The sequence below is a fragment of the Asanoa ferruginea genome (genome assembly GCF_003387075.1).
Taxonomy (GTDB): domain Bacteria; phylum Actinomycetota; class Actinomycetes; order Mycobacteriales; family Micromonosporaceae; genus Asanoa; species Asanoa ferruginea.
The window spans coordinates 226,574-283,026 of the sequence record NZ_QUMQ01000001.1 but is presented as its reverse complement, the minus strand read 5'-3'; the positions used below and the strand labels follow the sequence as shown (position 1 = coordinate 283,026).

General features: G+C 71.0%; 51 protein-coding genes and 1 pseudogene (2 of these 52 running past the window's edge). 33 read left to right on the top strand and 19 right to left on the bottom strand.

Annotation, left to right across the window (positions count from 1 at the left end):
* From DFJ67_RS01330 to DFJ67_RS01315, 4 genes are all read left to right on the top strand, one after another.
* On the top strand, window positions 1–491 hold the 3' portion of the coding sequence (locus DFJ67_RS01330; RefSeq protein ID WP_116066188.1) for an ATP-dependent Clp protease proteolytic subunit. The gene continues 172 nt to the left of window position 1, outside the view; 491 of the gene's 663 nt are visible here — the last part of the coding sequence; its start codon lies beyond the left edge, outside the window; its stop codon occupies window positions 489–491.
* 160 nt (window positions 492–651) lie between these two features.
* A complete protein-coding gene (gene clpX, locus DFJ67_RS01325; protein WP_116066187.1) occupies window positions 652–1,941 on the top strand; it encodes an ATP-dependent Clp protease ATP-binding subunit ClpX in 1,290 nt (429 codons plus the stop codon).
* A gap of 5 nt (window positions 1,942–1,946) precedes the next feature.
* Window positions 1,947–2,756, top strand: coding sequence for a carbon-nitrogen hydrolase family protein (locus DFJ67_RS01320; RefSeq protein ID WP_116066186.1), 810 nt, complete (start codon window positions 1,947–1,949; stop codon window positions 2,754–2,756).
* The gene (locus DFJ67_RS01315; RefSeq protein WP_116066185.1) at window positions 2,753–3,565 is read left to right on the top strand and encodes a class I SAM-dependent methyltransferase; all 813 of its coding nucleotides are present in this window, start codon (window positions 2,753–2,755) and stop codon (window positions 3,563–3,565) included. Before DFJ67_RS01320 ends, DFJ67_RS01315 begins: the two co-directional genes overlap by 4 nt.
* 138 nt (window positions 3,566–3,703) lie before the next feature.
* On the opposite strand, the gene DFJ67_RS01310 is transcribed toward DFJ67_RS01315, so the two are convergent.
* On the bottom strand, window positions 3,704–4,378 hold the full coding sequence (locus DFJ67_RS01310) for a hypothetical protein (protein WP_116075459.1): 675 nt from the start codon (window positions 4,376–4,378) through the stop codon (window positions 3,704–3,706).
* A gap of 70 nt (window positions 4,379–4,448) precedes the next feature.
* Between DFJ67_RS01310 and DFJ67_RS01305 the strand changes: the two genes are divergently transcribed.
* From DFJ67_RS01305 to DFJ67_RS43590, 3 genes are all read left to right on the top strand, one after another.
* Window positions 4,449–7,052, top strand: coding sequence for a valine--tRNA ligase (locus DFJ67_RS01305; protein ID WP_116066184.1), 2,604 nt, complete (start codon window positions 4,449–4,451; stop codon window positions 7,050–7,052).
* A 73-nt stretch (window positions 7,053–7,125) separates the two neighbouring features.
* Window positions 7,126–8,451, top strand: coding sequence for a bifunctional folylpolyglutamate synthase/dihydrofolate synthase (locus DFJ67_RS01300; RefSeq protein ID WP_116066183.1), 1,326 nt, complete (start codon window positions 7,126–7,128; stop codon window positions 8,449–8,451).
* Window positions 8,448–9,155: a DUF4233 domain-containing protein gene (locus tag DFJ67_RS43590; protein WP_244940423.1), complete on the top strand. Its 708-nt coding sequence runs from the start codon at window positions 8,448–8,450 to the stop codon at window positions 9,153–9,155. The genes DFJ67_RS01300 and DFJ67_RS43590 overlap by 4 nt, the downstream gene beginning before the upstream one ends.
* 4 nt (window positions 9,156–9,159) lie before the next feature.
* On the opposite strand, the gene DFJ67_RS01290 is transcribed toward DFJ67_RS43590, so the two are convergent.
* Together DFJ67_RS01290 and DFJ67_RS43585 are read right to left on the bottom strand one after the other, a co-directional pair.
* The gene (locus tag DFJ67_RS01290; RefSeq protein ID WP_116066182.1) at window positions 9,160–9,543 is read right to left on the bottom strand and encodes a VOC family protein; all 384 of its coding nucleotides are present in this window, start codon (window positions 9,541–9,543) and stop codon (window positions 9,160–9,162) included.
* 60 nt (window positions 9,544–9,603) lie between these two features.
* Window positions 9,604–10,062, bottom strand: a pseudogene (locus tag DFJ67_RS43585) (VOC family protein); the annotation flags it as partial.
* Between the two features lie 2,002 nt (window positions 10,063–12,064).
* Here DFJ67_RS43585 and ndk point away from each other — a divergent pair.
* Window positions 12,065–12,484, top strand: coding sequence for a nucleoside-diphosphate kinase (gene ndk, locus DFJ67_RS01280; protein ID WP_116066181.1), 420 nt, complete (start codon window positions 12,065–12,067; stop codon window positions 12,482–12,484).
* A 142-nt stretch (window positions 12,485–12,626) separates the two neighbouring features.
* Here ndk and DFJ67_RS01275 read toward each other — a convergent pair whose 3' ends face one another.
* Window positions 12,627–13,901, bottom strand: coding sequence for a DUF4032 domain-containing protein (locus tag DFJ67_RS01275; protein WP_116066180.1), 1,275 nt, complete (start codon window positions 13,899–13,901; stop codon window positions 12,627–12,629).
* Window positions 13,902–13,965: 64 nt separating this feature from the next.
* Between DFJ67_RS01275 and DFJ67_RS01270 the strand changes: the two genes are divergently transcribed.
* The 6 genes from DFJ67_RS01270 to rph all read left to right on the top strand — a co-directional run bounded on the left by DFJ67_RS01270 (window position 13,966) and on the right by rph (window position 19,311).
* Window positions 13,966–14,700, top strand: coding sequence for an SAM-dependent methyltransferase (locus tag DFJ67_RS01270; RefSeq protein ID WP_116066179.1), 735 nt, complete (start codon window positions 13,966–13,968; stop codon window positions 14,698–14,700).
* Window positions 14,701–14,763: 63 nt separating this feature from the next.
* Window positions 14,764–15,339 carry a TetR/AcrR family transcriptional regulator gene (locus DFJ67_RS01265; protein WP_203784259.1) on the top strand — a complete coding sequence of 192 codons (576 nt, stop codon included), beginning with the start codon at window positions 14,764–14,766 and terminating at the stop codon, window positions 15,337–15,339.
* A complete protein-coding gene (locus DFJ67_RS01260) occupies window positions 15,339–15,647 on the top strand; it encodes a hypothetical protein (protein WP_116066178.1) in 309 nt (102 codons plus the stop codon). Before DFJ67_RS01265 ends, DFJ67_RS01260 begins: the two co-directional genes overlap by 1 nt.
* 33 nt (window positions 15,648–15,680) lie before the next feature.
* Complete coding sequence (locus tag DFJ67_RS01255; protein ID WP_147315376.1) at window positions 15,681–16,427, top strand: hypothetical protein; 747 nt, start codon at window positions 15,681–15,683, stop codon at window positions 16,425–16,427.
* Window positions 16,424–16,636: a DUF1737 domain-containing protein gene (locus tag DFJ67_RS01250; RefSeq protein ID WP_116066176.1), complete on the top strand. Its 213-nt coding sequence runs from the start codon at window positions 16,424–16,426 to the stop codon at window positions 16,634–16,636. The genes DFJ67_RS01255 and DFJ67_RS01250 overlap by 4 nt, the downstream gene beginning before the upstream one ends.
* Window positions 16,637–16,734: 98 nt before the next feature.
* Complete coding sequence (rph, locus tag DFJ67_RS01245; protein WP_409362974.1) at window positions 16,735–19,311, top strand: rifamycin-inactivating phosphotransferase; 2,577 nt, start codon at window positions 16,735–16,737, stop codon at window positions 19,309–19,311.
* A 44-nt stretch (window positions 19,312–19,355) separates the two neighbouring features.
* On the opposite strand, the gene DFJ67_RS01240 is transcribed toward rph, so the two are convergent.
* The 3 genes from DFJ67_RS01240 to ileS form a co-directional block, all read right to left on the bottom strand.
* Complete coding sequence (locus DFJ67_RS01240; protein ID WP_116066174.1) at window positions 19,356–20,372, bottom strand: glycoside hydrolase family 11 protein; 1,017 nt, start codon at window positions 20,370–20,372, stop codon at window positions 19,356–19,358.
* 140 nt (window positions 20,373–20,512) lie between these two features.
* On the bottom strand, window positions 20,513–21,199 hold the full coding sequence (locus DFJ67_RS01235; RefSeq protein WP_116066173.1) for a lysophospholipid acyltransferase family protein: 687 nt from the start codon (window positions 21,197–21,199) through the stop codon (window positions 20,513–20,515).
* A gap of 78 nt (window positions 21,200–21,277) precedes the next feature.
* The gene (gene ileS, locus DFJ67_RS01230) at window positions 21,278–24,394 is read right to left on the bottom strand and encodes an isoleucine--tRNA ligase (protein ID WP_116066172.1); all 3,117 of its coding nucleotides are present in this window, start codon (window positions 24,392–24,394) and stop codon (window positions 21,278–21,280) included.
* A 260-nt stretch (window positions 24,395–24,654) separates the two neighbouring features.
* Here ileS and DFJ67_RS01225 point away from each other — a divergent pair, with 260 nt between their 5' ends.
* From DFJ67_RS01225 to DFJ67_RS01210, 4 genes are all read left to right on the top strand, one after another.
* The gene (locus tag DFJ67_RS01225) at window positions 24,655–25,665 is read left to right on the top strand and encodes an ArsR/SmtB family transcription factor (RefSeq protein WP_116066171.1); all 1,011 of its coding nucleotides are present in this window, start codon (window positions 24,655–24,657) and stop codon (window positions 25,663–25,665) included.
* A 72-nt stretch (window positions 25,666–25,737) separates the two neighbouring features.
* Entirely contained in the window at window positions 25,738–26,736 is a 999-nt protein-coding gene (locus tag DFJ67_RS01220) for an ABC transporter ATP-binding protein (RefSeq protein WP_116066170.1), read from the top strand.
* Window positions 26,733–27,506 carry an ABC transporter permease gene (locus tag DFJ67_RS01215; RefSeq protein WP_116066169.1) on the top strand — a complete coding sequence of 258 codons (774 nt, stop codon included), beginning with the start codon at window positions 26,733–26,735 and terminating at the stop codon, window positions 27,504–27,506. The genes DFJ67_RS01220 and DFJ67_RS01215 overlap by 4 nt, the downstream gene beginning before the upstream one ends.
* Window positions 27,507–27,519: 13 nt before the next feature.
* Window positions 27,520–28,296, top strand: coding sequence for an ABC transporter permease (locus tag DFJ67_RS01210; protein WP_116066168.1), 777 nt, complete (start codon window positions 27,520–27,522; stop codon window positions 28,294–28,296).
* 234 nt (window positions 28,297–28,530) lie between these two features.
* On the opposite strand, the gene DFJ67_RS01205 is transcribed toward DFJ67_RS01210, so the two are convergent.
* Both DFJ67_RS01205 and DFJ67_RS01200 read right to left on the bottom strand, forming a co-directional pair.
* Entirely contained in the window at window positions 28,531–28,845 is a 315-nt protein-coding gene (locus tag DFJ67_RS01205) for an SMI1/KNR4 family protein (protein WP_116066167.1), read from the bottom strand.
* A 25-nt stretch (window positions 28,846–28,870) separates the two neighbouring features.
* Complete coding sequence (locus tag DFJ67_RS01200; protein WP_116066166.1) at window positions 28,871–29,656, bottom strand: zinc finger Ran-binding domain-containing protein; 786 nt, start codon at window positions 29,654–29,656, stop codon at window positions 28,871–28,873.
* Window positions 29,657–29,743: 87 nt separating this feature from the next.
* Between DFJ67_RS01200 and DFJ67_RS01195 the strand changes: the two genes are divergently transcribed.
* Entirely contained in the window at window positions 29,744–31,504 is a 1,761-nt protein-coding gene (locus DFJ67_RS01195; protein WP_147315375.1) for an AbeC-like domain-containing protein, read from the top strand.
* The gene (locus DFJ67_RS01190) at window positions 31,501–31,833 is read left to right on the top strand and encodes a hypothetical protein (protein WP_116066164.1); all 333 of its coding nucleotides are present in this window, start codon (window positions 31,501–31,503) and stop codon (window positions 31,831–31,833) included. Before DFJ67_RS01195 ends, DFJ67_RS01190 begins: the two co-directional genes overlap by 4 nt.
* 13 nt (window positions 31,834–31,846) lie before the next feature.
* Here the strand turns inward: DFJ67_RS01190 and DFJ67_RS01185 are convergent, their stop codons facing one another.
* The 3 genes from DFJ67_RS01185 to DFJ67_RS01175 are packed head-to-tail and all read right to left on the bottom strand — an operon-like array spanning window position 31,847 to window position 35,171.
* A complete protein-coding gene (locus DFJ67_RS01185) occupies window positions 31,847–32,602 on the bottom strand; it encodes an SDR family NAD(P)-dependent oxidoreductase (RefSeq protein WP_116066163.1) in 756 nt (251 codons plus the stop codon).
* A complete protein-coding gene (locus tag DFJ67_RS01180; RefSeq protein ID WP_116066162.1) occupies window positions 32,599–34,068 on the bottom strand; it encodes a cryptochrome/photolyase family protein in 1,470 nt (489 codons plus the stop codon). Before DFJ67_RS01180 ends, DFJ67_RS01185 begins: the two co-directional genes overlap by 4 nt.
* A gap of 29 nt (window positions 34,069–34,097) precedes the next feature.
* A complete protein-coding gene (locus tag DFJ67_RS01175) occupies window positions 34,098–35,171 on the bottom strand; it encodes a hypothetical protein (RefSeq protein ID WP_116066161.1) in 1,074 nt (357 codons plus the stop codon).
* 60 nt (window positions 35,172–35,231) lie between these two features.
* On the opposite strand from DFJ67_RS01175, the gene DFJ67_RS01170 reads away from it, so the two are divergent.
* Complete coding sequence (locus DFJ67_RS01170) at window positions 35,232–35,630, top strand: VOC family protein (protein WP_116066160.1); 399 nt, start codon at window positions 35,232–35,234, stop codon at window positions 35,628–35,630.
* On the opposite strand, the gene DFJ67_RS01165 is transcribed toward DFJ67_RS01170, so the two are convergent.
* A complete protein-coding gene (locus tag DFJ67_RS01165) occupies window positions 35,617–36,624 on the bottom strand; it encodes a prenyltransferase (RefSeq protein ID WP_116066159.1) in 1,008 nt (335 codons plus the stop codon). The genes DFJ67_RS01170 and DFJ67_RS01165 overlap by 14 nt on opposite strands.
* A gap of 110 nt (window positions 36,625–36,734) precedes the next feature.
* Between DFJ67_RS01165 and DFJ67_RS01160 the strand changes: the two genes are divergently transcribed.
* The gene (locus tag DFJ67_RS01160; RefSeq protein ID WP_116066158.1) at window positions 36,735–38,672 is read left to right on the top strand and encodes a TIGR03960 family B12-binding radical SAM protein; all 1,938 of its coding nucleotides are present in this window, start codon (window positions 36,735–36,737) and stop codon (window positions 38,670–38,672) included.
* Window positions 38,665–39,096, top strand: a complete 432-nt coding sequence (locus DFJ67_RS01155) for a GNAT family N-acetyltransferase (RefSeq protein ID WP_116066157.1) — start codon at window positions 38,665–38,667, stop codon at window positions 39,094–39,096. The genes DFJ67_RS01160 and DFJ67_RS01155 overlap by 8 nt, the downstream gene beginning before the upstream one ends.
* On the opposite strand, the gene DFJ67_RS01150 is transcribed toward DFJ67_RS01155, so the two are convergent.
* Together DFJ67_RS01150 and DFJ67_RS01145 are read right to left on the bottom strand one after the other, a co-directional pair.
* Window positions 39,072–39,842, bottom strand: a complete 771-nt coding sequence (locus DFJ67_RS01150; protein ID WP_116066156.1) for an ABC transporter permease — start codon at window positions 39,840–39,842, stop codon at window positions 39,072–39,074. The two genes, DFJ67_RS01155 and DFJ67_RS01150, sit on opposite strands and share 25 nt — an antisense overlap.
* A complete protein-coding gene (locus DFJ67_RS01145) occupies window positions 39,839–40,783 on the bottom strand; it encodes an ATP-binding cassette domain-containing protein (protein WP_116066155.1) in 945 nt (314 codons plus the stop codon). The genes DFJ67_RS01150 and DFJ67_RS01145 overlap by 4 nt, the downstream gene beginning before the upstream one ends.
* 58 nt (window positions 40,784–40,841) lie before the next feature.
* Between DFJ67_RS01145 and DFJ67_RS01140 the strand changes: the two genes are divergently transcribed.
* Window positions 40,842–41,423: a TetR/AcrR family transcriptional regulator gene (locus tag DFJ67_RS01140; RefSeq protein WP_244940422.1), complete on the top strand. Its 582-nt coding sequence runs from the start codon at window positions 40,842–40,844 to the stop codon at window positions 41,421–41,423.
* On the opposite strand, the gene DFJ67_RS01135 is transcribed toward DFJ67_RS01140, so the two are convergent.
* Window positions 41,398–42,225, bottom strand: coding sequence for a class I SAM-dependent methyltransferase (locus DFJ67_RS01135; RefSeq protein ID WP_116066154.1), 828 nt, complete (start codon window positions 42,223–42,225; stop codon window positions 41,398–41,400). The two genes, DFJ67_RS01140 and DFJ67_RS01135, sit on opposite strands and share 26 nt — an antisense overlap.
* Window positions 42,226–42,249: 24 nt before the next feature.
* Here DFJ67_RS01135 and DFJ67_RS01130 point away from each other — a divergent pair, with 24 nt between their 5' ends.
* The 3 genes from DFJ67_RS01130 (at window position 42,250) to DFJ67_RS01120 (ending at window position 46,870) form a co-directional block, all read left to right on the top strand.
* Window positions 42,250–43,065 (top strand): TIGR03936 family radical SAM-associated protein, encoded by an 816-nt coding sequence (locus tag DFJ67_RS01130; protein ID WP_116066153.1) that lies wholly within the window; start codon window positions 42,250–42,252, stop codon window positions 43,063–43,065.
* Between the two features lie 139 nt (window positions 43,066–43,204).
* Complete coding sequence (locus tag DFJ67_RS01125; protein WP_116066152.1) at window positions 43,205–46,180, top strand: Rne/Rng family ribonuclease; 2,976 nt, start codon at window positions 43,205–43,207, stop codon at window positions 46,178–46,180.
* 138 nt (window positions 46,181–46,318) lie between these two features.
* The gene (locus DFJ67_RS01120; protein WP_116066151.1) at window positions 46,319–46,870 is read left to right on the top strand and encodes a hypothetical protein; all 552 of its coding nucleotides are present in this window, start codon (window positions 46,319–46,321) and stop codon (window positions 46,868–46,870) included.
* Between the two features lie 8 nt (window positions 46,871–46,878).
* Here DFJ67_RS01120 and DFJ67_RS01115 read toward each other — a convergent pair whose 3' ends face one another.
* Entirely contained in the window at window positions 46,879–47,445 is a 567-nt protein-coding gene (locus DFJ67_RS01115; protein WP_116066150.1) for a TetR/AcrR family transcriptional regulator, read from the bottom strand.
* A gap of 73 nt (window positions 47,446–47,518) precedes the next feature.
* Here DFJ67_RS01115 and DFJ67_RS01110 point away from each other — a divergent pair, with 73 nt between their 5' ends.
* The 5 genes from DFJ67_RS01110 to DFJ67_RS01090 all read left to right on the top strand — a co-directional run bounded on the left by DFJ67_RS01110 (window position 47,519) and on the right by DFJ67_RS01090 (window position 52,147).
* Complete coding sequence (locus DFJ67_RS01110) at window positions 47,519–49,306, top strand: ABC transporter ATP-binding protein (RefSeq protein ID WP_116066149.1); 1,788 nt, start codon at window positions 47,519–47,521, stop codon at window positions 49,304–49,306.
* Between the two features lie 191 nt (window positions 49,307–49,497).
* Window positions 49,498–49,812, top strand: coding sequence for a 50S ribosomal protein L21 (gene rplU / locus DFJ67_RS01105; protein ID WP_116066148.1), 315 nt, complete (start codon window positions 49,498–49,500; stop codon window positions 49,810–49,812).
* Window positions 49,813–49,821: 9 nt separating this feature from the next.
* On the top strand, window positions 49,822–50,079 hold the full coding sequence (gene rpmA / locus DFJ67_RS01100; RefSeq protein WP_116066147.1) for a 50S ribosomal protein L27: 258 nt from the start codon (window positions 49,822–49,824) through the stop codon (window positions 50,077–50,079).
* 95 nt (window positions 50,080–50,174) lie between these two features.
* A complete protein-coding gene (obgE, locus tag DFJ67_RS01095; RefSeq protein ID WP_116066146.1) occupies window positions 50,175–51,650 on the top strand; it encodes a GTPase ObgE in 1,476 nt (491 codons plus the stop codon).
* Between the two features lie 35 nt (window positions 51,651–51,685).
* Window positions 51,686–52,147 carry a GNAT family N-acetyltransferase gene (locus tag DFJ67_RS01090; RefSeq protein ID WP_116066145.1) on the top strand — a complete coding sequence of 154 codons (462 nt, stop codon included), beginning with the start codon at window positions 51,686–51,688 and terminating at the stop codon, window positions 52,145–52,147.
* Window positions 52,148–53,073: 926 nt separating this feature from the next.
* Here the strand turns inward: DFJ67_RS01090 and DFJ67_RS01085 are convergent.
* Entirely contained in the window at window positions 53,074–54,729 is a 1,656-nt protein-coding gene (locus DFJ67_RS01085) for a DHA2 family efflux MFS transporter permease subunit (RefSeq protein WP_116066144.1), read from the bottom strand.
* Between the two features lie 54 nt (window positions 54,730–54,783).
* Window positions 54,784–55,776, bottom strand: a complete 993-nt coding sequence (trpS, locus tag DFJ67_RS01080; RefSeq protein ID WP_116066143.1) for a tryptophan--tRNA ligase — start codon at window positions 55,774–55,776, stop codon at window positions 54,784–54,786.
* A gap of 280 nt (window positions 55,777–56,056) precedes the next feature.
* On the opposite strand from trpS, the gene DFJ67_RS01075 reads away from it, so the two are divergent.
* Window positions 56,057–56,453, top strand: partial view of a hypothetical protein gene (locus DFJ67_RS01075; RefSeq protein ID WP_147315374.1) — the 5' portion only. It continues 122 nt past the right edge of the window; the window shows 397 of its 519 coding nt (coding positions 1–397); its start codon is at window positions 56,057–56,059; the stop codon falls past the right edge of the window.

Below are 56,453 nucleotides of genomic sequence, written 5' to 3'. Positions count from 1 at the left end.
ACGTGATGGCACAGCTGTTGACGCTGGAGGGCACCGACCCCGACCGCGACATCATCATGTACATCAACTCGCCCGGTGGCTCGTTCACGGCCATGACGGCGATCTACGACACCATGCAATACGTCCGTCCTGACATCCAGACGGTCTGCCTGGGTCAGGCCGCGTCGGCCGCCGCCGTCCTGCTGGGCGCCGGCACGCCGGGCAAGCGGATGGCGCTGCCCAACTCGCGGATCATCATCCACCAGCCGGCCACCGAGGGCGGCTACGGCCAGGGCTCCGACATCGAGATCCAGGCGCGCGAGATCCTGCGCATGCGGTCGCAGATGGAGGAGATCATCTCCCGGCACTCCGGGCGGCCGCGCGAGACGGTTTCCAAGGACGTCGATCGCGACAAGATCATGACGGCCGAAGAGGCCCGCGAATACGGGCTGGTCGACACGATCCTCACCAGCCGCAAGAAGGGCCTGCTCGCGGCTGCCGCAGCGGGCTGAAATAGGCGTAGTGTCGGGGATCGGCCAGGTTCGACAACACTGGCTGGTCCCTGACACACCCATATTGGGGGTCGGAGATAACGCCCCCAGCGGGTAACGTCGAGTTTGCACACACCCCGGAGGCGGTCCGCCGCGGCCGATGAGCGCAGGGAGAACGTAGGTGGCACGGATCGGAGACGGTGGCGACCTACTCAAGTGCTCCTTCTGTGGCAAGTCACAGAAGCAGGTCAAGAAGCTGATCGCAGGCCCCGGGGTCTACATCTGCGACGAGTGCATCGACCTCTGCAACGAGATCATCGAAGAGGAGCTGGCCGAGACCGGCGAGGTGAAGTGGGAAGAGCTTCCCAAGCCGATGGAGATCTACCAGTTCCTCAACCAATACGTTGTGGGGCAGGACCAGGCGAAGAAGGCGCTCTCCGTCGCCGTCTACAACCACTACAAGCGGGTGCAGGCCGAGTCGGCCAGCGGCCCCGGTGGCAACGACGCGGTCGAGCTGGCCAAGTCCAACATCATGCTCATCGGCCCCACCGGCTGCGGCAAGACACACCTGGCGCAGACGCTGGCCCGCATGCTCAACGTGCCGTTCGCGATCGCCGACGCCACCGCACTGACCGAAGCCGGTTATGTCGGTGAGGATGTCGAAAACATCCTGCTGAAGCTGATCCAGGCCGCTGACTACGACATCAAGCGCGCCGAGACGGGCATCATCTACATCGACGAGGTCGACAAGATCGCCCGCAAGTCGGAAAACCCGTCGATCACCCGCGACGTCTCCGGCGAGGGTGTCCAGCAGGCGCTGCTCAAGATCCTGGAAGGCACGGTCGCCAACGTCCCGCCGCAGGGCGGTCGCAAGCACCCCCACCAGGAATTCATCCAGATCGACACCACCAACGTGCTGTTCATCTGCGGTGGCGCGTTCGCCGGGCTCGACCGCATCATCGAGTCCCGCACCGGCCAGGGTGGCACCGGCTTCGGCGCCCGACTACGCGCTGTCTCCGAGCGCTCGACCGACGACGTCTTCAGCCAGGTCATGCCGGAAGACATGCTCAAGTTCGGCCTGATCCCCGAGTTCATCGGCCGGCTCCCGGTGATCACCAACGTCCGGTCGCTCGACCGCGAGGCGTTGGTCAAGATCCTGACCGAGCCGCGCAACGCCCTGGTCCGCCAATACCAGCGGCTCTTCGAGCTCGACGGCGTCGAGCTCGAGTTCGAGCAGGCGGCCCTCGACGCGATCGCCGACCAGGCGATGCTCCGCGGCACCGGCGCCCGTGGCCTGCGCGCCATCCTCGAAGAGGTCCTCCTCTCGGTGATGTATGAGGTGCCGAGCAACCCCGACGCAGCCCGGGTCCTGATCACCCGCGGGGTGGTCCTCGAAAACGTCAACCCGACGATCGTGCCCCGCGAGTTCGCCGGCCGCCGCCGCCGCGACCGCGAGGAGAAGTCGGCCTGACCGCGATGCGCGTCGCGGTCTGCCAGCTCAACGCGCGCGACAACCGCGCCGACAACCTGAAGGTCGCCCGCTCCCTGCTGGAGCGGGCCGCCGCCCAGGGCGCCGACGTCGCCGTGCTGCCCGAATACACCGACTACCTCGGCCCCGCCGAGGGCACGCCGGCCCCCGAGCCGGTCGACGGTGAATACGGCTCCTTCTTCGCCGCCGCCGCCCGCGACCTGGGCATGTGGGTGCACGCGGGCTCGTTCCACGAGATCGGCCCGTCGCCGGAGCACTCCTACAACACCTCGCTGGTGTTCGACCGCACCGGCGCCCTGGCGGCCACTTACCGGAAGATCCACCTCTACGACGTGGAGATCCCCGGCAAGGTGTCCTACCTGGAGTCCGCGACGATCGCACCCGGCACCACGACGTCGGTCGCCACCGTCGAGGGCGTCCCGTTCGGCCTGACGATCTGCTACGACCTGCGTTTCCCGGAGCTCTACCGGTCCCTCGCGAAGGACAGCGCTGCCCAGGTGCTCGTGGTCCCGGCGGCGTTCATGCTGCACACGGGGCGCGACCACTGGGAGGTCCTGCTCCGGGCAAGGGCGATCGAAAACCAGTGCTACGTGATCGCGGCGGGCCAGATCGGCGACCACGAGCCGGGCCGCAGCTGCTTCGGCCGCTCAATGATCATCGACCCGTGGGGCACCGTGGTCGCCCAGGCACCCGACGAGGTGACGGTGATCGTCGCCGACCTCGACCTGACCCGGCTGGCGACGATCCGCCGGGAGTTGCCGTCCCTGGCACACAGCCGGCCGTTCGACGTCGCTTGAGCGCGGGCTTCGACGCGCACGAGCGCGCGCAGTGGTCCGGGCGCGCGACCGCTTACCGCGACACCCTGGCCGCCTTGTGCGCCGGGCCGGTCGAATCCCTGCTGGACGCCGCCGGGATCGTGGCCGGTGCTCTGGCGCTCGACGTCGGCACCGGCACCGGCACGGTCGCCGCGCTGGCCGCTGAGCGCGGCGCGTGCGTGGTGGCCGTAGACGCGGAACCGAGCATGCTTTCCCTGGCCCGCCGCCGCGTGCCCACCGCCGGCCTCGGCCTGGCTGCGCTTCCCGCGCTGCCGTTCGCGGCGCAGGCCTTCGACGCGGCGGTGGCGAACTTCGTCGTCAACCATGTGGGTGATCCGCTGGCCGCGTTGCGTGCGCTGCGGCGGGTGGTCCGTCCGGGTGGCCGGGTCGCGGTGACGATCTGGCCGCATCCGGCGCCGCCCGCGCAGCAGGTGTGGCCGGACGCCTTCGCCGCGGCCGGCGCCGTGCGGCCGACGGACCTGCCACGGGTCGACGCCGCCCTGGATTTCCCGCGTTCCGTCGACGGCCTGACCGACCTCCTGCGGCAGGCCGGCTTCGCCGATGCCGGCGGCGCCGTGGTCGGCTGGACCCACCGCACCGACCGCGAGGCCTGGTGGAACGGGCCGGCCAACGGCATCGGCGCCGCCGGAACGATGCTGGCCCGCCAGGACGCCGCGACGAAGGCGCGGATCCGGGTCGAGTTCGACCGGCTGACCGCGCCGTTCCTGGGCAGAGACGGGTCGCTGGGGTTGCCCACATCGGCAGTGCTCGCCCACGGCGCGGCGGCCTGAGGGTTGGCCCACGTCGCCGCCGCCCGGTGACGGCCGGGCTCACGTCTGTGGCGCCCGGCCGCGGTCGCGGCCAACGTCAGCGGTGGCGGGTCCCGCCAGGCGGATGGTCCGCCGGTGACCGGTCGTGACGGCGCCGCGTTAGTCGCGGGTCTGGACCGCGCCCCGCATTTCGCGCATCAGCGTGCCGGCCTCTTCCGGGGAACGTGACGGGAACAGCGCCATCCCGGTCGCGCCGTGGTCGGCCCAGCCGCACACCGCCATGGTGCCGCCGTCGTCGACCGGCGTCGTGCCGCACTTCATCACGCCACCGAGGGCGCCGGCGTCCACCTCGTGCACACCGGAGACCTCACCGGACTCGTCGCCCATCAGCCGGAACAACGTGTCGAGGTCCTTGGCCGGCGACCACAGCAACGCCGTACCCCCGAAGAAGAGGACGCTGCGGTTGGCACCCGCCGGATCCGTGTAAACCGCGCCCACGCTGGATTTCAGGTCGATGCCGGCGGCGAAGGCCGCCCGGAGGTCTTCCGCCGTCGCCTCGGCCTCCGACGAGTTGTCCTTCGTCAGGCCGGCGGCCTTCACCGGCGTCGACATCGTCGTGTCCTGCTGGGAGATGATCCCGGCGCCCCAGATGCCGACACCGAGAACCCCCGCCAGGACCACCACGGCCACCGAGCCGAGCACGATCTTGCGGCGGCTGGACATCGGTGGGCGGGGGCCGTCGTCCTCCGGCGCGTCCGGCGACGCCGCCCACACGGGGGGTGTGACGTCGATCGGCTCGCCCGGTTCGGCGGCGGAAATACGGTCGTTCGACATGCTCGCCACCGTAACGGAACGGCCGGTGGTCGCATGCGGGGTCGCCCGGAACGCTCCGTAGACTTCACGGGTGACCCAGACACCGGAGACCCGTGAGCTCGCCACACCGACCCTACCGGCGCAATACACGCCGGCAGACGTAGAGAGTCGGCGCTACGAGGCGTGGGTATCCGACGGCGTCTTCACCGCCGACGTGTCCAGTGACAAGCCGCCGTTCACGATCGTGATCCCGCCGCCCAACGTCACCGGCTCGCTGCACATGGGCCACGCTTTCGAGCACACCCTGATGGACGCTCTGGTACGCCGCCGGCGCATGCAGGGCTACGAGGCCCTGTGGCTGCCGGGCATGGACCACGCCGGCATCGCCACCCAGAACCTCGTCGAGCGCCAACTCGGCACTGAGGGCCTGTCCCGTCACGACCTGGGCCGCGAGGCGTTCGTCGAGCGGGTCTGGCAGTGGAAGGCCGAGTCCGGCGGCGCGATCCTCGGCCAGATGCGCCGGCTCGGCGACTCGGTCGACTGGAGCCGCGAGCGGTTCACCATGGACGAGGGCCTGTCCCGGGCCGTGCAGACCATGTTCAAGAAGCTGTTCGACGACGGCCTGATCTACCGCGCCAACCGCATCATCAACTGGTGCCCCCGCTGCCTCACCGCGCTCAGCGACATCGAGGTCGTGCACTCCGACGACGAGGGCGAGCTGGTCTCGATCCGCTACAGCGACGAGATCGTCGTCGCCACCACCCGCGCGGAGACGATGCTCGGCGACACCGCGGTGGCGGTGCATCCCGACGACGAGCGCTACAAGCACCTGATCGGCACCGAGGTCGAGCTGCCGCTGACCGGGCGGCGCATCCCGATCGTCGGCGACGAGCACGTCGACCCGGCGTTCGGCACCGGCGCGGTCAAGGTGACCCCGGCCCACGACCCCAACGACTTCGAGATCGGGCAGCGGCACAACCTGCCCAGCATCACGATGATGGACGAGCGGGGCGTGATCACCACGCCCGGCCCGTTCGAGGGCCTGGACCGGTTCGAGGCGCGCCCGGCGGTCGTCGCGGCGCTGCGCGAGCAGGGGCTGATCGTCGCCGAGAAGCGGCCCTACGTGCACGCCGTCGGGCACTGCTCACGGTGCCGCACCACGGTCGAGCCGCGGCTGTCGTTGCAGTGGTTCGTCAACACCGGCCCGCTGGCCAAGGCGGCCGGCGACGCGGTGCGCGACGGCCGGGTCCGGATCGACCCGGAAGACATGTCGAAGCGCTACTTCGCCTGGGTCGACAACATGCACGACTGGTGCATCTCGCGCCAGCTGTGGTGGGGGCACCGCATCCCGGTCTGGTATGGCCCCGACGGCGCGGTGCGCTGTGTCGGCCCCGACGAGGAGCCGCCGGGCGAGGGCTGGGAGCAGGACACCGACGTTCTCGACACCTGGTTCTCCAGTGGCCTGTGGCCGTTCTCCACTCTCGGCTGGCCCGAGCAGACCCCCGACCTCCAGCGCTTCTACCCGACCAGCGTGCTGGTCACCGGCTACGACATCCTGTTCTTCTGGGTCGCCCGGATGATGATGTTCGGCCTCTACGCGATGGACGGCAAGCAGCCGTTCGACGTGATCGCGCTGCACGGCATGGTCCGCGACGAGCACGGCAAGAAGATGTCGAAGTCGTTCGGCAACGTGGTCGACCCGCTCGACTGGATGGACCGCTTCGGCGCCGACGCGACCCGGTTCACCCTGGCCCGCGGCGCCAACCCCGGCCAGGACGTGCCGGTCAGCGAGGAGTGGTGCCAGGGCTCCCGCAACTTCTGCAACAAGCTCTGGAACGCCACCCGGTTCGCGCTGATGAACGGCGCACACGTCGAGGGCGCGCTGCCGGCCGAGCCGTCCACTGTCGACAGCTGGATCCTGTCGCGGCTCCAGCACGTGGTCGACGAGGTCGACGAGCTGTTCGAGCGGTTCGAGTTCGCCAAGGCCTGCGACGTGCTCTACCACTTCGCGTGGGACGACGTCTGCGACTGGTATGTCGAGCTGAGCAAGCCCGTGCTGTCCGCCGGCGGTCCCGCCGCCGACGCGACCCGGCGGGTGCTCGGTCACGTGCTCGACCAGTTGCTGCGGCTGCTCCACCCGGTGATCCCGTTCGTCACCGACAAGCTGTGGATCGCGCTCAACGGCGAGGGCACGGTGGCCCGTGCGGCCTGGCCGCAGCTCGACAAGGCGCTGGTCGACGACGCCGCCGAGGCCGAGATCGACGCGCTCCAGCGGGTGGTCACCGAGATCCGCCGGTTCCGCTCCGACCAGGGCCTGCGTCCCGCGCAGCGGGTGGCCGCCCGCCTCGACGGCCTCGGTGTGGTCGCACCGCACGAGGGACTGATCCGGTCGCTGGTCCGGCTCGACGAGTCCGGCGCCGACTTCACCGCCTCCGCGACGCTGTCGGTCGCCGGCGGCGTGCGGGTCGCGCTCGACACCCGCGGCGTGATCGACATCGCCGCCGAGCGGGCCCGCCTGGAGAAGGACCGCGCGGCCGCCGAGAAGGAAGCCACCCAGTGCCGGGCCAAGCTCGGCAACGAGGCCTTCGTCGGCAAGGCGCCCGAACCGGTGGTCAACAAGATCAAGGAACGGCTGGCCACCGCCGAGGCCGACCTCGCGCGGATCGGCGCGGCTTTGGAGGCGTTGCCGTCATGAGCATCAGCGAGCGAAGCGAGCGCGGTCAACTGAGCGCCCTGTCGTGCCTCTCCTGCCGAAGGGAGGCAGTGGCATGACCGAGTTCCGCGAGGTCGACGCCGCGCTGGAGGCCCGCGGCAACATCCGGATGGTCTTCGACCTGAGCAAGATCGAAGAGCTGCTCGACCTGCTCGGGTCGCCGCAGCGCGCCTACCCGTCGATCCACCTCACGGGCACCAACGGCAAGACCTCGACCGCCCGGATGATCGACTCGCTGCTGCGGGCGTTCGGCATCCACACCGGCCGCTACACCAGCCCCCACCTGGAGACGGTCCGCGAGCGCATCTCGCTCGACGGCGAGCCGATCGATGAGGACCGGTTCGTCTCGGTCTACCGCGAGGTCGAACCGCTCGCCGCGCTGGTCGACCAGCAGCACAACGAACCCCTGACCTACTTCGACATGACAACCGCCCTGGCGTACGCCACCTTCGCCGACGCACCCGTCGACGTCGCCGTGGTCGAGGTCGGCCTCGGCGGCGCCGACGACTCGACCAACGTGATCCAGGCCGGCGTCTGCGTGATCACCCCGATCGGCCTCGACCACACCGAGTGGCTCGGCGACACGCTCGAGGAGATCGCCTGGGCCAAGGCCGGCATCATCCACAAGGGCGCCACGGTCATCACCGCCGCGCAGCCCGAGGAGGCGGCCCGCCCGCTGCTCGAACGCTGCGTCGAGGTCGGCGCCACGATCGCCCGCGAGGGCGGCGAGTTCGGCGTGCTGCGCCGCACCCTCGCCGTCGGCGGCCAGGTGCTGACATTGCAGGGCCTGGGCGGCGAATACGACGACATCTTCCTGCCGCTGCACGGCGCACACCAGGCCCAGAACGCGGCCGTGGCACTCGCGGCGGTCGAGGCGTTCCTGGGCGCCGGCGCCGACCGCCAACTCCCGGTGGAGACGGTCCGCGAGGGCTTCTCCGGCGCGTCGTCACCGGGCCGCCTGGAGCGGGTCCGCAACGCGCCGACCATCCTGCTCGACGGCGCGCACAATCCGCACGGCATGGCCGCCACCGTGACCGCGCTCCAGGAGGAGTTCGCGTTCAGCAAGCTGGTCGTGATCGCCGCCGTGCTCGCCGACAAGGATGTGATCGGCATGCTCGACCTGTTGGAGCCCATCGCCGACGCGATCGTGGTGACCCGCAACCAGTCGCCCCGGGCAATGCCGATCGAGGAACTGGCCGACCTGGCGACCGAGGTATTCGGCGAAGACCGGGTGGCGACGGCGGCCAACATGCCGGACGCGATCGAGCTCGCGGTGGCGATCGCGGAAGACGAGGTTCAGGGCGAGCTGGCCGGTGTCGGCGTGCTCGTCACGGGTTCGGTCATCACCGTGGCCGAGGCAAGGACGTTGCTGGTTCGATGACGACTCCCGACGGCGCCCAGGCGCCTGCAGGCCAACCACCGACCGACGCCGCCGGTGCGCCAGCACGGCGAGCCCGCGTCGACGCCGCGGATCCGGCGGGTTCCTCGGCCGCGAACGCGGACTCGGCCGCCGCCACGGCGGCGAACGTCGGCCCGGCCGCCGCCACGGCGGCGAACGTCGGCCCGGCCGCCGCCACGGCGGCGAACGTCGGCCCGGCCGCCGCCACGGCGGCGAAGGTCGGCCCGGCCGCTGCTACGGCGGCGAAGGTCGGGCCGGCCGCTGCTACGGCGGCGGACGTCGGGTCGGCCGCTGCGGCCGCGCCGAATGCGGAGCCGGCGGGCGCGGATGACCTGCCGCCTGGTTATCGGCGGTCCGGGCTGAAGAATCCGGCCGGGGCCGTGCGGGGCATGGGCGCTGCGGCGCTCGGCCTGCAGGGCGTCGTGCTTCTGCTCGCGATCCAGCCGATCCGGGTGCTCGGCGACGGCGTGGGTGCCGGCGCCGTCTGGGCTGCGGTCGGCCTCGCGGTGGTCTGCTTCGTGCTGTGCGGCATGATGCGCCGGCCGTGGGTGTGGACTGCGGGCAGTGTCGTGCAAGGCCTGCTGGTGGTCAGCGGCCTCCTGCACTGGACGCTCTTCGCGCTCGGCGTCATCTTCACCCTGGTGTGGCTCTACGTGCTCTACGTCCGCCGCTCGATCCTGCGCTGACTCGCTAGGGGTGCCGCTCGGCGGCGCTGCGGAGCACGCAGAACTCGTTGCCCTCGGGGTCGGCGAAGACCACCCAACCGCCGTGTTCGCCGGGCGGGGGAGTGCGGCGGTCGTCGACGATCGTGGCGCCCAGCGCGAGCACCCGCTCGACCTCCTCGTCGCGGGGGACGTCGGGCCGCAGGCAGATGTGTACCCGGTTCTTGGCCACCTTCGGCTCGGCGACGGTCTGGAAGTAGAGGTGCAGCCCGGTCGGCAGCGCGATGCTCGTCTCGGGATCACCGGGCAGGTCGTCGTCGGCCAGCGGCGCCGCCATGACCTTGCTCCAGAACGTGGCGAGCTCGTAGGCATCCGCCGTGTCGAACGTGACGTTGAGAACCGTTGGCGCCACTGCGGCGCTCCTTCCGTGGCAGGGTGGAGCACTCAACCTGCCACGGTGGGGCGGGCGGTGCTACCCCGTTTCCCGGCTACGCCATTGGGTGATCGCGATGCCGTGCCCGTCGGGGTCGCGGAAGGCGGCCGCCCAGAGCTCGAGCTTCGCGCCCCGGTTGACCACCCGCGGCGGGTAGGTGAAGCGCACGCCCTTCGCCCGCAGGTCCTCGTAGACCGACATGACGTCGCCGACCTCGAGGTTGAGGTGTACCAGCCGCCGGTTGACCGGGGACGCGTCGCGGATCTCCCGGAGCACCATCCGGGTGTCGCCGGACGCCAGCACCGCGTTGTGCTCCCCGCCGTCGATCTCCAGGAAGCCGAGCATGTCGCGGTAGAAGGCGACCGACCGAGGCAGGTCGCGCACCAGGAAGGTCAGCCCGACGCCGTGGATGGTCGCCCCGGTCGCACCGGGCCGGGCGCTCGGGTAGGCGGTGAACAGATCGCCGAACACATCCTCGTCGCCGTCCTTGCCACCCGAGGTGCGCGACGGCTCGTCGTCGGTCACGCCCGCGGCAAGGCCGCCGGCACCGACCGCGGCGCCAGCCAGCACGGCGTCTGCGGTGCCGCGATCGGCATCGGCGGTGGTCGGCGCCTCGGCCAGCAGGGGACCGCTCGCCGACGCGGCGCTATCGTCAGCCCGACCCCCCTCGGGGGTAGCAGCCGCGGAATCCCCGCCGCTCTGCGCACGGCTCGCGGCGGTCCCGCCCGATGCCGCCAGATCCTCGCCGAGGTCGTCGTCACGCCGGATGCGGCTCGCACCCGAACCCGACGTGACCTCATCGTCGGCTGGCTCGGTCGGGCCGGCGGCCGCGCCGGATGCGGCCAGGTCCTCGTCTGCGACCTGAGTGCGGCTCACACTCGGGCCAGATACCGAATCGTCGCCGGCAGGGTCGTCCCGCCGCCGCGTGCCGCTCGCGTCCCGGTCCGATGGGGCCTGATCGTCGGCGGGGTCGTCTCCCCGACTGGGCCTCGCGTCTGGGTCCGGCGGCGCCTGATCGCCGACGGGGTCGTCTCCCCGGCTGGGCCTCGCGTCCGGGTCCGGTGGCGCCTGATCATCGGCGGGGTCGTCGCCCGGCTTGGCGGAGCTGCTGGGTCCAGCGGACCTCGCCCGGTCATCGCCAAGATCGTCGCCAAGGTCGTCGTCCCGGCGGATGCGGCTCACGGGCGGGCCTGAGGCCGCAGCGCCGTTGGTGGGCCCGCCCCCGCCACTGCTCGCAGGACCGCTCGACGCCGCCAGATCCTCGTCGCTCCGCGCCGCCCGGCGGGCGTCCCGGCCAGCGGGCGCCCAGCCTTCCTCAACGTCTTCGCCGCTGCCAGTCGTGCCGGATGCAGCAGGCTCGTCGACAGCGGCGCTGCCCCGAGCCGAAGGCGGCCGACCACCGGCATCGGCCCACGCACCACCGCGCGCCGGGCGGGCCTCAGCAGCCGGCGGCGAGACCTCGGTATCGTCCGACCCCCGCGCCGGCCGGCTCACCCGCCGCTCGGCGAACAGCGGATCGGCCCAGGTGGCCTGCGAGTCGAAGTCGAACACGTCGTCCGGCCCGGCACCCGCCCGCTGCCCGGGCACGTCGGGGGCGGGAGGCGGGGCGGTGGCGGTGGCCGTACCCCCGGAGCCCTCAGCTTTTGCCGCGCGCTCCGCGCGCGTCAACCGCGGATCAGGCCGCGCCCGGCGGGTCAGTGGCGGCGCCGGCTCCGGCGGATCGACCAGGGTGCCCTCGACGACGATCGGCCCGCCCGGGGTCTGGTGGACGACCACCGGCTCGGCCGGCTCGCGCAGGCCGCTGAGCTCGTCGGTCAGGTCGGCGGTGGTGGTCTCGATGGTCTCGACGGGCGCCGCAGCACCGTAGCCGCTGTCAGGACGGTCCCAGTCGTCATCCTCGAGCGGGCCCATGTCGGTCTCGCGGGCGGCGGCCGCCTCGGCGTGGGTCAGGACCTCGTCCCAGAGGATGCGGATGTGCCGCGGGTCGTCGATCGCCACCATGATGGGCAGGCTGGCGCCCACGTCGGGCCACTTGGCCACCGGCACCCGCGGGTCGCGCATGCGCACCAGCCGACCGGCCACGCCCGGCGCGTCGATCAGCACCTGTAGCTCGCACCGCCCGAACACCGACGACGCCGGTGGTTCGGAGACGGTGTGCACGTGTGCGGTGCCGGCGACCCAGGCGCGGGCACCGCCCCGGATCGTGGTGACCAGCACGAGCCCGACGGCCAGCACGATCAGCGCGATGCCGAGTGCCACGATCGCCAGGCTCTTCATGCCGATCCCGAACAGGACCACGAACAGCGCACAGGTGCCCAGCACCGCGGCGAACAACTTCCGGACCGGTGCGAGCGGGCGGCGGTTGCCGTTCGCCACAGTGGACCTCCCCTGAGTCACCAAGAAGGCTAGGCCCCGCGCGCCCGCCGAGGGAAGAGCCGGAGGGAAGCGGGTGATCCGCCCTCGGTAGGCTGAACCCCCAGCTTCAGGAGGGTGTTTCAACGTGTCCAGCACTACGGTCGAGCGCACGCTCGTGCTGATCAAGCCCGACGCGGTCCAGCGCGGCCTGGTCGGCGAGATCCTGAGCCGCTTCGAGCGCAAGGGCCTGACCATCGACGTGCTGGTCAAGCGCATGATGGACGCCGACCTCGCCGACGCGCACTACGCCGAGCACGTCGAGAAGCCGTTCTACCCGCCGCTCAAGGAGTTCATGACCAGCGCGCCGCTGGTCGCCCTGATCCTGAGCGGCGACACCGCGATCGAGGTCGTTCGCACCCTGGTCGGCGCCACCGACGCCCGCAAGGCCGCGGCCGGCACGATCCGCGGCGACCTCGCGCTCTCCAACCGGGAAAACCTCGTCCACGCGTCGGACTCACCCGACAGCGCCAAGCGCGAGATCGCCCTCTGGTTCCCGAAGGCCTAGTTCAGAGCCAAGAGATCAAGAGCTGGTCCCGGGTCCGCGGGGGGCACGACCGTCGCTCCCGCCGGGGACCGCTCGCTGACGCTTCGCTGCCAGCCTCGCGGCCGAGCCGGGTCCGCGGTGGTGCCTCGCCGTCGCGGCCCGGTCATGGCTCGTCGTGGGACATGGCCTCGAGCATGTCCGGGGTCAGCGCGACCAGTTGGCCGGTCGCCGCTTCGGCGACCGCCATGCCCGCCGCTGACGCGGGCGGGACGGTGCGATCGCGCAACGCCGCGATCGCGGCCTCGTCGCCCACGTCGGCGCCGGCCTGCTCGCTGAGCAGCCAGCGGACCTCGAGCAGGTCGCAGTAGGCCTGGATCGGCTCGCCCAGGTCGGCCACCCGGGCCATGCCGGGCCGGAGCACCTCGTCGATCCAGCGCAGGGCGGCCGACGCGTCGGCCATGTCGGTGTGCGACTGCTGCTGGACGTGTGCCTGGAACGCGCGCATGTCGAGCAGCAGGATGCGGGCCTGGCCCTCGCCCACGTCGAGGCCGGTCAGGTCGTGCAGCTGCGACGCGTGGTAGCGCCGCGCCGCCACCGCGACCTTGAGTCGCAACTGGTCGGTGCCGGCCGAGGACACCAGATTGACCTCGTCGACCGCGAAACCCAGGTCGTGCAGTTGCCGGATCCGCGACTCGACCTGGTAGCGGTCGTCGTAGGAGAACACCGGTTCGGCGTGCAGCACGTCCCACAGGGCCTGGTAGCGCGACCCGACCGACTCGGCCGCCGCGATCAGGTCGTCGAACTGCTCCGGCGGCTGGTCGAGCCGCAGCGCGACGTCGACCAGGCCGCCGGCCACGTTCTCGACCATGATGTCGATGTCGTGGGCCCGCTGTCCGTTGGACAGCCGTGGGTGGATCTCGCTGGTCTCGGCGTCCACCAGGTAGGCCTGGAGCACCTGGCCGTCGCGGGAGAAGAGCGTGTTGGCCAGCGAGCAGTCGCCCCAGAACAGGCCGTGCCGGTGCAGGTCGACCAGCAGGCTGGCCAGCGCGTCGAGCAGGCGGTCGCGGTGTGCCGTCTGGTCGGGTGGGATCCGCATCAGCAGCCGCCGGTATTGCCACGACCGCTCCAGATAGCGGGTGACCAGGATCGCGGTGTCCTCCTGCGGCTGCACGACCAGGCCGGCCGGCCGCACCGCAGGCAGGGCGCGGGCCTCCAGGTCGCGCAGCACGGCGTACTCCTTCTGCGCGATCCGGACCGGCAACTCCTTGAGCGCCCAGCGCGCCCCGTCGGTGTCGACGAAGCGCACCAGATGCCGGCTCGGGCCGACCGGGACGTCGCGCAGTGGCACCTCGGTCGCGTCCCAGGTCGCCAGCGGCTGCAGCCACGGAAGAGCCAACAGACCCGGCGACGTCGACCGCAGTCGCAGGTCAAGGCCCATTCACCTGAGATACCCGAGAGCGCAGCGTTTCACACGGCCGGCCGCGCACTGGCAAGCTGCGCCGATGGACCGTGAACAGATGTCCGGGATCGCGCATGCCGACCACCCGATCAAGTCCCCGCTCGACGACGACGCCGTGCGCGCCCTGCTCGCTCGCGCCCTCCCGCGCGGCGACGAGCGGATCCTCGACCTCGGCTGCGGCGGCGGTGAGTGGCTGCTGCGAGCGCTGGCCATGCACCCGGGGCTGCGGGCCGAGGGTGTCGACATCTCCGCGGCCGCGTTGGAGCAGGCCCGCGCGAGTGCGATCGACCGCGGCGTCGAGGACCGCCTGGTGCTGCACCAGAGCGAGGCGGAGGCCTTCTCCGCGCCGCACGGTTTCGACCTGGTGCTCAGCGTCGGCGCCGCACATGCCTTCGGCGGCCTGCTGCCGACCTTGGCGGCGGCGCGCAAGCACCTGGCGCCGGGAGGCCGCGTGCTGATCGGCGACGGCTTCTGGATCGCCGACCCGTCACCCGAGGCGGTGGAGATGCTCGGCGACTTCACCGACCTCGCGACCACGATGGACCGGGTCAAGGCCGACGGCTGGACGCCGGTCCACGGTCACGTCAGCACCCGCCGGGAGATGGACGACTACGAGTGGGCGTGCTGGGGGTCGCTGTCCTCGTGGGCGCTCGACCATCCGTCCGACCCCGACAGCGCCCAGGTCCTCGAGACGGCCGAAACCCGCTACACCGAATGGCTCCGCGTCTACCGCGACACCTGGGGCTTCCTGACCCTCGTCCTGCGCGAAACACGGTAGACCCCGCCGGTGCTATGGTGAACGAAACCGTTTCGTTCACCATAGCGTTCCGGGGGAGCAGTAGTGGCAGGGGAAGAGCGCGAGGAGGCGATCCTCGCGGCGACGTTGGAGCTGCTGGCCGAGGTCGGTTACGACCGGATGCGGATGGATGCCGTCGCCGAGCGGGCCAGGGCCAGCAAGGCGACGATCTACCGGCGCTGGCCGGGCAAGGCCGAGCTGGTGGTGACCGCGATCGAGCGGCACACCGCCGCCGCGATGGACGACCGGGCCGACCCGGGCAACCTGCGCGACGACCTGCTCGGCCGGATGCGGGCGATGCGCGACGGGCTGACCGGTCAGGACGCCGGGCTGTTGCTCGGGTTGCTGACCGCGATGCACCACGACGCCGAACTCGCGGCCATCGTGCGGGCGCGGATGATCGACGACAAGCGGCGGGCCTTCGACCCGGCCATCGACCGGGCGATCGACCGCGGCGAGCTGCCCAAGGGGCTCGACCGGGCGATGCTCGCCGAGGTCAGCTCGGCGATGCTGTTCTCCCGGGCGTTCGTGACGGGCGAGCCGCTCGACGACGCGTTCCTGACCGACCTCGTCGACCGCGTGCTGCTGCCGCTGGTCCAGCACCGGGCGGGTGACGCCTGATGGTGACCACGATCGTGTTCGGGTTCCTGGCCGGTTTCTGGGGCGGCAACGGCCTGCCCTACTTCGTCGCCGGCAGCACCGGTGACGGCCGCAATCCGGGCCCGTTCGCCGACTCGGCGGCGGGCAACGTGCTCGTCGGCTGGTTCATGCTGGTCGTGGCCGCCGTCTTCGGGCATTTCGCGCACCTGCCGAGGCACCCGGCGGCCGGCTGGTCCGCGGTGGCCCTCGGCGTGCTCGCCGTCGGCCTGATCCACTCGCGCACGTGGCGAAACAACCCCTGGCCCTGGCGCCGGCCGCTGCCTGATTAGATCTTGAGGGAGCCAAACGACACGGGGGTCGGCATGCGGCGCGTTGTGGGTCTCACCATCGTCCTGCTCAGCCTCGCGGGGTGCGGCGACGCCGGCCCGGAGCCGGCCGACCGCACGCGCGGCGGCGCCGGGTCGGCGGCGGAGTCGGCCGAGCAGGCCACGGACCGGGTGCGCGCCGCGGTCGAGACGATGGAGCAGACCAGTTTCGCTTTCCGGAACACCAGCGACGATGGGGCGAGCGTCATCGACGGGGTGGTCCACCGCCCGTCGGAGTCCACCACCATGAAGATGGCGATCACGATGGAGGATGCCGGCACCTCCGTCACGCAGTTCGTCCGCATCGGTGACCGGGGCTGGGGCCGGATCGACCTGATCATGGCCCCGGTCGACGGTGTGCCGGCCAGCACCGAAGGCGTCACGCAGTGGAAGGTGCTGCCGCCCGAGATGCTCGCGCAGGAGCCGTTCCGGCAGGTCGCCGGTGGTGCGTTCCTCGTCAGCACCGACCTCTTCACCGGCGTCACCGGGCTGCACCAGACCGCGCCGCAGACGTATGCGGGCACGATCGACATCGCGGCACACCCGCTCGTCGGGTTGCTCGACGAGTCCTTTGTCGCCACGTTGGGCGAGCGGGCCAGGGCGGTGCCGCTGACCGTGACGCTCGACCTCACCGGCCGGATCACCACTCTCGTCATGGACGTGCCCGACCACCGCCTGGAGACCAGGTTCACCGACTTCGACGCGGTCACCGCACCGGTGCCGCCGGCTACGGTCGGACCATGACAGATCAACCACCGGATGGGCTGCCGCGGTATCGCGTGCTGACCGGACCGGATGACGAGAAGTTCTGCCGGCGGGTCAGCGAAGCGCTGGACCTCGGCTATCGGCTGCACCTCGGCCCGGCCGTGACCTTCAACGGCGAGCGCGTCATCGTGGCCCAGGCGGTGGTCTGGGATGACGCACACCGACCTCCCGCCACTTCTAACGTATAGCGGACCGGGGGGCTTGCGGCAAGACCCGGGTCGCGGCGCAGAATCGTCGGCCGAGGGCTACGAGCTGCGGAAATGGGGGCAACGACGTGGGCGAGTGGTTGTTGGATCTGCGAGAGGTCGACGACACGCGGGTCGCGGTCGCCGGGGGCAAGGGCGCGCACCTGGGTGAGCTGTCGCGGATCGACGGCATCGCGGTGCCGGCCGGCTTCTGCGTGCCGACGGACGCCTTCCGCCAGATCCTGTCCGAAGCACCGACGATCAACGATCAGCTCGATCGGCTGTCGCGCGTGAAGCCGGATGCGCAGGAGGAGATCCGGGCCCGAAGCGCCGAGCTCCGCCGCACGATCGAAGGCGTCGCCATCCCCGCCGACCTGGCGACGGCGGTCAGAAGCAAAATCGGCGCCACAGAGGCCTACGCCGTCCGGTCCAGCGCCACGGCAGAGGACCTGCCGACGGCCTCCTTCGCCGGCCAGCAGGATACCTACCTCAACGTCGTCGGACCGGCCGCCGTCCTCCAGCACGTCAGCCGGTGCTGGGCGTCGCTGTTCACCGAGCGGGCGGTGACCTACCGCGTGCGGAACGGCTTCGACCATCGGAAGGTCAGCATGGCCGTGGTCGTGCAGCGGATGGTCTTCCCGCAGGCGTCCGGCATCCTGTTCACCGCCGACCCGGTCACGGGCAACCGTAAGGTCGCCGCCGTCGACGCCAGCTTCGGTCTTGGCGAGGCGCTGGTCTCGGGCCTGGTGAACCCCGACGTCTTCAAAGTCCGCGACGGCGAGGTCGTCGACAAGGTGATCGGCACCAAGCACCTCGCCATTCAGGCGCTGCCGGCCGGCGGCACCGAGGAAGTGGCGATCGACCCGCGGCAGGGCGAGCAGCCGGCGCTAACGGATGCGCAGGTCGTGCGGCTCGTGGAGCTCGGCCGGCGGATCGAGGCGCACTTCGGTCGCCCACAGGACATCGAATGGTGCCTGGTCGACGACGGTTTCGAGATCGTGCAGAGCCGGCCGATCACCACGCTGTTCCCGGTCCCGCACCGCGACGACGACGCCAACCACGTCTACCTCTCCGTCGGCCACCAGCAGATGATGACCGACGCGATGAAGCCGCTCGGCTTCTCGATGTGGCAGCTCACGGCCATGGCCCCGATGCTGGAGGCCGGCGGGCGCCTGTGGGTCGACGCCACCATGCGGCTGACCTCGCCGGCCGGCCGCGCGGCATTCCTGGAGCTCGCGGGCCGGGCCGATCCGCTGATGAAAGACGCGCTCGAGACCGTCCTCGACGGCGGCGACTTCGTTCCGACGCTCCCCGACACCGGCCAGGGCGGCCCGCCGGTCGGCGGCGCACCCGCGGCGATCGACAACGATCCGGCCATCGTCACCACGCTGGTCGAGCGCGGCGAGGCGTCCGTCGCCGCCCTGAAGCGCGACATCGCGGCGGTGACCGGGCCGGCGCTGTTCGACTTCCTGCTCGAGGCCTTCCAGGAGCACAAGCGGGTGCTCGGCGATCCGCTGAGCATGCAGGCGATCATGGCGAGCCACGAGGCCACCTGGTGGCTCAACGACCACCTCCTGGAGTGGCTGGGCGAGAAGAACGCGGCCGACACGCTCACGCTCTCGGCACCCGGCAACATCACCTCGGAGATGGGGCTGGCGCTGCTCGACGTCGCCGACGTGATCCGGCCGCATCCGGAGGTGCTGGCGTTCCTGCGCGGCGGCGTCGACGAGTCCTTCCTGGACGCCCTGCCGAAGCTCGCGGGCGGCACCGAGGCGCGCGACGCCATCACGGCCTACCTCGACCGCTACGGGATGCGCTGCGTCGGCGAGATCGACATCACCCGGCCGCGCTGGAGCGAACGTCCGGCCACGCTGGTGCCGCTGATCCTCGACAACGTCAGGCTTTTCGAGCCGGGCGCCGCACGGCAACGCTTCGAGCGGGGGCGGCAGGAGGCGCGGCAGAAGGAACACGACGTGCTGTCGCGGCTGCGGGCGCTTCCGGACGGTGAGCGGAAAGCCGACGAGACCAAGCGGATGATCGATCGGGTACGGATCTTCATCGGCTACCGGGAATACCCGAAGTACGTCATCGTCAGCCGCTACTTCGTCTACAAGCAGGCCCTGCTGGCCGAGGCCGAGCGCCTCGTGCGGGCCGGTGTCCTGGCCGAGCGGGAAGACATCTTCTACCTGACGTTCCAGGACCTGCACGCCGTCGCCCGTGCGAACGAGGCCGACCCGGAGCTCATCCAGCGGCGCGAAGAGGCGTTCCGGGCACACCAGGCGTTGACCCCGCCCCGGGTGCTGACCTCCGACGGCGAGGCCATCAACGGTGCCTACCGGCGCGACGACGTACCCACTGATGCTCTGATCGGTCTGCCGGTTTCCGTCGGGACCGTCGAGGGCCGGGCCCGCGTGATCCTCGACATGGCGGAGGCCGAGCTCGAGCCCGGCGACATTCTGGTCACGGCCCACACCGATCCCAGTTGGTCGCCGCTGTTCGTCGCGGTGGCCGGCCTGGTGACGGAGGTGGGCGGTCAGATGACGCACGGCGCGGTGATCGCCCGCGAATACGGACTGCCGGCCGTCGTCGGCGTCGACCGGGCCACCCGGCGGATCCGGGACGGGCAGCGGATCCGCGTACACGGAACAGCGGGGTATGTCGAGATCCTGCCCGACTGACGCGGTGGCGCGGCGGCCAACGCCGCCGCGCCACCCGTGGGTGTTCAGCTCGTGCGACAGGTGACCGTCGGCCAGGTCCAGTTGCCGTTGGCCATGATCGTCACGCCGAAGGTGTTGCCGTTGCCGTTCGGTCGCGCGGTGACGGTGCCGCTGGTGCCGCTGACCGAGGCGTTCCAGCTGTTCTGGAGGCTCTGCCCGCCGCCAAGGCCCAGGCTGACGACCCAGGCGCTGGTGCCGCTGACCGCGACGTTGAGGTTGAACCGGTCGCCGAACTGCTGGCCGGCCGACAGGGTCGCGGTGCAGTTGCCGCCGCCACCGCCGCCGGGCGGCGGGGTGGTCGGGCCGCCGCCACCGCCGCTGCCTTCCCGGACGGTGATGTCGGAGCTGCCGCTGCTCTGGTAGCCCTCGGTGGCCATGATCTGGTAGCTGTGGTTGCTGCCGAGGTTGAGGCCGGCTCGGGCCCAGGCGTCGAAGTGGTTGGCGGTGGTGATCGTGCCGCCGGTGCGCTTCTGCTGGCGGACGCTCCAATACTGGTAGAACGTCGCGGTGCCGTCGATCGACGGCTGGTTGACCCGCTGGGTGCGGTAGAGGTCGTAGGTGCCGCCGTCGGTGCTGACCGACCCGACGCGGGTGGCGCCGGTGCTGGGGTTGTAGGTGCCGAAGTTCTCGACGACGTAGTACTCGATGAGCGGGTTCCGGGTCCATCCATACAGGGCGAGGTAGCTGTTGCCGTTCGGGCTGTAGCTGCCCGAGTAGCTGATCGTGTGCCGGCTGCCGGTGGCCCAGCCCTTGCCGCCGACCCAGTTGTTGCCGTTGCTCCAACTGCTGGAATACCGGCCGTCGGCGCGCAACGTCATGCTGGCGTTGCCGCTGTCCTTCCAGAACGAGAAGAAGTAGCCGTTGTGCGTGCCGGTGGTGCTGGAGCTGACGGTCCGGTCGGCCTCGGCGTAGGCGTCTGGCGCCATCACCCCGATGCCGGCAGCGAGCACCGCCGCACAGGTGGCGCCGAGGAGCAGCCGCATGCGGCCGCGCCTACCCGGTTTGCTCTGCGTGTCCTTCATGCCTGTGCTTCCTCCTCCTGACGCAATGACGGTCATTGAGGCCCGTCGATGGCGACGCTAGGAGTGGGCATTTCACACTGTCAACGAGTTTCGGAAACATTCCGGAAACTCTTTCGGACCGAGATCGGCACCCAGCGCGGCTACTCCGCCTGCGGTGTGCCGACGCGGAGCATAGGGGCGTATTTCGGGACGTATTCCTGGCCCGTGAGCTCCTGGATCGCGGCCATCACCTCGTCGGTGACCTGGCGCAACGAGGAGCTGTCGGTGCCGCGGCCGATGACCTCGATCGGCTTGCCGAACTTGACCGTGGCCGTGCCGCGCTTGAAGCGGGGCACGCGATGGCCGATCGGCTGGAGTTCGTCGGTGCCGATGAAACCGACCGGGATGATCGGCACGCCGGCGGCCAGGGCCAAGCGGGCCACGCCCGTGCGGCCGCGGTAGAGGCGCCCGTCCGGCGACCGGGTGCCCTCCGGGTAGATCGCGACGAGGTCGCCGGACTTCAGCACCGGGATCGCACCGTCGAAGGCGGTCAGGGCCGCGCGCCCGCCGGCGCGTTCGACCCGGATCGCGCCGATGCCGTTCATCACCGAGCGGGTGAACCAGCCACGGAAGCCGGTGCCGCTGAAATATTCCGCTTTCGCCCAGAACGCGATGTGCCGCGGGATGACCGAACCCAGGAAGAGCTCGTCGGCCACCGAGAGGTGGTTGCCCGCGAGGATCGCGCCACCGCGCGGGGGCACATTCTCCAGCCCCTCGACCTTCGGCGCCCAACCCCACCGCATGCTCACGCCGATGGTGAGCTGGCCGATTGTGTAGAGCAGCGGCACGGGTCCTCCGGATCTCGCGGGCGTGGGCGGTGTCACCGTAACCGACGCCGCCCGCGCCCGCGAGTGGACGAACAGGCGCTAACTACGCACCACTGTCACCCGAACGGTTTCCCCGTCGCCGACCTCACCGGCGAACCCGGTGGCGGCCGCGCTGAATGTGATCGAGTCGGCCAGCACTTCGCGGGCGACGAAGTCGCCGAACGTCTCGACCGCCTCACGGACCGACGACGATCCGTTGAGATCGACCCGGATCCGGTCGGAGACGTCGAGGTCGGCGTCGCGGCGGGCCTGCTGCACGACCCGGACCACGTCGCGGGCCACGCCCTCGGCCGCCAGTTCCGGCGTCACCGCGCTGTCGAGCACGACCACGCCCTCGCCGTTGGGCAGGGCCGACGAGTTGGCCGCGTCGGCGGCGACCAGCTTCAGGTCGTATTCACCCTCCTGGAGGGTGACACCGGCGGCGACCGGCTGGCCCTCGACCAGCGACCACTCGCCGGCCTTGACCGCCTTGATCACCTGCTGCACGGCACCGCCGATCCGCGGGCCGAGCGCCCGCGGCACCACCGTGAGCACCCGCTCGCAGTAGGCCGCCACGTCGTCGGTGAACTCGACCGACTTGACGTTGACCTCGTCGGTGACCAGGTCGGCGAACGGCCGCAGCGCGGCCGCACCCGGCGACGCCACCGTGAGTGACGGCAGCGGCAGCCGGACCCGCAGGCCCTTGGCCTTGCGCACCGACAGCGCCGCCGAGACCAGGTCGCGGACCGCGTCCATGGCGGCCACCAGGTCGTGGTCGGCCGGGAACTCGTCGGCAGCCGGCCAGTCGGTCAGGTGCACCGAGCGCTCGCCGGTCAGCCCGCGCCACACCTCCTCGGCGGTCAGCGGAGCCAGCGGCGCCATCACCCGGGTCAGCGTCTCCAGCACCGTGTAGAGCGTGTCGAACGCGTCGCGGTCGCCGGCCCAGAACCGGTCACGGGACCGGCGCACATACCAGTTGGTCAGCGCGTCGAGGAAGGTCCGCACGGTCACGCAGGCGCCGGAGATGTCGTAGGCGTCCATCTGCCGGGTCACCGTCGACACCAACTCGCCGGTCTTGGCCAGCACATAACGGTCGAGCAGGTGTGTCGAGTCGACCCGGCGCACCGCCTCGTAGCCGTCGGCGTTGGCGTAGAGCGAGAAGAAGTACCAGACGTTCCACAGTGGAAGCAGCACCTGCCGCACGGTGTCGCGGATCGCCGGCTCGGTGACCGGCATGTCGCCGCCGCGCAGCACGGGTGACGACATCAGCATCCAACGCATCGCGTCGGAGCCGTAGTCGTCGAACACCTGGTAGACGTCGGGATAGTTCTGCAGCGTCTTGCTCATCTTGCGGCCGTCGGAGCCCTGCAGGATGCCGTGGCTCACGCAGGTGCGGAACGCCGGCCGGTCGAACAGCGCGGTCGCCAGCACGTGCATGGTGTAGAACCAGCCGCGCGTCTGTCCGATGTATTCGACGATGAAGTCGCCCGGATAGTGGTGCTCGAACCAGTCGGCGTTCTCGAACGGGTAGTGCACCTGGGCGAACGGCATCGAACCCGATTCGAACCAACAGTCGAGCACCTCGGGGACGCGACGCATCGTCGACTTGCCCGTCGGGTCGTCGGGGTTGGGCCGGGTCAGGTCGTCGACGAAGGGCCGGTGCAGGTCGGTGACCTGCACGCCGAAGTCACGCTCGAGGTCTTCGAGCGAGCCGTAGACGTCGAGCCGCGGGTAGTTGGGGTCGTCGGACTTCCACACCGGGATCGGCGAGCCCCAGAACCGGTTGCGGCTGATCGACCAGTCGCGGGCGTTGGCCAGCCACTTGCCGAACGAGCCGTCCTTGACGTGCCCCGGCGTCCAGTCGATCTGCTGGTTGAGCTCGACCATCCGGTCCTTGAACTTGGTCACCTGCACGAACCACGACGACACCGCCTTGTAGACCAGCGGGGTGTCGCAGCGCCAGCAGTGCGGGTAGGAGTGCGTGTAGGTCTCCTGCCGCACCACCACGCCGCGTTCCTTGAGGTCGCGGGTCACCGGCTTGTTGGCCTCGAAGACCTGAAGTCCCTCGTAAGGGGGAACGAGCGCCGTGAACCGGGTGTGGTCGTCGACCGTCACGATGGTCGGGATGCCCGCCGCGTTGCAGGCGTTCTGGTCTTCCTCACCGAACGCCGGCGCCATGTGCACGGCCCCGGTGCCGTCTTCGGTCGTGACAAAATCGCCACCCAGCACCTGGTAGGCGTTGGGCCCGGCCCGATCGACCAGGAAGTCGAACAGCGGCGTGTAGCGCTTGCCCACCAGGTCGGCACCGCGCCGGGTGCCGGTGCGGGTGAACCCCTCCAACTCCTTGGCGTAGTAGTCGGTGCGGGCGGCACCCACCAGGTAGACCTGGCCGGCGTCGTCGGTCAACTCGGCGTATTCGATGTCGGGGCCGACCGCCACCGCGAGGTTGGACGGCAGCGTCCACGGCGTGGTGGTCCAGACGGCCAGCTTCTCGCCGCTGTCGAGGGTGAACCAGACGGTCAGCGACGGGTCGTGCCGGTCGCGGTAGACGTCGTCCATCCGGGTCTCGGTGTTGGACAGCGGGGTCTCACAGCGCCAGCAGTAGGCCAGCACCTTGAAGCCCTCGTACACCAGGCCCTTGTCATGCAGGCTCTTGAACGCCCACATGACACTCTCCATGTAGGACAGGTCGAGCGTCTTGTAGTCGTTGGTGAAGTCGACCCAGCGGGCCTGGCGGGTGACGTAGCGCTCCCAATCCTGGGTGTATTGCAGGACCGAGGTGCGGCAGACGTCGTTGAACCGCTCCACGCCGAGGTCGACGATCTCGGCCTTGGTGGTGATGCCGAGCTGCTTCTCGGCGACCACCTCGGCCGGCAGCCCGTGCGTGTCCCACCCGAACCGGCGCTCCACGCGCTTGCCGCGCATGGTCTGGTAGCGGGGGACGACGTCTTTCACGTAGCCGGTGAAGAGGTGGCCGTAGTGGGGGAGGCCGTTGGCGAAGGGCGGGCCGTCGTAAAAGACGAACTCGTTGTCCCCGTTCACCCCGGCGTCACGCAGCTCGATCGAGGCCTCGAAGGTCTTGTCGGCCGTCCAGTGATCCAGCACACGCCGCTCGACCGCGGGCAGGTCGGGGCTCGCCGGGACGCCCGGCTTGCTCTCGTGCTTGGGATAGGCCATCGGTGGTCAATCTCCTCGAACAGCTCACACACGTCGTGGACTGCGAGGACGACCCTTCCGGGCCGCGGTACCACCCCGCTTGGTGATCAAAGAACGACCACCCGCTCGTTGGCCGGCTGTAACGGGCCGACCCGTCCGGTTCTACTGAGATCCGAAGATCCGTTCTTCCGGAGGCTCACCGGTGATAGCCGGATCGTCGCCTATGGCACATAAGGCTACCTGACTGCCAACAACAGGCGCGCGCGACTTATTCTCGGGCCGTGATCCGGATCGAGTTGGACGAGCCGACGCTCGACCGCACCCGGATCGCGATCAGCCCGCTCTGGGAGCTGGTCGACTCGTTCTATCTGCTCGACCGCAACCCCGACGGGGTGCCCTGGCCCTACCAGCAGTGGGCGGTCCGGGCCCGCGAGGTGATCCGCGACGATCCCGCCGCGGCCCGGGCGGCGTGGCTGATCCGCGAGTCCGGTTCGCGGGCGCCCGACTTTCTGTGCCCGATCCCGCCCGGTCCGGCGCCCACGATCGAGGAGGAGTTGCACGCCCTCTGCGCGACGCCCCTGCGGGTGGTGAAGGAGCAGCTGCCCGACTACTACGCCGACGATCCGCCGGCCTGGATCCGGCCCTTCCGCGACGACTCCGCGCGGGCGTTCGCGGAGTTGGCCGACGGGCTCGCCGCGTTCTGGGCACAGGCGATGGCGCCGCACTGGCCGGCGATGCGGGCCGCCCTCGACGAAGAGGTGCTGCACCGGGCCCGGGCGCTGGCCGCCGACGGCCCCGACGCGCTGCTCTCCGGCCTGCACAAGCGGGTGGTCTGGCAACGGCCCGTGCTGACCCTGATCAAACCGCTGGAGCAGGCGTTCTCCGCCGTCGACAAGCGGCTGCTGCTGATCCCGTTGATCTTCTCCCGGGGCGCGTTGATGTGCTCCACCGACCATCCCGAGGTGGTCGCGGTCTCCTACCAGGCCCGGGGCGCGGCCGTGCTGGCCGAGGGCCGCCCGGAACCGGCGCCGGACCGGCTGGCCATTCTGATCGGGCGCGGGCGGGCCGCCGTACTCGATGCGCTCTCCCGTCCCTCGACCACCGCGGGCCTGGCCGCGACGCTGGGGCTGGCGCCGAGCACGGTGTCGGAGCATCTCGCCGCGCTGACCGCCGCCGGGGTGGTCAATCGGCGCCGGGCCGGGCGGCGGGTGCTCTACTCGCTCGAACCGGCCGGGACCGCGCTGCTGCACCTGCTCGCCGACGACCCGAGCCGCCGCCAGCATTCGGCTTAGACCGCTGAGTCGATGATTCGGCGTTCGCCGAATTCGTTTCCCTGACTGCGCGGGCGCACCTACTTTCTCCGCATGACCCTCGCGATCGAGGCGCGTGGCCTGCGCCGGACCTACCGCACCCGCACGGGCTGGTTCAATCCCCGCCGGGTCGAGATCGACGCCGTTCGCGGTGTCGACCTCGACGTCCGCCGGGGTGAGCTGTTCGGCCTGCTCGGGCCCAACGGCGCGGGCAAGACCACCACCATCAAGATGCTCAACACCCTGCTCATACCCACCTCGGGCACCGCGCGGGTGTGCGGCTTCGACGTGGTGTCACAGACCCGGGAAGTGCGGCGCCGCATCGGGTACGTCTTCGGCGGCGACCGTGGCCTCTACGACCGGCTGTCGGCGCTGGACAACCTGCGCTACTTCGCCGAGCTCTACGCCGTGCCGGCCGCGCGGCAGAAGCAGCGGATCGGCGAGCTGCTGGAGCTGGTCGGGCTGACCGGGCGGGAGCGGGAACGGGTCGAGGGCTACTCGCGGGGCATGCGGCAGCGGCTGCACATCGCCCGCGGTCTGCTGCACGACCCCGAGGTGCTGTTCCTCGACGAGCCGTCGATCGGTGTCGACCCGGTCGCCGCACGGGAGTTGCGCAACACGGTCGCCGGCCTTGCCGCCACGGGGACGACCGTTCTGCTCACCACCCACTACATGGCCGAGGCCGAGGAGCTGTGCGACCGGATCGCGGTGATCGCCGGCGGCGAGATCCAGGCGCTGGGCACCGCCGACGAGCTCAAGCACCACGCCGAGGGTCGCCGCGTGCTGGAGGTGCAGGCCTTCGGGGTCAGTGACGAGCAACTGGCCGGGATCGACGTGCTTCCGGGGGTACGCGAGGCGAGCGTCGAAGTGGTCGGCACGAGTCAGGTGCTGACCATCCAGTCGGACGCCACGGTCGACGTGCAGGCTTCCGTGCTGAGCGCGCTCGACGGGGTGCGGCTGGGCCGGGTGACGGCGCGGCAGCCGACGCTGGAGGATGCCTACATCGCGATCGTCAACGGGGTCGACCGCACGCCGGCGATGGTGACCGCATGACGTTGTTGCGGTTGATCGGTGTCGCCACGCTGTTGCACGTCAAGCAGCTCAGCCGGTCGCAATTCGAGATCGCGACCGCGTTGTTCGTACCCCTGGTGCAGGCGACCCTGGCTGTTTATCTGTTCCGGGCGGGAACGGAACCGCACCGCCTGCTGGAGGCCGCGGTCGGCGCGGGGATGATGGCGGTCTGGAGCTCGGTGCTGTTCGGCTCGGGCGGCGCCATCCAGATGCAGCGCTGGCAGGGCACGCTGGAGATGCTCATGCTGGCGCCCCGCCCGCCGGCGCTGCTGGTCTTCCCGATCACGCTGGCGACCGCGGTCACCGGCACCTACGCGATGATCGCGACCCTGCTCTGGGGCGGTCTCGTCTACCGGATCCCGCTCGACGTGGCCGACCCGGTGGCGTTCGCCGTCTCGGTGCCGGCCGCGATCCTCGGCCTGGGCATGTTCGGCCTGCTGCTGGCGTCGACGTTCGTGCTGCTGCCGAACGCCAACGCCATCAACAACACGCTGGAATACCCGATCTGGCTGGTCTCGGGAATGCTCGTGCCGATCACGGTGCTCCCCGGCTGGACGGGCCCGATCGGCGCGGTGCTGCCGACGACGTGGGCGGCGCGCGCGGTCCGCGAGTCGGTCACCGGCTCGGGCCCCGTCTGGCCGTCGCTGGGCATCTGCCTGGCGATCAGCGCGGTATGCCTGGCGGCCGGCGCCGTAACGATGTCCTACGTGGAGCGTCGCGCCCGCGCGAACGCGACCCTCGCCCTAGCCTGAGGTTTGGTCTGCCATGCGCCTACTCGCCGTCGGCGGCGTGATCGCCTACCGCGCCCTGTTCAACTGGACTACCCCGTCGATGTTCGTCGGCACCCTGCTGGTCGGGCCTTTATTCCAGCTGTTGTTCTTCGCCTTTCTGGGCCGCCAGCTGGGCGTAGCGGACGACACGTTCTACATCGTCGGCAACGCGGTCCTGGCCGCGTCACTGGCCTGCGTCTTCGGCGGCACGATGGCGGTCTCCAACGAGCGGCGTTACGGGACGCTCGGCCACGTGCTGCTCTCGCCGCGGCCGCGGACGCTGGTGTTCCTCGGTCGGGCGATTCCCTATGCGGGCAACGGGTTGTTGATCGCCGCCTTCACGTTGACGGTCGGGTCGTTGCTGCTGGGGTTGCGCATCCCGTTGGGCGCGCTGCCCGGGTTGGCGTTGACGCTCGCGGTCGGGTCGCTGTCGTGCGCGTTCTTCGGCCTGACCCTGGGCGCGCTGGGCTTGCGCTTCCGCGACGTGTGGCTGGTCTCCAACGTGTCGGTGTCGCTGTTGCTGCTGCTGACCGGCGTGAACGTGCCGGCCGACCACCTGCCGGCGTGGATGCGGGTCGTGGGCGGCGGCCTGCCGATCACCCATTCGGCGGAGGCGGCCCGCCGCCTGGTCGCGGGCGATGGCTTCGGTGCGGCTCTGTCGCCACTGGGTCGAGAGGTCGCGGTGGGCGCGGCATACGCGGTAGTGGCGGCTTTATTGCTGAAGATCTTCGAGGCCGAGTCTCGGCGCCGCGCGTCCCTGGACACCCTGTGACGCCTGTCAGTCCCGGTGGTCGCGCCACGCGAGTTGCCCTTGGTCGACGGTCGGTCGCGACGTCGGCCAGCCGCCGGGCCGGGGGTAGTCGGCGGGGAGACGGCCGACGCGAGTTGGCGGTATCTGGGCGAGCGCGTCCACCGTGTCCGCGAACAGGTCCCGCAGCGACTCCCACCTGCCACCGAACGGGCCCCCGCAGAAGTCCGCCGCGAACGGAATCCACGCCTCGTGCCATTACCGACCGCGGACGTCGTCGTCATGCTCCAACAGACGCTTTCCCACCGAAGCCTGGGCAACAATCCCGTCGGCGTCGAGCAAATGAAAATCCCCTGGGAAGGAGAACCCAGGCCCAACCCGCGAGTTGTCGGCACCGTTGTGCCGTCGCAAGCTGGCGACCAACTCGGCGGGCAGAGCCAGCCCGAGCCGGGCCGCCAGATCGCCGAGCACGTCATCTCCCGCCGGCGGACTCAACGCGCCGAACGTCGCCGGCGCATGAGCCTGCAGCCAGGCCTCGATCTCACCCCAAAGACCATCGATCGACAGCACCATCTCGCCACTGTAGACAGCGGCTGCCTCAGCAAGGTGTGCTGGTCGCGGAGCCGCTGTGGATGCGGTGTGCGCCGGCGGGTTGAGTCAGCAGATAGGTGATGTCCCATAGCGTGCAGGTTTCCGACTCCCGTCCGGTCGGGCCGAAGTATGGATCCTGGCGGCTGGTGAAGGTCACCTGAGCCTGCACGGCGCCCGGACCGTTGTCGCCGAGCCACATCAGCACCACGTCGGAGTCCCAGGTGGTGGAGATGTCGGTAGCGAACTTCGCCACCGCATCAGCGTCGGTGGGAGCGATGTTTCCGGCCGGATCGAAGGCAGCGACGGCCTGCTCGGCGTTGTGCGCGTTGATCGCCGAGAAGTAGCCGTCGAACAGGGCGGCCACCGCCGGCGCACGCTCGTCGGTGACCGCCGGGTGGATGGTCACCATCCCGACGGTCTGGGGCGGCGGGGCGATCGTGGGCTCGACCGGGGCAGTGGTGAAGGTGGGCGCGGTATCAGGTGGCGCTACGGTCGTGGTGCTCGTGGCCTCCGGACTCGCGGTGAGCCGTTCGTGGACGCCGGCATACCAGCCGCCGCCGGCCAGGACGAGCAGGGCGAGGGCGGCGATCCCAGCGATCAGCGGTCCGCGCTGGCGACGAACGCGGGCGGCGGGCTGGTAGGCGCGCAGCGGTTCGTAGCTCGTCGCGGGAGCGGGCGCAGTCTCGTTGACGGGATCAGCTGCCGGCTCGTCGGCGGGATTCCCACAGACCGCGCACGTCGTGGCGAGAGGCTCGTTGCGCCGGCCGCATTCGCCACACTGCCAGGGCGTCACCGCTACACGGTACGCGTATCGGCCGGTTGAGCCGGTACCTCGTTCCGGTGATTACCGTCCGCGGGAACAAGGGTTACCGTCGTCCCGGTGACGAGACCGCAAGCGGCAGGCGAGTTGCCGTTCCACCACGGCGACGGTCCGCGGCCGCCGGCGCGGCACCTGACGGCGACGACCCGCTATCTGTGTGGGGCCGCGTACACCGACCGGAGCTTCGCCGATCGCGTGATCAGCGAACTCGTCGAAGACGAGCACCGCGCGGTGGCCCCGTCGTATGAGTTCGATGTCGAGCCCGTCGTGCGGCACGCCTTCCGGGCCCGGTTTCGCTGGATCTTGCGCGCCGCCGCGCTCACTGTCGTGCTGATCGTCGGCGTGGGTCTGCTGCCGTGGGGCGTTCTGATCGTCTACGGCACAGTGCTGTGGTTCGCCGTCCCGATGCTGCTCCGCCAGCACACGTCGTTGGACTGGGGCAAGATCGCACTGGGCACGGTGTTGATCGTCGTGGCCGCGGAGTTCTTCGTCCTGGTTCCGCTGTATCTGCTGATCGCACGTCCCACCATCGAGGGCGACCAGGCGTTCGTGGAGCCGTCGTCACCGACTGGCTTCCAACTGATCGTCGAGACCGTGGTCTTCGCTGGGCTCGTGTTCGGAACCCTGACCTTCGCGAACAACCGCAACCTCCTGACACTCGTACGCGAGCTGGCGCCGGAGGCGGCGCACCAGCTGCCGCGACTTCGCAGCCAGCGGCTCGAGCGGAGGGCCCAGGTCGCCGGCGGAGCCCAGGACGGCAACCTGCTGCTCTACAGTGGAAACGAGCCCTTCCTTGGGGCCGGCCGGCGGGGTCGTGACTGGTCCATGGTGCTCGAGCTGAGGCGCGCCGCGGATCCCAGCGGCTACGCGCCGGGTGAACTGGTCCGCATCGACCCGGTCGCCCTCAACCGATACGTCAAGCGGCGGCTCGCCGACCTGCGCGACGACTCGCTTCCGGAGCCGGAGCAGATCGCCGGCCTCCAACTCCGCGACGTGATTGTCGCGGCGGGTGACCGGGAGCCCACCAGTCCGCTGGTCGACCTGGCGGCCCGGCTCCCCTTCCCTTACACCAGCCGCGCCGCCATCGAAGCCTTCATCCGGCATCCTCAGGCGAGCGCGCGACATTTTCTGCGGGCCACCACCGGAACCCGCGGCACCGCGGTGCGTGACCAGTACGGCTACCCGATTCTTGGCGCGGAGGATCAGGAGGTCGAGGTCTCGGCGTTCGTCCACCTGGCGGTCGAGGGCGGGCTGTTGTATCTCGAGTATGTGCCGACGATGCTCGGGCCTCTCGACGATCGGTTCCACGAGATCGACCATCTGCCCCGCAACAGTTCAGACCTGCTGCTTCGGGCGCTGGCCGAGGCGGTCCGCGCGCTGCCGGTGGCGTTGATCCTCGCCCCGCTGGAGTTGGCCGCCGGGCTCTTTCGGCACTGGACCATGACCGCTCGCATGAACCGGATGGACCGGCGCAGCTTCGAGGCCCTGCGATACGACTACGGCGCTCGCACCAGCATCCGCGCGCTCGCATCCGCCCGCGGCCCGGACACCTTCATTCAGACGCTGGACTCCACCAAGTACAGCAAGCTCATCGAGCGCCGATTGACCGGCGCGGTGATCGACTACCTGGAGAGCCAGGGCGTCGACACCAGCGAGTTGATCCAGCGTGTCAACGTGGTCCATGACAACTCGGTGGTCAACGTCTCGGGCGGCACCTTCAACGGTCCCGCCGCGTTCGGTCGTGAGGCGACAGCCACCGCCAACGGCGCGGCGGTCGGCAGCAACGCAGCGGCCGTGCCCAACGGAGCGAAGAAAGCGTGAGCGACGGAGTCAGCATCAGCGGCGGCACGTTCCACGGCCCGGTGGCTGCCGGCAAGGAGGCCAGCGCGACCGTCAACTATCACTCACCGGTATCCGCGACCGACCTGGATGCCCTGCTGGGCCAGCTTCGCACCTTGATCGACCAGGCCAGCGACCGTGCCGCAGCCCGCGCCGCTGTCGAGGACGTCGAGGAGGCGGTGAGCCGACCCACGGATGCGCCGCGGCTGGCGAACCGGCTCCGCTCCGCGCGGGATCGCTTCGAAGAGGTCGGTGCGGCGGCCGGTCTCATCGCGGCGATCGCCCAGGCCTGCGGCATCCCGTGGAACTGAACCCGCGACGACCTCAGCGCGACTCTGGGTCCTGGCCCTGAGCGGCGCGGCCGCCGTCGACGGGGATGACCGTGCCGGTGATCAGGCTGGCCCCAGGGGAGAGAAAGAAGGCGACCGCCTCCGCCACCTCGTCGGCCCGGCCGACGCGGCCGATCGGGTGGAGACGCGCCATCTCCTCCGCCACCTGGGTCACCGCCGTCGCTGGCAGGCCGGCCAGATAGCCCGCGTAGCGCTCCGTCTCGATCGAGCCCAACGCCACCGCGTTCGCCCGGATCCCGGACGGCCCGTAATCGACCGCCAACGCCCGCGTCAGGCCCTCCACCGCCGCCTTTGCGGTCGCGTAGGGGAGGGCGCCGCGGACCGCTCGCTGGGCCTGGTGTGACGAGACGTTGACGATCGCACCCGGGGTGCCGGCCGCCAGGAAGCGGCGGACCGCCACCGCCGAGCCGACCACCGCCGGCGCCAGGTTGAGTGCGATCAGCGCGACCACCTCGGCCGCCGGCGCCGAGGACAACGACAGGTCGCGGAAGACGGCCGCGTTGTTGACCCAGCCGGCCAGCGGTGCCGCCGCCTCGGCCAGGTCGGCCGCCGACGAAGCAGCGGCCTCGTCGGTGGCGTCGCCGGTCACCGTGAGCAGGCGTGGATGGGACCACGACACCGGGGTCAGGTCGAGGACCACCACGGTGGTGGACTCGACCGCGAGCAGGCGCGAGGCGATCGCCCGGCCGACGCCGCCCGCGCCGCCGGTGACCACATAGGACGCGGTCATGGTGCGCGGTCGCCGCGGTCGCGTTCCTGGTCGCGGACCGCGCCCAGGTCTTCCAGGCGATCCAGTTGGCGCATCGCCTGGCCCAGCCGCGCGTTGCCCAACAACCGGCCGCGATTGCGATCCAAGAACGACCAATAGCCTGCCGTGTACGGGCACGCGTTGACACCCAACCGCGACCGCGGGTCATACCGGCAGCCGCGGCAGTAGTCGCTCATCCGGTTGATGTAGGCGCCGCCGGCCGCGTAGGGCTTCGTGGTCATCGCGCCCAGGTCGGCGTACTGGCTCATGCCGATGACGTTCGCCGTCATCACCCACTCGTAGCCGTCGACGAAGCTGCGGTGGAACCAGTCGACCAGCTCGGCCGGGCGCCAGCCGCGCTGGAGCGCGTAGTTGCCGAGGACCATCAGGCGCGGGATGTGGTGCACCCAGCCCCGGTCGCGGACGCCGCGCAGGACGTCGGCCAGGCAGCGGGCCTCGACCGAGTCGGCGTCGAGCGACTGGAACCACGACGGGACCGGACGGGTGGCGCGCAGGCCGTCGGCGCCGCCGTAGTCGGCGCCGAAATACCAGTAGAGGTGCCAGATGTAGTCGCGCCAGCCGATGAGTTGGCGGACGAAGCCCTCCACGCTCGACAGTGGCGCCTTGCCGGCGCGGTAGGCGTCCTCCGCGCGGCGTACGGCGTCCAACGGGTCGATCAGGCCCAGGTTGAGCGGCGCCGACAGCATGCTGTGGGCCATCCATGGGTCGTCGGCGAGCATCGCGTCTTCATAAGGGCCGAACGCCGATAGTCGGTGGTTGATGAAATGCCGCAGCCTGGCCAGCGCCTCGGCGCGGGTTGCCGGGAACAGCCGCGGGCCGTCGGCGCCGACGAAACGGATGCCCTCGCGTTCCCACTGGTCGAGGTCGGCGCGTACGCCCTCGTCGATCTCGTCTTCCACCGGCATTGGCGGTGCCGGCACCTCCATGCCTTCGCGGGGCGGTGGCTGGCGGTTCTCCGTGTCGAGGTTCCACCGCCCGCCGGCGGGTGCGTCGCCATCCATCAGCACGTCGAGGCGGCGCCGGGCGTCGCGGTAGAAGTCTTCCATCCGCAGGCGCCCGTGCCGGCCGTCGGCCCAGGCCACGAACGAAGCGGGGCTGGTGGCGAAGCCGCGGGGCGGCCGCACGGTCACCCCGTCAAGACCCTGCACGAACTCGTGAGCACGGCGAGAGGTCGGATGGCATACGTCGAGTGGTTCGCCGCTGACCTTGCGTAGCGCCTCGGCGTAGGTCTCCGTGCGCAGGAAGATCGCTTGATCACCGAGTTCGGCGGCGCGGTGGCGCAGGGCGGAAAGCACGAGGTGGGCCTTCTGCCGGTGGAACGCGCGGCGCCGGAAGACGGCCTTCGACTCGACCAGCAGGACCGGTTGGCGGGGCGCGTCGAGGAAGTGCGGCCCCAATTGGTCGGCGAACAGCCACCGGCGGATCATCCGATCATTGTGCCCCTCTTTCGAGGGATTCAACCCTTCGATTTGCGCGTGACGATCGTGTCGCGCAGAGCACTCAGCCGGTTGTTGCTGTCGCCGACGTCGAGCCGGGTGAACACGCCGGTGCCGAGGCTGCCGTAGTCCACCCAGGAGCAGACGACCACCTCCGCGCCCTTGTCGGTGCCGACCCCGCACCGCCGGGCCTCGCCGCGTTCGGTCGCCTTCACGGTCTGCACGTCGTGCAACTTGTAGGTGGGCGTCACCCGGCTGATCTCAGCCGCGACGTCACTGTCCGGAGACCAATGGAACCCGGTCGTGCCGTAGACCGTGGCCCGCTTGTTGTCGCTGTCGACGAACAGCCCGGCGAAGGTCGAGGCGGCGAACAGATAGGCGGCGCGCATGTCACCTTCGAGCTGCTGCGCCGTGCGCTTGCTCGCCGTGTCGTCGCGCAGCGTCAGCCCGCCGACCGCGCTCGGCACCGCCGCCTCGGCCGGGTATTGCGCGTAGACCGGCAGACCGAACCACGCCGGGCAGCCGCAGCAGCAGAGCAGCGAGAGCAGCGCGAACCAGGGCCAGCGGCGACGGCGCCGCACCGGGACCGCGACATAGCCGGGCGGCGGCCGCCATCCCGGCGGCGGCAGCGCCGGCTCGGGCCGCTTCGCCTTGCGGACCTTGACCGGAGGGCGGGCCGGAACAGGAACGGGAAGCGGCGGCGGCGCTGGGGGTGCCACCGCGGGCTCGACCCACGTGGGCGGATAAGTGACGTCCATCGGGTACGCCGGCAACGGGTCGGCGTCGGCCCACGGGTCGACCGGAGTGTCCGGCTCGAACATCCGCCCGGTGGCCATCTGCCGGGTCGGTTCGCGCCGCTCAGCGGGCGGCGGAGGAGGAGGCGGAAAGCCCGACTCGTCGTCGAGCCACTTCTTGCGCTTCGGCACGGCCGGCGGCACCGGCGCGGCACCGGTCCACTTCGGCGGCTCCGCCTCGACCGTCGCGGTCGGCGGGTCCGGCTCGGTCGGTGGGTCCGGCTCGACGGGAGAGCCCGGATCGGCCGGTGTGACCGGCTCGGTCGCGCCGTCCCGGCGCTCCCGCTGCTCTTCCGCCATCGCGGCGCTCCTCTCCCAGCCCGACCCGAGGTTAGACGAGCAGGTCTACCCTTTCCCGCCATGCACATCGAACTTGCGGCACTCGTCGTCGACGACTACGACGAGGCGATCGGCTTCTTCGTCGACGCCCTCGGTTTCGACCTGGTCGAGGACAGCCCGGCGGAGACCAACGACGGCCGCCCGAAGCGCTGGGTCGTGGTCCGCCCGCCGGGCGCGCAGACCGGCCTGCTGCTCGCCCTCGCCGACGGCGATGACCAGCGGAAAGTGGTCGGCAACCAGTTGGCCGGCCGGGTCGGTTTCTTCCTGCGGGTCGACGACTTCGCGGCCGCGTACACCCGGATGCGCGAAGCGGGTGTGACCTTCCACGGCGAACCGCGGCACGAGGTCTACGGGACGGTCGTCGTCTTCGAAGACGTCGCGGGTAACAAATGGGACCTACTGGGACCTAGCGAAAAATAGCCCACGCCGCCAGGCCGAGGATCAGCAGCGCGCCGGCCCGGCGGGTGTGGATGAACGCCAGCGGTGCCCACCACAGTGGCCAGACCGGGTTGTTGGGCGGCGGGTCGACGGGCTTGGGCTCGCGGAACCGTCGCCACACCCACACCAGCGTCGGCAGCCCGCCCAGCGTGGCCAGCGCCGGCCAGGGCAGCTCGCCGGCGACGACCAGCGCCACCACGCCCACGTAGTAGAGCAGCATCATGCCGACGGTCGCCGCCTTGCCGAACGGCTCGCCGAGCACCACTGGGAGCGTGCGGGTGCCACTGCGGGCGTCGTACGGCAGCTTGTCGATGTGTTTGCCCATCAGCACCGTGGTTGGCAGCAGCGCGTAGACGAGCGCGGCGACCACGACCGCCCAGGGCAGCGTGCCGGTGCCGGCGTAGTAGACGCCGCCGACCATCAGCGGACCCCAGGTGACCAGCACGTCGAGCTCGCCGAGACCGATCTTCTTGAGGCGCAGCGGCGGCGCGGTGTAGGCCCAGGAGAGGAACAGCCCGCCGAGCGCGAACGCGGCGACCCACCAGTTCTGCCGGACGATCAGCGTGATCATGATGGCCAGGTCGATCACCTGGCAGAGCACGATGCCGGCGAGCAACTGCCGGCGGGTGACCAGGCCGGCCAGGATCGGGTGCGGCGCGTAGAGCGCCCGCGGGTAGTCGGCGGTGTCGTTGCCGAGATCGGTGTCGGTCAGGTCGTTCATCAGGTTGTTGGCCAGGTGCGCGACCACGATCCCGACGACGGCGAGCCCGACGTTGAGCCAATCGACCGACACGGTGGCGACGGCCGCGAGGAGCACGGCGATCAAACCCGAGGTCAATGTCATCGGGAGTACGCCGGCGCGGGTCACCACCAGCCAGCGGGTGACCGGGTCGACGACGCCCTGTGCGGGCGGGTTGGTGGTGGCGAACGCGTATCGCCAGGCCGACAGCCGGTCGGCAACGCTGAGGCTGCTCACGGCATCGATGCTACGCCGCTCTTGAACCTGTTCAAGACGGCCCCGGGCGCGCGGGCGGACCGCCCGATCACGCCGCGTACCCTGGTTGGTTGGGATTGAAGGAGGGGTCAATGACCGTCGAAACCGTGTGGCCGCGGCTCGAAGAGCTGCTGCCGCTGGTCAGCAAGCCGATCCAATACGTTGGGGGCGAGCTGGGCGGGGTGCGCAAGGAGTGGGACGCCACCACCGTGCGCTGGGCCCTGATGTATCCCGACGCCTACGAGGTCGGCCTGCCCAACCAGGGCGTGCAGATCCTCTACGAGGTGCTCAACGAGCAGCCCGACGTGCTGGCCGAGCGCACCTACGCGGTCTGGCCCGACCTCGAGGCGCTGATGCGCGAGCGCGGCGTGCCGCAGTTCACCGTCGACACGCACCGCCCCGTCCGGGCCTTCGACATCCTCGGTCTCTCGTTCGCGACCGAGCTCGGCTACACCAACATGCTGACCGCGCTCGACCTGGCCGGCATCCCGCTGCTGGCCCCCGACCGCACCGACGAGGACCCGATCGTGCTGGCCGGCGGGCACGCCGCGTTCAACCCCGAGCCGATCGCCGACTTCATCGACGCGGCCGTGCTCGGCGACGGCGAAGAGGCGGTCCTCGAGGTCACCGCGCTGATCCGGGCCTGGAAGGAAGAGGGCTCCCCGGGCGGCCGCGACGAGCTGCTGCTGCGGCTGGCCAAGACCGAGAGCGTCTACGTGCCGCGCTTCTACGACGTCGACTACCTGCCCGACGGGCGGATCCAGCGGGTCGTCCCCAACCGGGCCGGCGTCCCGTTCCGGGTCCACAAGCGCACCACGATGGACCTCGACCAGTGGCCCTACCCCAAGAAGCCGCTGGTCCCGCTGGCCGAGACGGTGCACGAGCGCTACGCGGTCGAGATCTTCCGGGGCTGCACCCGGGGCTGCCGGTTCTGCCAGGCCGGCATGATCACCCGGCCGGTGCGCGAGCGGTCGATCACCACGGTAGGCCAGATGGTCAAGGAGGGCCTGGAGTTCTCCGGCTTCTCCGAGGTCGGGCTGCTCTCGCTGTCGAGCGCCGACCACTCCGAGATCGGTGACATCTGCTCCGGCCTGGCCGACCAATACCAGGGCACCAACGTCTCGCTGTCGCTGCCGTCCACCCGGGTCGACGCGTTCAACATCGACCTGGCGCAGGAGCTGTCCCGCAACGGCCGGCGCACGGGCCTGACCTTCGCGCCCGAGGGCGGCTCCGAGCGGATCCGCCGGGTGATCAACAAGATGGTGTCGGAGGAAGACCTCATCCGCACCGTGGTCACCGCCTACACCAACGGTTGGCGCCAGGTGAAGCTCTACTTCATGTGCGGCCTGCCCACCGAGACCGACGACGACGTGGTCCAGATCGCCCGGCTCGCCCACGAGGTGATCAAGGCCGGTCGCGCCGCGACCGGCACCAAAGACATCCGCTGCACGGTCTCCATCGGCGGTTTCGTGCCCAAGCCGCACACCCCGTTCCAGTGGGCCTCGATGTCGTCGCCCGAGGTGATCGACAACCGGCTCAAGCTGCTCAAGCAGGCGATCAACAGCGACCGCTCGCTGGGCCGGGCGATCGGCCTGCGCTACCACGACGGTGAGCCCTCGCTGATCGAAGGCCTGCTGTCCCGCGGTGACCGGCGGGTCGGCGCGGTGATCCGCAAGGTCTGGGAAGACGGCGGCCGGTTCGACGGCTGGTCCGAGCACTTCTCCTACCGGCGTTGGGTCGACGCGGCCGAGGCGGTGCTGCCCGGCTTCGGGCTCGACCTCGACTGGTTCACCACCCGCGAGCGCGACGAGCTCGAGGTGCTGCCCTGGGACCACCTCGACTCCGGGCTCGACAAGGACTGGCTCTGGCAGGACTGGCAGGACTCGACCAACGAATACGAGCAGGACGACTGCCGCTGGACCCCGTGCTTCGACTGCGGTGTCTGCCCGTCGATGGACACCGAGATCCAGATCGGCCCGACCGGCCGCAAGCTGCTGCCGCTGACCCCGGTCGGCAGCGCCAATGCCTGAGCTGCGGTTCGCCCCGCCGGTCGACGAGGCCGGGCTGGCCACCTGGCGGTTGATCCACAACACGGTCATCCCGCCGATCCCGCTCACCCTCGACGAGGTGCGCGAGCGGGCCGGCCGCAACAAGCTGGAGCTGGCCTACGCGGGCGACGTCGTGGTCGGCAACTCGACCGTGCGACCGGTCGACCCCGACGGGATCTCCGTCGTGATCGCCCGGGTGCTCCCGGAACACCGCCGCCAGGGCTTCGGTGAGCTCATCCACGAGCGGGCGCTGGCCGCGGCCCGGGCGCTCGACCCGGCGGCGATCGAGACCGTGGTGCTCGCGACCAACACCGACGGGCTGCGCTTCGCGCTGGCGCACGGGTATGTCGAGACCGAGCGCTACGCCGTCGACGACGCGACCTACGTGACGCTGCGCCTGCGGTAGGCGGCCAGCGCCAGCGGGGCGAACACCGCCACGAAGCCCGCCATCCAGGCCAGCGTGATCAGCACGGGCTGGGCGACCGGGCCGCCGAGCAGCAGCCCGCGCAACGCGTCCATCAGGTGCCGCACCGGGTTGACCTCGACGAACGCGCGCAGCCAACCGGGCATCGTGTCGGTCGGCACGAAGATGTTGCTGGCGAATGCGACCGGGAAGATGACCACCGCGCCGAGGCCCTGCACGGCCTGCGCGTTGGGCAGGACGAGGCCGAGCAGCACCCACACCCAGGACAGCGCGAGGGCGAAACCGAGCGCCAGCGCACAGGCCGCGAGCACCGGCAGGGGACCGGTGCCGAACCGGAAGCCGAGCGCCACGCCGAAGCCGAGCAGCGCGACGATGGCGACGACCTGGCGCACGATGTCACCGCCGATCGCGCCGACCAGCGGGGCGATCCGCAGCGTCGGCAGGCTGCGGATCCGGTCGAAGACGCCCTTCTCGATGTCCTGGTTGAGCGCCACCCCGACGCCCATGGTGGCCAGCAGCGTCATCAGGCCGAGCATGCCGGGCAACACGAACCGCAGGTAGTCGTGGGTGCTGCCGGAGATCGCGCCGCCGAACACGTAGACGAACAGCACCAGGAAGATGGCCGGGCCGAACACGACATCCGCCAGTGTCGCCGGGTGCCGCCGGATCTTCACGATGCCCCGCCAAGCCAGGGTCAGGCACTGGGTTGCAGCCAGCCGGACGGTCATGCCGCCACGCTCGCGTCGGCCCCGGTCAGCGCCCGGAACACGTCGTCGAGGCTGGGCAGGTGCAGCGCGATCTCGGCGATCTCGGCGCCGGCCTCGTCGAGCCGGCGCACCACGGCCGGCATCATCGCGCCGTCGGTGACCGGCACGCTGAGTCGCTCACCGACCCGCGCGGGTGCGGCGCCGACCACGGCGGTGACCAGGGCGGCCGCCTCGTCGACCCGGGCCGGGTCGGCCAGTCGCAGGTCGAGCGTCTGGGTGCCGAGCCGGCGTTTGAGAGCGGTCGGGGTGCCGCGGGCCGCGACCCGGCCGTGGTCGACCACCACGATCTCGTCGGCCAGCGCGTCGGCCTCCTCCAGGTATTGCGTGGTCAGCAGCACGGTCGTGCCGGCCGCGACCAGCACCCGGACGCGGTCCCAGAGGGCGCCGCGGGCGACCGGGTCGAGCCCGCTGGTCGGCTCGTCGAGGAACACCACCCGCGGCTGGTTGACCAGGCTGGCGGCGAGGTCGACGCGCCGGCGCAGGCCGCCCGAGTAGGTCTTCACCGGCCGGTCGGCGGCGTCGGCGAGGCCGAACTCGTCGAGCAGCGTGGCGGCGCGGGCCGCGGTCTCCCGGCGGGACAGGCCGAGCAGGCGGCCGACCAGGTGCAGGTTGTGCCGGCCGGTCAGGTCTTCGTCGACGGAGGCGTGCTGGCCGACAAGGCCGATGAGCTCGCGCACCCGGTGGCCGTCGCGGGTCACGTCATGGCCGAGCACCGTGGCGGTTCCGGCGTCCGGGCGGGTCAGGGTGGCCAGGATCCGCACGGCGGTGGTCTTGCCGGCGCCGTTGGGCCCGAGCAGCCCGAGCACCGTGCCGGCCTCGACGGTGAGGTCGACGCCGTCCAGTGCGCTGACGTCGCCAAAGCGCTTGACCAGTCCGTACGCCTCGATGGCCAGGTTTTGCATCACGACTGTAATGTAAAAGCCGCCACGGTTCGTGTCAATACGACCGCAATGTGAAAGCATGATCCCCATGCCGAAGCGGGTCGATCCCACCGAGCGGCGCACGCTGATCGCCGACGCGCTGATGAAGGTCGCGGCCGAGCAGGGCCTGGAGGCGGTCAGCCTGCGCCATGTGGCCGCCGCGGCCGGCGCGACCACCGGTCTGGTGCAGCACTACTTCCGCACCAAGGACGAGATGATGCTGTTCGCGCTCTCGGTCGTGAGCGGGCACACCGAGGCGCGGATCTCCGCCGCTGTCGGCGCGCTCGGCCCGGCGCCCGCGCCGCGCGACCTGGTGCGGGCGATGGTCACCCAGATGCTGCCGCTCGACGAGGAGCGGCGGGCCGACGGGAAGGTCGCATTGGCTTTCTTCGCGTACGCCGCCACCCGCCCGCAGGTCGCCGAGGTGCAGCGGCAGGGCGCGCTGGGGCTGCGCGACTTTTTCGCGACGCTGATGCCGGCGCCGGCCGCGACGACCCTGCTCGCGCTGGTCGAGGGCCTGGGCCTCTACATGATCAGTGGGACCTACCCGACCGACGTCGCGCTGCGGGCGCTCGACGACTTCCTCGACAGCGTGTTCAGGCCGGCCGCCGGGCGACCGTGAGCCGCACCTCGGTGTCCATCCGGTAGGAGCCGTCGGGCTGGCGCAGGTGCTGGTCGAGCACCTTCCCGAGGGCGGCGCGGGCGGTCTGCTCATGCTCGGCGGGCACCCGCTCGAGTTGCCGGCGGGCACCGAGCGAGAGCATCCAGTCCCAGTAGGTGTCGACCGTGGGGTAGCCGCTGCGCACGGTCAGGCCGGTCATCGTGACGTCGACCAGGTCGGTGCCGGCGAACAACGCGGCCACCCACTCCGGCGAACTGCTGCTCTGCTCGTCGCGCGCCGGCTCGGGCGTCTGGAACGGCAGCAGCGCGGCGGTGCGGTCACGGTAGAACGCCTCGCCGGCCGCGGTCGCCGCCGCGAACGTGCTCACCGCCAGCCGGCCGCCGGGGCGCAGCAGCCGGGACCAGCGGGCGACGGCGGCGGGCGGGTCGGGGAGCAGGAAGACCATGAACCCGGCGGTGATCGCGTCGAAGGAGCCGGGCGGGAAGTCGGGGTAGTCGGCGTCGCCGTGCGTCACGCGTACCCATGGCAGGTCTTTCGCGGCTTGGGTGGTGGCCGCGACCATCGCGGGCGCGAAGTCGATGCCGACCACCGAACCCGTCTCGGCCACCGCAGCGGCGGCCGGGAAGAGCACGTTGCCGCGGCCGCAGCCGAGGTCGAGGACGCGCTGGCCGGCGGTGATGCCGGCGCGGCGGACCAGCTCCCGGCCGGGCGGCCCGAAGAGCTCGACGCCGGTCTGGTCGTAGGTCGGTGCGGCCCGGTCGAAGATGCCCGCGATGCGCGCCTTGGGGTCGACGTCCGTCATGGCCGGAGGTTAGCGAGTGGGAGGATGGTTCCGGACGGACCGAACAGGCGAGGGAGCACAGCGATCAGCAGGAAGCCACAGCCGGAGGGCGGGCAGGCGCCCGTCGTCCAGCGCATCCGGATCCGGTATGCCAAGCGGGGGCCGCTGCGGTTCACCTCGCACCGTGACTTCGCGCGCGCCTTCGAGCGGGCGGTGAAGCGGGCCGGCGTGCCCATCGCCTACTCGCAGGGGTTCACCCCGCACCCCAAGATCTCCTACGCGAGCGCGGCGCCGACCGGGACCGCGAGCGAGGCTGAATACCTGGAGATCGGCCTACAGGCGGTCGTCGACCCGGCCTGGGTGGTCACCGCGCTCGACGCTTCGCTATCGCCCGGGCTCGACGTGCTCGACGCGGTGGCGGCGGCGGGGGAGAGCCTGGCCGACCGGATCGACGCCTCGCGGTGGCGGGTGGAGTTGTCGGGGATCACCGACGCTGATTTGGCCGAGGCTGTCACGAAATTTCGGGATGCGTCCGAAATTCTGGTCGAGAGGCAGACCAAGCAGGGCCGGCGCACGTTCGACACGCGGGCCGCAGTGGCGTCCATCGAGGTGATCAATCCCGGTCCGGCGGCTTCCGGAGCCCCCGAGGTGCCGTGTGCGATACTCGACGTAGTCGTGCGGCAGGTCACCCCGTCCGTACGACCCGATGACGTCCTTGCCGGCCTCCGCGTGGTGGCCGACCTGGAGCCGCCGGTCCCGCCAAGGGCCACCCGGCTGGCACAGGGCCGACTGACCGCGCAGGGGGCGATCGCGGATCCGTTGGAGGCGGACCGCGACGGGGCTGTTGTCGGTGAACGTTGACCGCGGTGACGCGATCGGCGTTTAGCCCGCCAGACTTCGGTCTGCCCGCCGCATGGTGGGCGGCGCCGGAAACACTTTGCGGCGACCCTGCGTGGCAGCGCTCACCCGCGCCCGGGGTTGCCAGAACTGGAGAACGTCCATGCTCGAGAACGAGCCAACGGGCGGCGAGGTCCAGGGCAATGAGCCCGCCGCCGAGACCGAGACACCTGCCACGCCCGTAAAGCGCACCCGGGCCCGCAAGACGACGGCCGCCCCGGCCGCTGCCAGCGGTGACGAGGCTGCCCCGACGCGGCGCCGGCGCAAGGCCACCCCGGCCGCGGCCGCCAAAGCCGACAATGACGGCGAGTCTGCGGCAGAGGTGACGAACGACGCGCCCGCCGCACCGGTCAAGCGCACCCGGCGGCGCAAGGCCGCCACCGAAGACGCCGCCGCGGCCACCCGCGCCACCGACGACATCGTCGCCTCGGAGTTCGACGATCGCGCCGCGGAGGCCGGTGCCGGCCTCGGCGACGTCGAGCCCGGCGTGCCCGCCGTCGGCACCTCCGGTGACCAGGCGATCGTCACCGAGTTCGACGACCCGGCCGCCGAGCCGGCCGCCGGAGTCGGCGACGTCGAGCCGGGTGCCGCCGTCGCCGGCCCGGTCGACAACGACCGCGGCCTGGTGCGGAGCCAGGCGGCCGGCCAGCCCGGCGAGCCGGTCGACGACGAAGACGCCGACGAGGCCACCACCGAGCCGCTCGACACCGCGGCCGAGGAGCCGGCGCCGAGCCGCCGCACCCGCCGCGTCGCCGCGGCCCCCCTGCTGTTCATGGCGCCGCAGCCCGAAGACGAGCCGGTCGCGCAGGTCCGGCGCACCCGGCGCACCCGGGGCGCGGCCGCCGCCGAGCCCGAGGCCGCTGTCGAGACGCAGGCCGAGACTGTCGAGGCCGAGCCCGAGGCCGCTGCCGACAGTGCGGAGACCGTTGGTGGCCGGCGGCGCCGGCGCGGCCGCCGTACCCCCGATGATGTTCCCGTCACCACCGAAGAGGCCGAGCCGGCCGCGGTCGACGACGGCGACGACGAAGACGCCGACGGTGACGAACTCGACGAGAACGGCCGCCGCCGGCGGCGCCGCGGCCGTCGTGGCCGGGGCCGCGGCAAGGGTCCGATCGACGAGGGCGACGAGACCGACGAGCCGGTGGCCGCCGCCGAGACCGACGACGAGGCCGGCCAGGACGACGACGGCGACGGGGTGACCCGCCGGCGCCGGCGGCGCCGCCGCAAGGGCGACACCGACACCGGTGCCGACGACGGCGTGCACACTGTGGTCCGGATCCGCGAGCCGCGCACCACGTCCGACGAGGTGCAGGGCGTCTCCGGCTCCACCCGGCTGGAGGCCAAGCGGCAGCGCCGGCGCGACGGTCGCGAGCAGCGCCGCACCCGGCCGCCGATCCTGAGCGAGTCCGAGTTCCTGGCCCGCCGCGAGGCGGTCGACCGGGTGATGGTGGTCCGGCAGCGGGCCGACCGCACCCAGATCGGCGTCCTCGAAGACGGCGTGCTGGTCGAGCACTACGTGACCCGGGCGTCGTCCGGCGCGATGGCCGGCAACGTCTACCTCGGCAAGGTGCAGAACGTGCTGCCCTCGATGGAGGCGGCGTTCGTCGACGTCGGCCGGGGCCGCAACGCGGTGCTCTACGCCGGTGAGGTCAACTGGGACGCCTCCGGGCTGGAGGGCCGGGCCCGCTCGATCGAGCAGGCCCTGCGCTCCGGCGACTCGGTGCTGGTGCAGGTCACCAAGGACCCGATCGGCCACAAGGGCGCCCGGCTGACCAGCCACATCGCGCTCTCCGGCCGCCACCTGGTCTACGTGCCCGGCGGCAACGCGTCCGGGATCAGCCGCAAGCTGCCCGACACCGAGCGCAAGCGCCTCCGCGACGTGCTCAAGAAGCTGGTGCCCGAGGGCGCCGGCGTGATCGTCCGCACCGCGGCCGAGGGCGCGTCCGAAGACGAGCTCGCCCGCGACGTCAAGCGACTACAGGCGCAGTGGGACGACATCCAGGCCAAGGCCGCCGGCGGCGGCGCGCCGGTGCTCCTCTACGAGGAGCCCGACCTGCTGATCCGGGTCGTCCGCGACCTGTTCAACGAAGATTTCCGCGAGATCGTCGTGCAGGGCGAAGAGTCCTACGAGATGGTCGACACCTACCTCAGCCACGTCTCTCCCGACCTGGTCCCGCGGCTGCGCCGGCACACCTCGACGGTCGACGTGTTCGCCGAGAAGCGCATCGACGAGCAGATCCTCAAGGGTCTCGACCGCAAGGTCTTCCTCCCGTCCGGCGGTCACCTGGTGATCGACCGCACCGAGGCGATGACGGTGGTCGACGTCAACACCGGTAAATACACCGGCGTCGGCGGCAACCTGGAGGAGACGGTCACCCGCAACAACCTCGAAGCGGCTGAGGAGATCGTCCGCCAGCTCCGGCTGCGCGACCTCGGCGGCATCGTGGTCATCGACTTCATCGACATGGTGCTGGAGAGCAACCGCGAGCTGGTGCTGCGGCGGCTGACCGAGTGCCTGGGCCGCGACCGCACCAAGCACCAGGTCACCGAGATCACCTCGCTCGGCCTGGTGCAGATGACCCGCAAGCGGATCGGTGCCGGCCTGCTCGAGGCCTTCTCCGAGACCTGCGAGACCTGCAAGGGCCGCGGCGTCATCATCCACACCGAGCCCGTCCCGGTGAAGGGCGGCGGCGCACCGCAGCAGCAGCACAGCCACGGTCCCAACGGCTCGGCCAGCGGGGCGGCCAAGGCGGTGGCGGCCGCGCCGGCCACCTCGGCCCGTCGCCGCGGCCGCGGCAAGGCGGCCGAGCCGGCGGCAGACGCTCCCGATACCGTCGAGCCCACGGTGGTCAGCGACGACGACACGATGGGCTACGACCTGTCCCGCTACGACGACGTCGTGCTCGACCCGGTCGACGAGGCCGAGGCGCCGACCGACATCGCCGCGGCGGGCAACGGCCGCCTGGCCGGCAACGACGACCCCGACGCGGCCGGCGACGAAGACGGCGACCTGGCCGAGGCCGGGACCAGCCGGCGCCGTGGTCGTCGGGGCGGCACCCGGCGGCGCACCCGACCCTGAGTTTGAAATGATGTAAGAAGCGCCCGGTCGTGCAAGCGGCCGGGCTGCTTCATGCCCGGGGGCGGACGAGCGGCATTCATGAATGCGCGTTAGGGTCGCGGGACGCGGTCCCGCCACCCCCCTCCGGAGGATCTTCCGATGCGCCTGCGTGGCCACTTTGCCGTTGTCGTCCTGTCCGCCGCGTTGCTCGCTGTCGCCGGTTGTTCGGCAGACGTCGAGGGTCGCGGCACGGCGGCCGGGACGCCGGGACCGACCACGTCGGGCACACCCGCGCCGGGTCCGTCCACGAGCCCGGGCGCCCCGGCCGGCACGGTCGCGCCGGAGCTGTCGCTCGGCCCGGTGCCGACCGCCAAGGCCGGCGGGAACGCCACCCAGGCGTGCGCCGACGCGCTGAAGGCCAGCTCCAACGGCACGACCGCGTTCGTGCAGCAGCTCACCGCCGTGCTGGAGGCCGAGCAGAAGAAGGACCAGGCCGGGCAGCGGGCGGCGGAGGCGAAGCTCGAGTCGACGTTGGACACCTGGGCGGCCGATCTGCGCAAGGTCTCGACGACGGCGACCGACCCGCAGCTCAAGACCACCCTGGGGCAGCTCGCCGGGCAGGTCGACAAGATGACCTCCGACGTGGAGACCATCGACGACGCGACCCTCGGCGCCATCCAGGACCGGCTCGACGCGCTGTGCCCGAGCTGATCCTGGCTTTAGGCCCGCGGTGCGATCGCTCCGTCGACGGTGCGGACCACCAGCTTGAGCACATCGTGCCGGGAGGTGCCGTGCTGGCCGGCGTAGCTCCAGCCCGCGTAGAGCTGCGACCACATCAGGCTGGACAGCCAGCCCACCGGTAGGCCGGCGTCGATCGTGCCGTCGCGATGGCCGCGGTCGACCATGGCGGTGAAGCGGGTGTCGCAGCCGCCGTCGACGATCGGGGTGGCGTCGCCGAGGCACTCGGGGTCGGTGAAGATCAGCGACAGCAGGTTGCCCAGGTCGAAGTATTCGCGGCAGAGGCGCAGCAGCGCCTCGGCGCCGGTGCCCTCGTCGAGGCGGGCGTTGTCGGTGGCCCGGTCGAGGCGGGCGGAGCCCTCGGCGGCGACGGCCCGGAGCAGGTCGGAGCGCTCCGGAAAATATCGGTGCAACGTCGTGCGCCCGACCTCGGCCGCGGCGGCGATGTCGCTCAGGGCCGCCGCCGGGTTCTGCCCCAGGGCCTCGATGGCGGCGGACAGGATCGCCTGCCGGGTGCGGGCCCGCGCACCACGCTCATTTTCCTGCACGTCGCTGAGGTTAGCAGCCCCAAATCGGTATCTTCCTTGACTGTTGTGGAACACGTGCGTTCCACTAGAGCGCATGACTGATCCGGATCCTCGCTTTGCCCGGCTCCGCACTCTGGTCTCGTTCGTCGCACCACACCGGCGGGTGCTGGTGATGGGGTTCCTGCTCGGGTTGGTCGGCAGCGCGGTCGGGCTGGCCACGCCGCTGGTCGCCAAGTGGGTGATCGACACCCTGGGCCGCTCCGACGTGCCGCTGTGGCAGCCGGTCGGGGTGCTGCTCGGCCTCGTGGTGGTTGGCGCCGGCATCTCGATGTGGCAGTGGGTGATCATGGGCACCGTCTCGGAGAAGGTGGTGCTCGACGCCCGGGTGTCGATGATCCGCCGCTACTTCGCCGCCCGGGTCCGTGAGATCACCGGCCGGCCGACGGGTGAGCTGGTCACCCGGGTGACGTCCGACGCCGGCCTGCTGCACAGCGCCTCGGCGAGCATCGTCGGCCTGCTCAACAGCACCCTCGCCATGATCGCCACGCTGGTCCTGATGGGCGTGCTCGACCTGGTCCTGCTGGCCTGCACCCTCGCGTCGGTGCTGGTGGTCGGCGCCATCATGACCGCGCTGATGCCGGCGATCGCCCGCGCGCAGGAGGCGGCCCAGGAGTCGGTCGGCCGTCTGGGCGGTGCGCTGGAGGGTGCGCTGCGCGCCATCCGCACGGTCAAGGCCAGCCGGGCCGAGCAGCGGCAGACCGAGCGGATCCTGGCCGACGCCCGCGACTCCGCCGCACACGCGGTCCGCGCCGCCCGCCGCACAGCAACGGTCTGGACGATCTCCTGGACCGGCATCCAACTCTCGATCATCGTGATCCTCGGAGTGGGCGCCTGGCGGGCCGACCGCGGGCTGCTCGAGGTGTCCAGCCTGATCGCGTTCCTGCTCTACGCGTTCCAGTTGATGGGCCCGATCACCGAGCTGACCCAGAACATCACCAACCTCCAGGCCGGGATGGCCGCCGGTGCCCGGATCCGGCAGGTCGAGGCGATGGAGATCGAGCCGCACCGGCCCGGCGTCGCCGCCTTCGGTGTTCCGGGTCCGGCGTCCGACTTGGTGCTGGAGTTCCGGGCGGTGACCGCACGCTACGCCCCGGGCACCGAGCCGGCCGTCCGGAGCATCGACCTGGCCGTCCCGCGCCGGGGGCACACCGCGATCGTCGGGCCGTCCGGTGCGGGCAAGACCACGCTGTTCTCGCTGATCCTGCGCTTCCTCGAGCCGGAGAGCGGTGAGCTGTTGCTCGACGGCCGGCCCTACCAGTCCTACACGCATGACGAGGTGCGTTCCCGGCTGGCCTACGTCGAGCAGGAGACGCCGGTCGTCCCCGGCACGATCCGCGACAACCTGCTCTTCACCCACCCCGACGCGACCGGGGCCGAGGTCGAGGCCGTGCTGCGGGCCGTCCGCCTCGACGACAAGATCGACTCGTTGGCCGAGGGACTCGACACGTCCCTGACCGAGAGCGCGGTGAGCGGCGGCCAGCGCCAGCGGATCGCGCTGGCCCGAGCCATCCTGCGCACCCCGGAGGTGCTGCTCCTCGACGAGGCCACCGCCCAGGTCGACGGCCTGACCGAGGCCGCGCTCCACGACTGCATCCGCGACCGGGCCGCGGTCGGTGCCGTGGTCACCATCGCCCACCGGCTGTCGACGGTCCTCGATGCCGACACGATCCTGGTCATGGAGGAGGGCCGGGTCCGGGCCCGGGGCACCCACGCCGAGCTGCTGGCGACCGACACGCTCTACCGCAAACTGGTCGAAGCCCTCCGCATCGCCGAGGCCACACCCAGCCCCGAGCCCGTCGGCGCCCGCCCCGCGGCCGGATAAGCTGGTGATCGGGCCCGCTCGGAGGTCATCCAGGGGTGGTTTGGGGGCCGGGGCCGCGATGCCGTACGCTTGCCTGTGGCGCACCCCGCGTGCGCCGCGTTCACGTGTGCCCGCCGATCGTGCCCCTCTCGCACGCAGGCGCCGCGGCGAACGACAGACCACCGCCACGCTACGACAGGAGTCCGCGTCCCATGTACGCGATCGTCAAGACCGGCGGCAAGCAATACAAGGTCGCCGAGGGTGACGTGATCGAGGTCGAGAAGCTCGTCGGCGAGCCCGGCGACGCGGTGACGCTCGCCGCGGTGCTCCTCGTTGACGGTGACGACCTGGTGACCGACGCGGCGAAGCTTGCCAAGGTCTCGGTGTCCGGCGAAATCGCCGCGCACACCAAGGGCCCCAAGATCCGGATCCACAAGTTCAAGAACAAGACCGGCTACCACAAGCGTCAGGGTCACCGGCAGAAGCTGACCCAGATCAAGGTCACCGGCATCTCGAGCGGGAAGTAGGCGTTACCGATGGCTCACAAAAAGGGTGCGTCCAGCTCGCGCAACGGTCGTGATTCCGCGGCCCAGCGCCTGGGCGTCAAGCGGTTCGGTGGCCAGCAGGTGCTCGCCGGCGAGATCCTGATCCGCCAGCGGGGCACCAAGTTCCACCCGGGTGACCTGGTCGGCCGCGGCGGCGATGACACGCTGTTCGCGCTCGCCAAGGGTGCGGTCCTGTTCGGCACCAAGCGCGGTCGCAAGACCGTCAGCATCGTGCCGAGCGAGCACTAAGGCGCAGCGCCTCAAGCAATTGTTCGAAGCGGGCCGTGGACCTGGTGTCCCGGCCCGCTTCGTTGTTTCGATTTTGACGGAAAGAGTGGAGAGTCGTGGCTACCTTCGTTGACCGGGTCGTCCTGCACCTGCGGGCCGGCGACGGTGGGCACGGCTGCGTGTCGATCCACCGGGAGAAGTTCAAGCCGCTCGGCGGCCCCGACGGCGGCAACGGCGGGCACGGCGGCAGCGTCTCCTTCAAGGTCGACCCGCAGGTGCACACACTGCTCGACTTCCACTTCCGCCCGCACCTGAAGGCCTCAAACGGCAAGGGCGGCGCGGGCTCCAACCGCGACGGCGCCACCGGCGACGACCTGGTGCTGCTGGTGCCGGACGGCACCGTCGTGCAGACCGCCGACGGCGAGATCCTGGCCGACCTGGTCGGCGCCGGCACGACGGTCGAGGTCGCCCGCGGCGGCCGCGGCGGCCGCGGCAACGCGTCGCTGGCCAACTCCCGCCGCAAGGCACCCGGTTTCGCCGAGCTCGGCGAGCCCGGCGAGGTCCTCGACGTCGTACTCGAGCTCAAGAGCGTCGCCGACGTCGGCCTGGTCGGCTTCCCCTCGGCCGGCAAGTCGTCGCTGATCTCGGTGCTGTCCGCCGCCAAGCCGAAGATCGCCGACTACCCGTTCACCACGCTGGTGCCCAACCTCGGCGTCGTACGCGTCGACGACCACACGTTCACCATCGCAGACGTGCCGGGCCTGATCCCGGGTGCGGCCACCGGCAAGGGCCTCGGCCTGGAGTTCCTCCGGCACATCGAGCGCACCGCCGTGCTGGTACACGTGGTCGACGCGGCCACGTTGGAGCCGGGCCGCGACCCGGTCTCCGACATCGACGCGATCGAGGCGGAGCTGTCGGCGTACGGCGGCCTCGAAGACCGCCCTCGCGTCGTCGCCATCAACAAGATCGACGTTCCCGACGGCCGCGACCTGGCCGAGATCGTCCGCCCCGACCTGGAGGAGCGCGGCTACCGCGTGTTCGAGGTCAGCGCCGCCACCCGCGAGGGCCTGCGCGAGCTGACCTACGCGATGGCCGAACTCGTCGCCGCGCAGCGAATCACCGCCCCGGACCCCGAGGCGACCCGGATCATCCTGCGCCCGCGGGCGGTCGACGACGCCGGCTTCACCATCGAGGAGACCGCGGACGGCACGTTCGTCGTACGCGGTGCGCAGCCCGAGCGCTGGGTCCGGCAGACCAACTTCGACAACGACGAGGCGGTGGGCTACCTGGCCGACCGGCTCAACCGGCTGGGTGTCGAGGAGAAACTCGCGAAGGCCGGCGCCGTGCGTGGCAGCCTGGTGCAGATCGGCGAGCGCGAGTTCGACTGGGAGCCGACCCTCGGCGAGGGCATCGACCCGACCGCCGGCCTGCGCGGCACCGACCCGCGAATCACGGAGCGCTCGAACCGGGCGCGCGCCTCCGACCGCCTCGCGGCGCGGAAGATGCGCCGGCAGCCGACGCCCGACTTGCCCGGCTACGGCACCGACTTCGACGACGTCGACGCTGACCAGCCCGCCGACGACCAGGTTTAACAGAGCGGAAACCGATCTCGGTTAACGTCGGCCGGGTGAAGGTAGAAAGCCGGCATGGCACCGAGCCGGACCTGGTCGCGCTGGTCAACGCTCAACAGGCCGAGTTGCGCGCCGCCGAACGGGCGAGCGACGCGATCGACGGCTCGTTCCCGCTACACGACGACATCCGCTATCTCGTCGTGGTCGTCGACGACGAGGTGGTCGCCTGCGGCGGCCTACAGGCAATCGACACCCACGCGGTCGAGATCAAGCGGATGTACGTAAAGCCCGACCGCCGCGGCGACGGCTTCGGCCGGTTGATGCTCGCCGTGCTCGAGGAGGCGGCGGCCGCCGATGGTTTCACCATCGCCCGGCTGGAGACCGGCAGCTATCTGCCGGCCGCCTTGGGCCTCTACCGCAAGGCGGGCTACCGCACGATCCCGACCTACGGCGAATACGTCACCAACCCCTACAGCCGCTGCTTCGAGAAAGCCCTCAAGGCACCGGCCCGCGCCTAGGCAAGGGCCCACGCTTGAGCGCGGCCCACATTTGTGCGGCGACCTGCGTTGGGCACGGCCCGTGCGTAGGCAGCGGATCGCGTTGGACGCGGTCCCTATTGGGGCGAGCTCCCTACGCGATGGTGGCCCGCATTGGGCACGGCCCCAGTGGGGCGCGGCCCGCGCGGTGGCGGCCCCGCGTTTGGGCGCGGCCCGCGCGGTGGCGACTCCGCGTTTGGGGGCGGCCCGCGAGCGTAGCGGCCCGCCTTGAGCACGGCCCACGCGCTCGCGGCCCACGCGCTCGCGGTCCGCGAGCGCAGGCGGCCCGCGTTGGGCGCGGCCCGGGCGGGGTGGCGGTCCGCGTTGGGCGCGGCCCGGGCGGGGTGGCGGTCCGCGTTGGGCGCGGCCCGGGCGGGGTGGCGGTCCGCGTTGGGCGCGGCCCGGGCAGGGTGGCGGCCCGCGTTGGGCGCGGCCCGCCCCCGGAGGCGGCCGGCGTTTAGGCACGGTGCCGGTTTGGCACGGCCACGTGAAGGCGGCTGGTCGCCCGTCTGGGCAGGCCCGCGTTGAGCGCGGCCGGCGGTTGGTCACGGTCCTCGTTGGGCGCGGCCATGCGAAGGCGGCGGGTCGTGCGTCTGGGTCGGCCCGCGTTTGGGTGCGGCCCGCGCGCGGAGGCGGCCGGCGGTTGGTCAAGGTCCCGTTTGGCCACGGCCATGCGAAGGGCGGCGCGGGTCCCGCGTCTGGGCAGGCCCGACTGGGACACGGCTAGGGGCGGGCCGGTCGCTGTTCGGGCGTACATGTTTTGTCGTGTACGTACATAACAAAACATGTATCCGCTGGGAGACACCTGCCCGACCTGGGCGCGATCGTGCGCCTGCGAGTCAAGCAGCGCCTGGGCCGGTCCGGATCGCGGGCCGGACGGCCTCAACCGTGCACCTGGTGCTGGGGGCCTAGGTCGTTGCCGCCTCCGCCGGGCGGGGCTCGGTCGGGGTGTCTGTCGACGATGGGGGTTGCTGGCGGATGAACAGGCAGCTCACGGCCGCGATCGCCAAGACGATCAGCGGCAGCAGCAGGGTGGCCTTCATCGCGTTGGTGAAGCCCTCGTGGAACGTGCGGGTGGTGACGTCGGTCAGGGCCTGGCGGAATTGCTCCGGCACGCCCGGTGGGATGGCCGCGCCGGACTGGCCCGCGCCGACGTGCAGGGCGCCGCCCGTCGCGCCGGCCACCGCGTCGAGGAACGGTTGCCGGGCCTCGGGCGGGAGGTCGGCGGCGTTGGTGCGGGCCGCTTCGCCGAGTTTGCCGACGAGTTGGGCCTGGAGCAGGGCGCCGACGGCGGCCGAACCGATCACCGCGCCGAGTTGGCGGGTGGTGTTGATCAGGCCGGACGCGGCGCCGGCCTGCTGTGGTGCCACGTGTCGCATCGCGATCGTCTGTAGGGGAGCGAAGACCATGCCCAGGCCCGTGCCGGCGATCAGCAGGCCGGGCAGCAGGCCCCACTGGCCGGTGTCGGCCTTGGCCAGCGCGACGACGGTCGCCATGCCGGCGCACCACAGGGTCAGCCCGATGGTCAGCACCCACTTGCCCGCCGGGCGGTCGGCGGCGCGGCCGGCGAACGGGGCGATCACCATCGACAGCAGCGACATCGGTGCGACCGCCAGGCCGGCCTGCAGCGCGGTCAGCCCGAGCACCGACTGCAGGTAGATCACCAGGGGCAGGAACAGGCCGAGCATGCCGAACGCGATCGCGCTGCTCACCGCGCTCATCACCGCGAAGTTGCGGTCCTTGAAGATGCTGAACGGGACCAGCGGCTCGCCGGCCCGGGTCACGTATTGGTGGTAGAGGAAGACCGCCAGCACCAGCACGCCGGCGCCGATCACCTCGACGATCGTGATCGGGCCCCAGACCTTGCCCCAATCGTGTGACTCGCCCTCGATCAGGCCGTAGACCAGCAGGAACAGGCCGACCGTGGCCAGTGCGGTGCCCGTCCAGTCGAGCTTGTGGCGCCGGTTGAGCCGCAGGTCGGGCATCGTGACCATGGCCATGATGATGGTGAGCACGCCGACCGGCACGTTGACGAAGAAGATCCATTCCCAGCCGAAGTCGGTGACCAGGTAGCCGCCCAGCGTCGGGCCGGCGATAGTGGCCACGCCGGCCACCGCGCCCCACACGCCGAACGCGACGCCGCGCTTGTCGGGCGGGAAGATCACCGTGATCGTCGACAACGTCTGCGGCGTGAGCAGCGCGCCGCCGACACCCTGGATGATCCGGAAGGCGATCAGCTGCTCGGGGTTGGTGGCCAGGCCGCAGGCCGCCGAGGCCGCGGTGAAGACCACCAACCCGATGATGAACAGCCGCTTGGGACCGAAGAGGTCACCGAGCCGCCCGGCGGTGATCAGCAGGACCGCGTAGACCAGCACGTAGGCGTTGATGATCCAGAGGATCTGGTCGAGCGACGCGTCGAGGCTCGTGCTCATGTCGGGGATCGCGATGTTCACGATCGTGGTATCCAGAAGGATCATGAAGAAGCCCAGGCAGAGCGTCACCAGGACGAGCCACGGGCTGGCGCCCTGGCGCTCCTCCGTGGACACGCCGGTCGGTGCGGTCATGACGGACCCTCCTCCAGGTAGGACATAGGTCTAGCACGTGGCTCTGACAAGTCCTCACGTCAATACCCCGATAGCGCGCTTCGCACGGAAGACCGTTTCCGCGGTACGCGCGCGCGCCCGCTCGGCACCCTCGGCCAGCACCAGGCGCACGTAGCCGGGGTCGCGGGAGAGCGTCTCGTAACGTGCCTGCAAGGGCCGTAGCAGGCCGAGCACCGCCTCGGCCGTGCCACGCTTGAGCTGCCCGTACCCCGTGAAATCGGCTGCGACGCCCGCCGGAGTGCCGCCGACGCACGAGGCCAGGATCTCCAGCAGGTTGCTGACCCCGGGCCGCAGCGCCGGGTCGTACTCGATGATCCCGTCGGAGTCGGTGACCGCCCGGTTTATCTTGCGGGTGACCAGGTCAGGCGGGTCGAGCAGGCCGATCGCGCCAGACGCCGACGACGTGGTCTTGCCCATCTTGGCCGTCGGATTGGTGAGATCCATCACACGTGCGGCGACCGTCGGTGTCACCACTCGCGGCACCACGAACGTGTCGCCGTAGCGGTGGTTGAAGCGCGTCGCGATGTCCCTGGTCAGCTCGACGTGCTGGCGCTGGTCCTCGCCGACCGGCACCTCGACGGCGTCGTGCAGCAGGATGTCGGCTGCCTGCATCACCGGGTAGGTCAACAGGCTCAACCGCACGTCCGCCCGGTCGGCCGACTTCTCCCGGAACTGGATCATCCGGTGCGCCTCGCCGTACGCCGTCGTGCATTCCAGCAGGTAATGCAGTTCGGCATGGTCGGCCACCTGCGACTGCACGTAGAACAGCGCGCGGTCGGGGTCGAGACCGGCCGCGAGCAGCACGGTCGCCTGGCGCAGCGTGTTTTCCCGCAGCCGGCGCGGCTCGTGGGTGACGGTCAGCGCGTGCAGGTCGGCGAGGAAGACGATCGAGTCGGATGTGTATTGATCGCGGACCATCGGCTGGATCGCGCCGAGCAGGTTGCCCAGGTGCAGCTCACCGGTGGGCTGGAGACCGGTGATGCGGCGGGTCGCGATGGTGGTGGTCATGGCTGCCTCCGTGGGTTGAGAGGAGCCGCGCGAGCCTGGGCACGAAAAAACGACCACCCGGACTCGGGCGGCCGTTTGATGTGGGCACGCGGAACGCGGGGCCGCCCTTAGGGCGACCACCAGCCGAGGAAACTCAGCGTCCGCATCCGTCCACGCTAGCAGCCCGCGGGCGGATGGCGGAACCGTCGCTGGCCCCCTCCGCTGGCTCCTCCCGGGGAGCCGGATGGCGGCGAGACTCGGCGCGAGCGGGTGCACGGGGCGCCCGGCGGGGGAGGCGGCGATGCGCGTTCAACATTTCCTACTGGTGGTCGAGCGGCCGCCGAGCCTCACCCAGCAGCGCCGGCTGGCCGCGCTGCCGACGCCGCCGCGATCGGAGACCGGCGCCGACGGCACCCACCGCTTGACGTTCGACCGGCCCGGGTCCGTGCTGGCCGATGCCATCGCGGTGGCGATACACCAGGTCGAGCTGACCGGGCTGCGGGTCGTGCGGGTGGCCGACCGTGACTGGCTGACGCTGGCCGAGATCGGGGCGCGGATCGGCCGCTCGCGCGAGCTCGTCCGGCTGTGGGCGCTCGGCAAGCAGGGGCCGGGCGGGTTTCCGGCGCCGCTCGACCCCGACCGCGACACCAGCTTCTACAGCTGGGCCCAGGTGTCGCCGTGGCTGCGCGAGCGGCTCG

What these genes read in the sequence shown, in the direction of transcription:
- DFJ67_RS01320 (WP_116066186.1), top strand. Translation starts at nt 1,947, where the DNA reads ATGCGCGTCGCGGTCTGCCAGCTCAACGCGCGCGACAACCGCGCCGAC.
- DFJ67_RS01310 (WP_116075459.1), bottom strand. Translation starts at nt 4,378, where the DNA reads ATGTCGAACGACCGTATTTCCGCCGCCGAACCGGGCGAGCCGATCGAC.
- DFJ67_RS01300 (WP_116066183.1), top strand. Translation starts at nt 7,126, where the DNA reads ATGACCGAGTTCCGCGAGGTCGACGCCGCGCTGGAGGCCCGCGGCAAC.
- DFJ67_RS43590 (WP_244940423.1), top strand. Translation starts at nt 8,448, where the DNA reads ATGACGACTCCCGACGGCGCCCAGGCGCCTGCAGGCCAACCACCGACC.
- DFJ67_RS01275 (WP_116066180.1), bottom strand. Translation starts at nt 13,901, where the DNA reads ATGGGCCTTGACCTGCGACTGCGGTCGACGTCGCCGGGTCTGTTGGCT.
- DFJ67_RS01270 (WP_116066179.1), top strand. Translation starts at nt 13,966, where the DNA reads ATGGACCGTGAACAGATGTCCGGGATCGCGCATGCCGACCACCCGATC.
- DFJ67_RS01260 (WP_116066178.1), top strand. Translation starts at nt 15,339, where the DNA reads ATGGTGACCACGATCGTGTTCGGGTTCCTGGCCGGTTTCTGGGGCGGC.
- DFJ67_RS01255 (WP_147315376.1), top strand. Translation starts at nt 15,681, where the DNA reads ATGCGGCGCGTTGTGGGTCTCACCATCGTCCTGCTCAGCCTCGCGGGG.
- DFJ67_RS01250 (WP_116066176.1), top strand. Translation starts at nt 16,424, where the DNA reads ATGACAGATCAACCACCGGATGGGCTGCCGCGGTATCGCGTGCTGACC.
- DFJ67_RS01240 (WP_116066174.1), bottom strand. Translation starts at nt 20,372, where the DNA reads ATGAAGGACACGCAGAGCAAACCGGGTAGGCGCGGCCGCATGCGGCTG.
- ileS (WP_116066172.1), bottom strand. Translation starts at nt 24,394, where the DNA reads ATGGCCTATCCCAAGCACGAGAGCAAGCCGGGCGTCCCGGCGAGCCCC.
- DFJ67_RS01220 (WP_116066170.1), top strand. Translation starts at nt 25,738, where the DNA reads ATGACCCTCGCGATCGAGGCGCGTGGCCTGCGCCGGACCTACCGCACC.
- DFJ67_RS01215 (WP_116066169.1), top strand. Translation starts at nt 26,733, where the DNA reads ATGACGTTGTTGCGGTTGATCGGTGTCGCCACGCTGTTGCACGTCAAG.
- DFJ67_RS01210 (WP_116066168.1), top strand. Translation starts at nt 27,520, where the DNA reads ATGCGCCTACTCGCCGTCGGCGGCGTGATCGCCTACCGCGCCCTGTTC.
- DFJ67_RS01205 (WP_116066167.1), bottom strand. Translation starts at nt 28,845, where the DNA reads ATGGTGCTGTCGATCGATGGTCTTTGGGGTGAGATCGAGGCCTGGCTG.
- DFJ67_RS01185 (WP_116066163.1), bottom strand. Translation starts at nt 32,602, where the DNA reads ATGACCGCGTCCTATGTGGTCACCGGCGGCGCGGGCGGCGTCGGCCGG.
- DFJ67_RS01180 (WP_116066162.1), bottom strand. Translation starts at nt 34,068, where the DNA reads ATGATCCGCCGGTGGCTGTTCGCCGACCAATTGGGGCCGCACTTCCTC.
- DFJ67_RS01175 (WP_116066161.1), bottom strand. Translation starts at nt 35,171, where the DNA reads ATGGCGGAAGAGCAGCGGGAGCGCCGGGACGGCGCGACCGAGCCGGTC.
- DFJ67_RS01170 (WP_116066160.1), top strand. Translation starts at nt 35,232, where the DNA reads ATGCACATCGAACTTGCGGCACTCGTCGTCGACGACTACGACGAGGCG.
- DFJ67_RS01160 (WP_116066158.1), top strand. Translation starts at nt 36,735, where the DNA reads ATGACCGTCGAAACCGTGTGGCCGCGGCTCGAAGAGCTGCTGCCGCTG.
- DFJ67_RS01155 (WP_116066157.1), top strand. Translation starts at nt 38,665, where the DNA reads ATGCCTGAGCTGCGGTTCGCCCCGCCGGTCGACGAGGCCGGGCTGGCC.
- DFJ67_RS01150 (WP_116066156.1), bottom strand. Translation starts at nt 39,842, where the DNA reads ATGACCGTCCGGCTGGCTGCAACCCAGTGCCTGACCCTGGCTTGGCGG.
- DFJ67_RS01145 (WP_116066155.1), bottom strand. Translation starts at nt 40,783, where the DNA reads ATGCAAAACCTGGCCATCGAGGCGTACGGACTGGTCAAGCGCTTTGGC.
- DFJ67_RS01140 (WP_244940422.1), top strand. Translation starts at nt 40,842, where the DNA reads ATGATCCCCATGCCGAAGCGGGTCGATCCCACCGAGCGGCGCACGCTG.
- DFJ67_RS01135 (WP_116066154.1), bottom strand. Translation starts at nt 42,225, where the DNA reads ATGACGGACGTCGACCCCAAGGCGCGCATCGCGGGCATCTTCGACCGG.
- DFJ67_RS01130 (WP_116066153.1), top strand. Translation starts at nt 42,250, where the DNA reads ATGGTTCCGGACGGACCGAACAGGCGAGGGAGCACAGCGATCAGCAGG.
- DFJ67_RS01125 (WP_116066152.1), top strand. Translation starts at nt 43,205, where the DNA reads ATGCTCGAGAACGAGCCAACGGGCGGCGAGGTCCAGGGCAATGAGCCC.
- DFJ67_RS01120 (WP_116066151.1), top strand. Translation starts at nt 46,319, where the DNA reads ATGCGCCTGCGTGGCCACTTTGCCGTTGTCGTCCTGTCCGCCGCGTTG.
- DFJ67_RS01110 (WP_116066149.1), top strand. Translation starts at nt 47,519, where the DNA reads ATGACTGATCCGGATCCTCGCTTTGCCCGGCTCCGCACTCTGGTCTCG.
- rplU (WP_116066148.1), top strand. Translation starts at nt 49,498, where the DNA reads ATGTACGCGATCGTCAAGACCGGCGGCAAGCAATACAAGGTCGCCGAG.
- rpmA (WP_116066147.1), top strand. Translation starts at nt 49,822, where the DNA reads ATGGCTCACAAAAAGGGTGCGTCCAGCTCGCGCAACGGTCGTGATTCC.
- DFJ67_RS01085 (WP_116066144.1), bottom strand. Translation starts at nt 54,729, where the DNA reads ATGACCGCACCGACCGGCGTGTCCACGGAGGAGCGCCAGGGCGCCAGC.
- trpS (WP_116066143.1), bottom strand. Translation starts at nt 55,776, where the DNA reads ATGACCACCACCATCGCGACCCGCCGCATCACCGGTCTCCAGCCCACC.